This window comes from Aestuariibacter sp. GS-14, from assembly GCF_006494365.1.
Lineage (GTDB): Bacteria > Pseudomonadota > Gammaproteobacteria > Enterobacterales > Alteromonadaceae > Alteromonas > Alteromonas mangrovi.
On record NZ_VHIP01000017.1, the window covers coordinates 57,672 to 102,988 of the forward strand.

At 48.1% G+C, this 45,317-nt stretch carries 43 protein-coding genes (1 of these 43 only partly in view); 22 read left to right on the forward strand and 21 right to left on the reverse strand.

The genetic code is table 11. The features are described 5' to 3' along the window. Nucleotides 1-54, forward strand: the final stretch of a protein-coding gene (locus FJ444_RS19250; protein ID WP_140961188.1) for an SDR family oxidoreductase. Its footprint begins 822 nt before the window's first position; only the last 54 of its 876 coding nucleotides appear in the window; its start codon lies off the left edge, out of view; the stop codon is at nucleotides 52-54. A gap of 25 nt (nucleotides 55-79) precedes the next feature. On the opposite strand, the gene FJ444_RS19255 is transcribed toward FJ444_RS19250, so the two are convergent. Further along, nucleotides 80-628 carry a YaeQ family protein gene (locus FJ444_RS19255; RefSeq protein ID WP_140961190.1) on the reverse strand — a complete coding sequence of 183 codons (549 nt, stop codon included), beginning with the start codon at nucleotides 626-628 and terminating at the stop codon, nucleotides 80-82. Between the two features lie 255 nt (nucleotides 629-883). Between FJ444_RS19255 and FJ444_RS19260 the strand changes: the two genes are divergently transcribed. Continuing rightward, complete coding sequence (locus tag FJ444_RS19260) at nucleotides 884-1,168, forward strand: hypothetical protein (protein WP_140961192.1); 285 nt, start codon at nucleotides 884-886, stop codon at nucleotides 1,166-1,168. A 13-nt stretch (nucleotides 1,169-1,181) separates the two neighbouring features. Here FJ444_RS19260 and FJ444_RS19265 read toward each other — a convergent pair whose 3' ends face one another. The 5 genes from FJ444_RS19265 to FJ444_RS19285 form a co-directional block, all read right to left on the reverse strand. After that, nucleotides 1,182-2,114, reverse strand: coding sequence for a histone deacetylase family protein (locus FJ444_RS19265; RefSeq protein ID WP_140961194.1), 933 nt, complete (start codon nucleotides 2,112-2,114; stop codon nucleotides 1,182-1,184). Further along, complete coding sequence (locus tag FJ444_RS19270) at nucleotides 2,111-3,967, reverse strand: bifunctional acetyl-CoA hydrolase/transferase family protein/GNAT family N-acetyltransferase (RefSeq protein WP_140961196.1); 1,857 nt, start codon at nucleotides 3,965-3,967, stop codon at nucleotides 2,111-2,113. The genes FJ444_RS19265 and FJ444_RS19270 overlap by 4 nt, the downstream gene beginning before the upstream one ends. A 140-nt stretch (nucleotides 3,968-4,107) precedes the next feature. Next, the gene (locus FJ444_RS19275; protein WP_140961198.1) at nucleotides 4,108-4,548 is read right to left on the reverse strand and encodes a biotin/lipoyl-containing protein; all 441 of its coding nucleotides are present in this window, start codon (nucleotides 4,546-4,548) and stop codon (nucleotides 4,108-4,110) included. Nucleotides 4,549-4,819: 271 nt separating this feature from the next. Further along, entirely contained in the window at nucleotides 4,820-7,927 is a 3,108-nt protein-coding gene (locus FJ444_RS19280; RefSeq protein WP_140961200.1) for an efflux RND transporter permease subunit, read from the reverse strand. A 15-nt stretch (nucleotides 7,928-7,942) separates the two neighbouring features. Continuing rightward, nucleotides 7,943-9,076, reverse strand: a complete 1,134-nt coding sequence (locus tag FJ444_RS19285) for an efflux RND transporter periplasmic adaptor subunit (RefSeq protein ID WP_140961202.1) — start codon at nucleotides 9,074-9,076, stop codon at nucleotides 7,943-7,945. A gap of 126 nt (nucleotides 9,077-9,202) precedes the next feature. Here FJ444_RS19285 and FJ444_RS19290 point away from each other — a divergent pair, with 126 nt between their 5' ends. Then, nucleotides 9,203-9,811: a TetR family transcriptional regulator gene (locus FJ444_RS19290; RefSeq protein ID WP_140961204.1), complete on the forward strand. Its 609-nt coding sequence runs from the start codon at nucleotides 9,203-9,205 to the stop codon at nucleotides 9,809-9,811. A gap of 283 nt (nucleotides 9,812-10,094) precedes the next feature. Beyond that, nucleotides 10,095-10,418: a TfoX/Sxy family protein gene (locus tag FJ444_RS19295; RefSeq protein ID WP_140961206.1), complete on the forward strand. Its 324-nt coding sequence runs from the start codon at nucleotides 10,095-10,097 to the stop codon at nucleotides 10,416-10,418. A gap of 1 nt (nucleotide 10,419) precedes the next feature. Here FJ444_RS19295 and FJ444_RS19300 read toward each other — a convergent pair whose 3' ends face one another. The 3 genes from FJ444_RS19300 to FJ444_RS19310 form a co-directional block, all read right to left on the reverse strand. Next, a complete protein-coding gene (locus FJ444_RS19300) occupies nucleotides 10,420-10,869 on the reverse strand; it encodes a hypothetical protein (protein ID WP_140961208.1) in 450 nt (149 codons plus the stop codon). A 130-nt stretch (nucleotides 10,870-10,999) separates the two neighbouring features. Next, nucleotides 11,000-11,563 carry a CBS domain-containing protein gene (locus tag FJ444_RS19305; protein ID WP_140961210.1) on the reverse strand — a complete coding sequence of 188 codons (564 nt, stop codon included), beginning with the start codon at nucleotides 11,561-11,563 and terminating at the stop codon, nucleotides 11,000-11,002. Nucleotides 11,564-11,620: 57 nt separating this feature from the next. Then, nucleotides 11,621-11,929 (reverse strand): hypothetical protein, encoded by a 309-nt coding sequence (locus tag FJ444_RS19310; protein WP_140961212.1) that lies wholly within the window; start codon nucleotides 11,927-11,929, stop codon nucleotides 11,621-11,623. Nucleotides 11,930-12,232: 303 nt separating this feature from the next. On the opposite strand from FJ444_RS19310, the gene FJ444_RS19315 reads away from it, so the two are divergent. After that, nucleotides 12,233-12,769: a cytochrome b gene (locus FJ444_RS19315; RefSeq protein ID WP_140961214.1), complete on the forward strand. Its 537-nt coding sequence runs from the start codon at nucleotides 12,233-12,235 to the stop codon at nucleotides 12,767-12,769. A 32-nt stretch (nucleotides 12,770-12,801) separates the two neighbouring features. After that, a complete protein-coding gene (locus FJ444_RS19320; protein ID WP_140961216.1) occupies nucleotides 12,802-13,368 on the forward strand; it encodes a YceI family protein in 567 nt (188 codons plus the stop codon). A gap of 62 nt (nucleotides 13,369-13,430) precedes the next feature. Here the strand turns inward: FJ444_RS19320 and FJ444_RS19325 are convergent, their stop codons facing one another. Next, nucleotides 13,431-13,781 carry a lactoylglutathione lyase gene (locus FJ444_RS19325; RefSeq protein WP_140961218.1) on the reverse strand — a complete coding sequence of 117 codons (351 nt, stop codon included), beginning with the start codon at nucleotides 13,779-13,781 and terminating at the stop codon, nucleotides 13,431-13,433. Between the two features lie 399 nt (nucleotides 13,782-14,180). On the opposite strand from FJ444_RS19325, the gene FJ444_RS19330 reads away from it, so the two are divergent. Beyond that, nucleotides 14,181-15,539, forward strand: a complete 1,359-nt coding sequence (locus tag FJ444_RS19330) for an 8-oxoguanine deaminase (RefSeq protein ID WP_140961220.1) — start codon at nucleotides 14,181-14,183, stop codon at nucleotides 15,537-15,539. A gap of 34 nt (nucleotides 15,540-15,573) precedes the next feature. Here the strand turns inward: FJ444_RS19330 and FJ444_RS19335 are convergent, their stop codons facing one another. Further along, complete coding sequence (locus FJ444_RS19335) at nucleotides 15,574-16,866, reverse strand: NAD(P)/FAD-dependent oxidoreductase (RefSeq protein WP_140961222.1); 1,293 nt, start codon at nucleotides 16,864-16,866, stop codon at nucleotides 15,574-15,576. Nucleotides 16,867-17,277: 411 nt separating this feature from the next. On the opposite strand from FJ444_RS19335, the gene FJ444_RS19340 reads away from it, so the two are divergent. The 7 genes from FJ444_RS19340 (at nucleotide 17,278) to FJ444_RS19370 (ending at nucleotide 26,647) form a co-directional block, all read left to right on the forward strand. Continuing rightward, nucleotides 17,278-18,438, forward strand: coding sequence for a porin (locus tag FJ444_RS19340; protein ID WP_219993926.1), 1,161 nt, complete (start codon nucleotides 17,278-17,280; stop codon nucleotides 18,436-18,438). Nucleotides 18,439-18,563: 125 nt separating this feature from the next. After that, nucleotides 18,564-20,081 (forward strand): aldehyde dehydrogenase family protein, encoded by a 1,518-nt coding sequence (locus FJ444_RS19345; RefSeq protein WP_140961224.1) that lies wholly within the window; start codon nucleotides 18,564-18,566, stop codon nucleotides 20,079-20,081. A gap of 113 nt (nucleotides 20,082-20,194) precedes the next feature. Further along, nucleotides 20,195-21,187 carry an ABC transporter substrate-binding protein gene (locus FJ444_RS19350; protein WP_140961226.1) on the forward strand — a complete coding sequence of 331 codons (993 nt, stop codon included), beginning with the start codon at nucleotides 20,195-20,197 and terminating at the stop codon, nucleotides 21,185-21,187. After that, the gene (locus FJ444_RS19355) at nucleotides 21,180-21,935 is read left to right on the forward strand and encodes an ABC transporter permease (RefSeq protein WP_140961228.1); all 756 of its coding nucleotides are present in this window, start codon (nucleotides 21,180-21,182) and stop codon (nucleotides 21,933-21,935) included. The genes FJ444_RS19350 and FJ444_RS19355 overlap by 8 nt, the downstream gene beginning before the upstream one ends. Further along, nucleotides 21,926-22,705, forward strand: a complete 780-nt coding sequence (locus tag FJ444_RS19360) for an ABC transporter ATP-binding protein (protein WP_140961230.1) — start codon at nucleotides 21,926-21,928, stop codon at nucleotides 22,703-22,705. The genes FJ444_RS19355 and FJ444_RS19360 overlap by 10 nt, the downstream gene beginning before the upstream one ends. A gap of 67 nt (nucleotides 22,706-22,772) precedes the next feature. Beyond that, on the forward strand, nucleotides 22,773-23,966 hold the full coding sequence (gene nosP / locus FJ444_RS19365) for a nitric oxide-sensing protein NosP (RefSeq protein WP_140961232.1): 1,194 nt from the start codon (nucleotides 22,773-22,775) through the stop codon (nucleotides 23,964-23,966). Beyond that, the gene (locus FJ444_RS19370; protein ID WP_140961234.1) at nucleotides 23,963-26,647 is read left to right on the forward strand and encodes a NahK/ErcS family hybrid sensor histidine kinase/response regulator; all 2,685 of its coding nucleotides are present in this window, start codon (nucleotides 23,963-23,965) and stop codon (nucleotides 26,645-26,647) included. The genes nosP and FJ444_RS19370 overlap by 4 nt, the downstream gene beginning before the upstream one ends. On the opposite strand, the gene FJ444_RS19375 is transcribed toward FJ444_RS19370, so the two are convergent. The 7 genes from FJ444_RS19375 to FJ444_RS19405 form a co-directional block, all read right to left on the reverse strand. After that, nucleotides 26,633-27,046 carry a hypothetical protein gene (locus FJ444_RS19375; protein WP_140961236.1) on the reverse strand — a complete coding sequence of 138 codons (414 nt, stop codon included), beginning with the start codon at nucleotides 27,044-27,046 and terminating at the stop codon, nucleotides 26,633-26,635. The two genes, FJ444_RS19370 and FJ444_RS19375, sit on opposite strands and share 15 nt — an antisense overlap. A 55-nt stretch (nucleotides 27,047-27,101) precedes the next feature. Then, nucleotides 27,102-27,782, reverse strand: coding sequence for a YoaK family protein (locus FJ444_RS19380; protein ID WP_140961238.1), 681 nt, complete (start codon nucleotides 27,780-27,782; stop codon nucleotides 27,102-27,104). A gap of 169 nt (nucleotides 27,783-27,951) precedes the next feature. Next, nucleotides 27,952-28,620 carry a response regulator transcription factor gene (locus FJ444_RS19385; protein WP_140961240.1) on the reverse strand — a complete coding sequence of 223 codons (669 nt, stop codon included), beginning with the start codon at nucleotides 28,618-28,620 and terminating at the stop codon, nucleotides 27,952-27,954. 85 nt (nucleotides 28,621-28,705) lie between these two features. Beyond that, nucleotides 28,706-29,500 carry an ABC transporter permease gene (locus FJ444_RS19390; protein WP_140961241.1) on the reverse strand — a complete coding sequence of 265 codons (795 nt, stop codon included), beginning with the start codon at nucleotides 29,498-29,500 and terminating at the stop codon, nucleotides 28,706-28,708. Further along, on the reverse strand, nucleotides 29,500-30,237 hold the full coding sequence (locus FJ444_RS19395; RefSeq protein WP_140961243.1) for an ATP-binding cassette domain-containing protein: 738 nt from the start codon (nucleotides 30,235-30,237) through the stop codon (nucleotides 29,500-29,502). The genes FJ444_RS19390 and FJ444_RS19395 overlap by 1 nt, the downstream gene beginning before the upstream one ends. After that, nucleotides 30,234-31,214 carry a YVTN family beta-propeller repeat protein gene (locus tag FJ444_RS19400; RefSeq protein ID WP_140961245.1) on the reverse strand — a complete coding sequence of 327 codons (981 nt, stop codon included), beginning with the start codon at nucleotides 31,212-31,214 and terminating at the stop codon, nucleotides 30,234-30,236. Before FJ444_RS19400 ends, FJ444_RS19395 begins: the two co-directional genes overlap by 4 nt. A 1-nt stretch (nucleotide 31,215) precedes the next feature. After that, nucleotides 31,216-32,352, reverse strand: coding sequence for an ABC transporter substrate-binding protein (locus FJ444_RS19405; protein ID WP_181405239.1), 1,137 nt, complete (start codon nucleotides 32,350-32,352; stop codon nucleotides 31,216-31,218). A gap of 324 nt (nucleotides 32,353-32,676) precedes the next feature. Here FJ444_RS19405 and pedF point away from each other — a divergent pair, with 324 nt between their 5' ends. From pedF to FJ444_RS19430, 5 genes are all read left to right on the forward strand, one after another. Continuing rightward, nucleotides 32,677-33,123, forward strand: a complete 447-nt coding sequence (gene pedF, locus FJ444_RS19410) for a cytochrome c-550 PedF (RefSeq protein WP_140961249.1) — start codon at nucleotides 32,677-32,679, stop codon at nucleotides 33,121-33,123. A gap of 31 nt (nucleotides 33,124-33,154) precedes the next feature. Beyond that, complete coding sequence (locus FJ444_RS19415; protein WP_140961251.1) at nucleotides 33,155-34,021, forward strand: ABC transporter substrate-binding protein; 867 nt, start codon at nucleotides 33,155-33,157, stop codon at nucleotides 34,019-34,021. A gap of 513 nt (nucleotides 34,022-34,534) precedes the next feature. Beyond that, nucleotides 34,535-36,298: a PQQ-dependent methanol/ethanol family dehydrogenase gene (locus FJ444_RS19420; RefSeq protein WP_140961253.1), complete on the forward strand. Its 1,764-nt coding sequence runs from the start codon at nucleotides 34,535-34,537 to the stop codon at nucleotides 36,296-36,298. Nucleotides 36,299-36,414: 116 nt separating this feature from the next. Further along, entirely contained in the window at nucleotides 36,415-38,526 is a 2,112-nt protein-coding gene (locus FJ444_RS19425) for a NosR/NirI family protein (protein ID WP_140961255.1), read from the forward strand. A 231-nt stretch (nucleotides 38,527-38,757) separates the two neighbouring features. Next, the gene (locus FJ444_RS19430; protein WP_140961257.1) at nucleotides 38,758-39,513 is read left to right on the forward strand and encodes a hypothetical protein; all 756 of its coding nucleotides are present in this window, start codon (nucleotides 38,758-38,760) and stop codon (nucleotides 39,511-39,513) included. Between the two features lie 7 nt (nucleotides 39,514-39,520). Here the strand turns inward: FJ444_RS19430 and FJ444_RS19435 are convergent, their stop codons facing one another. Both FJ444_RS19435 and FJ444_RS19440 read right to left on the reverse strand, forming a co-directional pair. Continuing rightward, complete coding sequence (locus FJ444_RS19435) at nucleotides 39,521-40,942, reverse strand: HAMP domain-containing sensor histidine kinase (protein ID WP_140961259.1); 1,422 nt, start codon at nucleotides 40,940-40,942, stop codon at nucleotides 39,521-39,523. Beyond that, complete coding sequence (locus tag FJ444_RS19440) at nucleotides 40,939-41,616, reverse strand: response regulator transcription factor (protein WP_140961260.1); 678 nt, start codon at nucleotides 41,614-41,616, stop codon at nucleotides 40,939-40,941. Before FJ444_RS19440 ends, FJ444_RS19435 begins: the two co-directional genes overlap by 4 nt. Before the next feature lie 363 nt (nucleotides 41,617-41,979). Between FJ444_RS19440 and FJ444_RS19445 the strand changes: the two genes are divergently transcribed. The 3 genes from FJ444_RS19445 to FJ444_RS19455 all read left to right on the forward strand — a co-directional run bounded on the left by FJ444_RS19445 (nucleotide 41,980) and on the right by FJ444_RS19455 (nucleotide 44,407). Further along, nucleotides 41,980-43,587 (forward strand): phosphoethanolamine transferase, encoded by a 1,608-nt coding sequence (locus FJ444_RS19445; RefSeq protein ID WP_140961262.1) that lies wholly within the window; start codon nucleotides 41,980-41,982, stop codon nucleotides 43,585-43,587. Beyond that, nucleotides 43,578-43,991 carry a diacylglycerol kinase gene (locus FJ444_RS19450; RefSeq protein WP_140961264.1) on the forward strand — a complete coding sequence of 138 codons (414 nt, stop codon included), beginning with the start codon at nucleotides 43,578-43,580 and terminating at the stop codon, nucleotides 43,989-43,991. Before FJ444_RS19445 ends, FJ444_RS19450 begins: the two co-directional genes overlap by 10 nt. A gap of 164 nt (nucleotides 43,992-44,155) precedes the next feature. After that, the gene (locus FJ444_RS19455) at nucleotides 44,156-44,407 is read left to right on the forward strand and encodes a hypothetical protein (RefSeq protein ID WP_140961266.1); all 252 of its coding nucleotides are present in this window, start codon (nucleotides 44,156-44,158) and stop codon (nucleotides 44,405-44,407) included. 463 nt (nucleotides 44,408-44,870) lie between these two features. Here FJ444_RS19455 and FJ444_RS19460 read toward each other — a convergent pair whose 3' ends face one another. Further along, nucleotides 44,871-45,296: a DUF4844 domain-containing protein gene (locus FJ444_RS19460; RefSeq protein WP_140961268.1), complete on the reverse strand. Its 426-nt coding sequence runs from the start codon at nucleotides 45,294-45,296 to the stop codon at nucleotides 44,871-44,873. Between the last annotated feature and the right edge of the window lie 21 nt (nucleotides 45,297-45,317).

A 45,317-nucleotide genomic window follows, 5' to 3' on the forward strand; every position in this document is an offset into this window, starting at 1 on the left:
AAAGCACTAGGGTTACAGCAGTTGGAACCTAAACACGCCGCCTCACAAGGCTAAAGCCGCGCCTGAAGCGCTTGGTACTTTACAAGCGCTTCTCTATATTCACTTCCACGCTGGAGGTGACATCGGCTCCTTCTATGGTGAGCCACATTTGACCATCCTGAATGGTGGCCTGAATTTGCATAGAACGCTGCACCGCTTTCACCAACGCTTCGGCCAGTTCATCCGGAACGGTAAACACTGACAGATTTTTCCTGACCTGTAGTTTGGCATGTTCTTTCTTCCACCACATATCAAAACTGTTATCGGCATAGGCAAAAATCTGCATCTGCTGACTCTGATTACAGCCCTTTTTGATACGTTGCTCCGACGGCTGGCCCAATTCAATCCATAGCTCAATTTCATCGCTGTAACTCTTTTGCCATAAGTCGGGCACCTCATCATCGGATAGCCCTTTGGTGAACTGTAACCGCTCATGCGCATTGGCAATAAACGCTATGATGCGCAGCATCATTCGCTCATCGTTTTCCGACGGATGACGGGCTATCGTGAGGTTGTGGCTTTGATAGTAGTTGCGATCCATATCCGAAATGGATATGTCAGCTTTAAAGATGGTTGCTTTGAGTGCCATGCAGGGTGTTCCCAGGTTACAGATTACGCCAGCAATACAAGGTAAAAGTTAACCTGTCTCTGGTAAATTTCGTCGGTATGGTAGCAGCTTTTATAGCTTGCCGTCATGGATTGCCGTTATGGATTGCCGTTACGGATTGCAGTCAAAGCTAGCCGTGCATTTTCCGCTGAGTTATTGTAAGTAGCAGCGTACAGTACTTTTAGCCTGTCTGGCTGAATTCAGGTAATCGTTACCTCAGGAACAGTGAGTGTTAGGATGAAGCAGCACAATCGGGTTCAATTAAGCTTTCCCTCCATTATTAAGATATTTGCCATGTATGGCCTGGCTTTGGATGTTGTTTTCATCCTGTTATATCTGCCCACTACGCTAATCGGCTCTGATATCGCGGCATGGGTTGAGTTTACGGGCGCACTGATTTTATGCCCTTTACTATTCTTTCTGGTGGCAACGTTAGGCTACCCGTTTTTTGCACTCATTAACCGCGCCCGTGGCGGTTTGATGTTAACCGTTGTTCGCACACAGGATAAAAGCGGTAATTAACCCTTGTTGCCCGTTAATGGTTCTGCTCATCGCCGTGCAGGCCTTTTATATGCGCCACCACACTGCGTCCCAGTGCACTTAAGTTATAACCACCTTCCAGCATACTCACAATGCGGCCATGACACACTTTGTCGGCGACTTTGCGCAATTGCTGGCTGATCCAGTGGTAATCGTCCTCTCGCAGGCGAAGCTGGCCCATGTGATCTTCCGCATGGGCATCAAAGCCCGCGCTTATCAGGATGAGTTGAGGCTGATAGTTTATTAGCGCATCAAACCAATAACTTACGGCTTTGCGAAAGGCCTCACTGTTTGAACCGGCTTCCAATGGCGCACAGAGAATATTACTGGCAGACACCGGAGAACCGCTATGCGGGTAAAACGGATGCTGGAATGACGAACACATCATGATGCGCCGGTCCCCACCAATGATATGCTCGGTGCCATTGCCGTGATGAACGTCGAAATCCACAATAGCCACCCGCGATAAATCGTATTTTTTTATCGCATAGCGCGCGGCTACCGCAATATTGTTAAACAGGCAGAAGCCCATGGCGTTGTCGTATTCAGCATGGTGACCGGGTGGTCTTACCGCGCAAAATGCCTGTCTGTTGCTGCCTTCCATTACCCAATCCACCGCATCGCAACCTGCACCAGCCGCATACAATGCCGCGCTCAGTGTAATTGGTGTCATACCGGTGTCCTGTTCCAGCCAAATCACGCCGGTTTTGGGTGCGCGCTGAAAAATACTGTCGATATAGTAAGGGTCGTGCGCCAGCGCCAGGTTTTCGCGTTTTACTGGCTTGGCATCGGCGTGCTGACACACCATGTCCAATCCGGATGACAGTAACTGATCGTCGATGGCGTATAAGCGGTCCGGATGCTCGGGATGTTCACCAGAGACATCGTGATGCACGCAGTCTTTACCCCGGAAGATTTTAATAGTCATGCGCTTTCCTCCTGATTGGCGTCCTGTAATGGCAAAGCAAGTTCGACTTCACTCGGATCGCCGCTGAACAATCGCTTAAATCCGTGGTGTTCAAAAATGGCTATCATGGGTTTATTGTCGGCCCGGCAGAAAGCCAGCATTTTGTTAATCTTACGTTTCTGCGCAATATCGATGAGCGTTGTCAGCAGCTTGCTGGCCATGCCCTTCCCCTGCTGGGTTTCCCGGGTCACAAACGCCGCTTCACAGGTATTGTCGTGCTCGTTGTAATAGAACCGGCCAACCGCGTGAATGGTGATACGCGAGCCTTCCTGCCGCACAATACACAAGGCCGCATCAGAGCTTTGATCCACACTCACCAAATTACAGGATTTCTCCCGGGACATTTGTTTAGGGTCGTAGTTGTAACGCAAGCGCAGGGTTTCTTTGGTATGGGAGTAGAAGAATTCCTGCAAGCGTCGCTCATCGGCTGGGTTAAGCGGGCGCAAATAAAACGTTTCGCCATTTACCACCATTTTATGAAGCTGAATAGCACCCAGTTCAGGAATATCCGTGGGGTATTTTTGCTGATAGTGCGGTACCCAATAGTTCTGACGTACCTCGGCGAGTAGCTTGGCCCGGAATTTAGGGTGGGCCACCCGAATAAGCTCAAGGGCACGTTCGCGTATACTTTTACCACGCAACGAAGCAATGCCGTATTCGGTAACAATGTAGTGAACATTGCCGCGGGACGTCACTACACCAGAGCCTTCGGCAATGTGCGGTACAATACGCGACACGGTTTCATTTTTGGCCGTAGAAGGCAACGCAATAATAGGCTTACCGCCCTTGCTCATCGACGCACCGGAAACAAAATCGACCTGCCCACCAATACCACTGTAAAAATCGAAGCCCAGTGAATCGGCCACCACCTGACCGGTTAAATCCACTTCCAGCGCACTGTTAATGGCAATCATGTTGTCATTTTTAGCAATATTGGTGGGCTTGTTTACATAGCTGCTAGGGTAAAACTCGATATGCGGATTGTTGTTCACAAAGTCATAGAGTTTCTGACTTCCCATACAAAAGCTGGTGACGATCTTACCTGGGTGAAAGGTCTTCTTGCGGTTACTGATTGCACCTGCAGCAATCACTTCCATGATGCTATCGGAGAGCATTTCACTGTGGATACCTAAGTCTTTGTGCCGCTCCAGGTATTTCAGGGTCGCGCTGGGAATTTTTCCCACGCCAAATTGCAACGTGGCACCGTCTTCTACTAGCATGGCCACATACTGACCAATCCGTTCGGTAACACTGTCGATGGGCGGTGCTTCGATTGTTTGTAGTGGCTGGTCGGCTTCAATGACGGCTGAAAATTCGCTGATGTGTAGGTAAGAATGCCCAGCTGTTCGCGGCATTTGCGGATTAATCTGCGCAATCACTTTATTGGCATGACGCGCAGCTGACATACAAATATCTACCGACACACCCAACGAACAATAGCCAAATTCATCAGGCGGGCTCACCATTACCAACGCCGCATCCAATGGCAGCGTGCCGTCACTGAATAAGCTCGACATCTCAGACAGGAACACCGGTGTATAATCCGCCCGGCCCTCGTCCACGGCCCGACGCACTTCATCACCATGGATAAAAAAGGTATTTACCTTAAACAGCTGGCGATATTCCTCTTTAGCCCAGCGGTTGTCGCCAAGCGCCAGCATATGCACCAGTTCGATATCGGTGAATGCCTTGCTGTTCGCAATTAAATCGTCAATAAGTGCATAGGGCACGCCTGCGTTCCCGCCTACAAAAACCCGGCAACCGGATTTAATCAGCTGCGACCAGTCTGGTCGCGGGGGCAATACTACTGTCATCGCTGTGCTCCCTGTTCTCGGTATTTCCTAATACCGATTCACCTCAAATTCACTAACAGTAATGATGCCACAGAACGCATTTCAGAACAGATTGAAATGGCGGAATATTGATCTGGTTTAGGGTATTTACTACCAATGGATTAGGTGGCAGGGAAAGAGAGGATGTAACCGATTGCGATGCCGACAACAAGCCCTATCAAGCCACACGTAATATTGCGGCTACCCAACCAGGCGCTGCTTGCTTCGTGCTTTGGCGCAAGGCCCTCTGAATCAACAATAACCGCACTTTCTGCTGATTCAACGTAGTTGATGTCATCCGAAGCTGGTGGATGCTCTGTTGATTCCGTCTCGCGCAAGCTCATTACTAATTGCTCAGATGACACAGGGGCATTTTCTGAAATTTGAATGGTCTCAATAACACCGGCCGATGGCGCGACCACTTCAAGCACAACTTTATCTGTCTCGACGTCAAACAGGTTTTGATTAAACGCAACCACTTGCCCCTCAGTTACGTATAGTTGAGCTACAAAGGCATTTGAAGTATTTTCTGGGAGGTGCGGTACCTTGATATCAATGTTCATAAACCGTCCTTGGATTAAACTCGTTTTCTGCGAAGCGCTTAGTGTCATGCTCGTATCGGAGCTACCCTAATGCACGCGTATTCATGAATAACCATACATTACACCTTTTATCTGGTTGTTTTCCATTGATAATTTAAAACAGGTTTTAAAAGCCGACTCAGGAATACCTGTTGTGTTGGAAAAGGGTTTATGACGTAATACCAATTCACATAGAAGTTTACCCACTAACAAAAAACCCGCTTCAATGAGCGGGCTTTTCACTTTGAAGTGCTTAGTTCTGTTTGGACCTGGAAAATTTGGATATCAACACGTAGAACATAGGTACGAAGAAGATAGCCAGGAAAGTGGCTGCCATCATACCGCCAATTACCGTAATACCAATGGCGTTTTGACTTGCCGCACCCGGACCGTTGGCAATAGCCAGTGGTGTTACCCCCAGTATAAATGCCATGGATGTCATCAGAATTGGACGGAAACGCTGCTTCGCAGCCATCGTTACCGCTTCCATTACCGATTTGCCTTCTTCTTCCTGCAGTACCTTGGCAAACTCCACAATCAGAATGGCGTTTTTCGCCGCCAAACCAATGGTGGTAAGGAAAGCTACCTGCAAATACACATCGTTAGACAGATTAAACAGGTAAGCGGCAACTACCGCACCCAAAATACCCAGTGGCACCACCAGGATCACCGAGAATGGTACCGCCCAGCTTTCGTACAACGCAGCCAGACACAGGAACACGACCAGAATAGAAATGGCGTACAGGAAGCCCGCCTGCGAGCCTGCAGCACGTTCCTCATAAGACAGCCCGGACCACGCAATTTCAAAGCCTTCAGGTAACACCTGCTCTACCAGATTAACCATTTCCTGCATGGCTTCACCTGAACTGATCCCCGGCGCGGCTGACCCTTGCAGGTTTACCGAAGCAACACCATCGAATCGTTCCAGTTGCGGAGAGCCGTAGGTCCATTTGGATGAAGCAAATGCACTAAACGGCACCATGTCACCCGAGCTGTTGCGCAAATACCACTTGTTCAGATCGTCAGGCATCATACGATGCGGCGCATCGGCTTGCAGATACACTTTCTTGATGCGCCCATCGTCAATGAAGTCATTCACGTAGGATGAGCCCCAAGCGATTTGAAGTGTGCTGTTAATGTCACTCAGTGATACACCCAAGGCAGTGGCTTTTTCACTGTCGATGTCGATTTTGTATTCAGGCACATCTTCCAGGCCATTAGGACGAACGCCTACCAGTTTCGGATTTTGTGATGCCGCACCCAGTAACTGATTTCTGGCTTGCATTAATGCTTCGTGTCCGCGACCTGCTACATCCAATAGCTGTAAATCAAAGCCTGAAGCGTTGCCCAGTTCGCGAATGGGTGGCGGGAAGAATGCAAACGCGCTGGCATCGATAATTTGCGCCAGTGCCGGATAAGACCGTCCAGCTACCGCTTCTACGCTAGTGCCGGGCTCGGTGCGCTCAGACCAATCCTTCAGACGAATAAAACCTAACGCTGATGACTGTGCGGAGCCCGCAAAGCTAAAACCGGTCACGGTAAACATGTGTTCAACCAATTTACCTTCGTTATTCAGGAAATGGTCTTCAACCTTGGCAACCGACTCGAGCGTACGCTCCGCACTGGAACCCGCCGGCGTGTTAAGCATCATCATCAGGAAACCCTGATCTTCATTTGGCAGGAATGAACCCGGCAAACGCAGGAAGATCACTGCCATACCCGCTACTAACAGGGCGTAAAGTGCAACAAAGCGCGCCAGGCGATTTGCCATGAAACGGGTAGCCCCCTGATAGCGGTCGCGGCCTTTATTAAACGTGCGGTTGAACCAGCCAAAGAAACCGGTTTTTGCCTCGCCTTCCGCATCAGCAGCGCGCAGGAACGTGGCGCACAGCGACGGCGATAGAATAATCGCAACCAACACCGACAACACCATGGCTGAAACAATGGTAATAGAGAACTGACGATAGATAGCACCAGCAGAACCAGCGAAAAACGCCATAGGAATAAATACCGTAGACAGTACCGCAGCAATCCCAACCAGCGCACTGGTGATCTGACTCATGGACTTTTTAGTGGCTTCTTTGGGGCTTAACCCTTCTTCGTGAATGATACGTTCAACGTTTTCCACTACTACAATGGCATCATCTACCAACAGGCCGATTGCCAGTACCAAACCAAACATGGTGAGTACGTTAATGCTAAAGCCGAACGCATAAAGCACGGCGAAGGTGCCTAACAATACTACCGGCACGGCTATGGTAGGAATTAAGGTTGCACGCCAGTTTTGCAGGAACAGCAGCATTACAAGAAACACCAGTACAATCGCTTCAAGCAGGGTTTGTACTACCGATTTAATCGACAACTCAATGAACGGGCCGCTGTCGATGGGATACACCACTTTTACGCCAGCAGGTAGATTGCTTTTCAGTTCTTCCACCCGGGCTTTTACGCGATCAATTGTATCCAGGGCGTTGGCACCCGAAGCCAGTGACAGCGCCATACCCGCAGCAGGGTGGCGTTTATAACGGGAAATAACGCCGTAGCTTTCTGAGCCCAGTTCAACGCGGGCGACGTCACGCAACCGCACCTGTGAACCATCGGCATTCACACGTAGCAAAATACGCTCAAAATCTGCTTCGGTTTGCAGGCGGGATTGCGCTTGAATAGTCGCGTTTATTTCCTGTCCTGAAATAGCAGGCAAGCCGCCTAATTCACCGGCCGAGACATCGGTGTTTTGTACGGCGATGGCACTTTGCACGTCTTGCGGTGTTAAGTTATAGCTGTACAAACGCTGCGGATCTAACCAAATACGCATGGCTTTTTGCGCACCAAAAGCACGCACACTACCTACCCCGTCTACCCGTGAAATTGGGTCGCGAAACTTAGACAGCAGAATGTCGCCCAGCTCGTACTGATCAATACTGTCGTCTTCAGAATAGAAGCCCACAGCCATCATAAAGCTGTTGTTTGACTTGGTAACCGTTACACCCATTTGCTGCACAGCCGACGGCAACTGCGATACCGCGCCCTGCACTTTGTTTTGGGTTTGCACCTGAGCTATGTCTGGATCGGCTTCCGGTTCAAAGGTTAACGTAATGGTCATACGACCATTGGCACTGCTCGACTGGAAATAGCGCAGGTTATCTATAGCAGTAAGGCGCTGCTCAATAACCTGAGTAACCGCGTTCTCCACCGTTTGTGCAGACGCACCGGGGTATGACGCAGACACGGTTACTGATGGTGGTGCAACCGTAGGGTATTGCTGAATAGGCAAACTGGTAATTGCCATTACCCCAGCCAGCATAGTGATAATAGCAAGTACCCATGCGAAAACCGGGCGATCGATAAAAAATCTAGCCATGAATGGGTCCTGTTATTAAGCGTCTTTCGACAATGGAATAGCCATGACTTTGGCACCGGGACGAAGCTTGTGATAGCCCGCTACAATAATCTGCTCACCTGCGGCCAAGCCGTTGCTTACCTGCCAGTTGCCGTCGAACGCTTGTAGTACGCCTATGCTGCGAAGCTCAGGGTTATCACCGTTCACAACCCACACTGATAAACTGCCGTCAGGTTGACGAATCGTGGCGCGCTGCGGTACTACCAACGCACTGGTGTCAGCTAAATGAATAATGGCACGCACATATAAACCAGGTAACAGGATATTATCCGGATTGGGGAAGCGGGCGCGAATAGTAACCGAACCGGTAGACTCATTTACGATCACTTCTGAAAACTCAACGGTACCTTCAAGGCCCGCCAAAGACTGGTGTGATCCTGGAATGGATAACCCCACAGTTAAACTGCCTTTGTCACGCAGTGCCATTTGCAAACCGATGGCTTGCTCGCTGGATACCTGAACGTCAACATACACAGGATCAAGTTGGGTAATGGTGGCCAGTGGATCGGTTTGGTTTGCCGTTACCAGCGCGCCTTCAGTGTAGAAAGTACGACTGATGCGGCCACTAATTGGCGCATACACCTTGGTGTAGTCCATATTCACTTCAGCCAGCGATACCTGCGCTTCAGCTACACTCACCGCAGCCATAGCCTGATCCAGTTGCGCCACAACGTCATCGTACTCCTGGCCACTGATCGCATTAATTTTCATCAGGTCTTTATAGCGGGCGGCTTTTGCTTTCAGTGTTTTTACGTTTGCATTCGCCGAGGCTACATCCGCATTAGCACTGGCAAGCGCAGCTTTGTACTGTAAGTCGTCTATCTGGTATAGCTGCTGGCCTTTTTCAACCACTGTACCCTGTTCAAACAGGCGCTTAGTGATAACACCGGTTACCTGGGGACGCACATGAGACTGGCGAAAAGCACTTACCCGACCAGGCAATTCAAGGGTGGTGGAGACAGTTTGCTGTTCAACAGTGACTACATTCACGGGCACACCCGATGGCGCCCTCTGGCCACCGGCAGCTTGTTGACCGGCAGATTCCTGAGAACAGCCGGTAATAGCGATAACTGACACTGACAGTGCAGCGATAACAAATTTTTTGATCATAAAATTCTTTACTTAGTAAATTCCTGAGGACTGCTGAGACAGGAAAGCTGGACAATTAGGCAACTTAGATATAGTTTAAAATACATTCGTGTATGTATGTTGTCAATCAGACCAAAAAAGTCAAAAATGCGACGAACTAAAGAAGAAGCCGAACAAACCCGTGCTGCTATCCTTGATGCCGCGGTAGATGTCTTTTCAACTCAAGGCGTTACCCGTGCCACACTGGAGCAAATTGCAAAAGCAGCCAATGTGACTCGCGGTGCCGTCTACTGGCATTTCAAAAACAAAACCGACATCTTTATGGCCCTTTACGATGAACTGCATAAGCCGTTCATACAAGAACTGGTAGATGGGTTAGAGAAATCCTACGATGACCCGCTCCACCAGTTGGAAAAGGTGTGTTGCGACCTTACCATCCGGCTCGAAGAAGACCCACATTTACAGCGCGTATTATCGCTGTTTCTGCTCAAATGCGACTACAGTGGAAGCCTGCAGGTTTGCCAGGAAAGGACTCGCATTGCAAAAGAAGAAAAACAGCAGGTTCTTGAAAAATTCTTTGCGAAAGCCCAGGCACAAGGCACCTTGTCAGCCGACTTAGATCCGAAGATTTTAACGACTGCCCTGAACTGCTTTTTCCGCGGTATTGTAGTGGAGTATCTGGAGAATCCTGGTGAGTTTTCACTTATTGAGATGGCACCAAAACTGTTTGGTGTGTTCTTCGGGAAGTGGCGCTAGTCCATACATACGAAAACTCAGGGAAAGTCCCACTAGCCGTAGTCCAGGAAAGGCCAAACAGTGCTCCCGTCTTCCCGGAAAGTGCGAAGCACTTATCCGGGACCTCGGCCCCCATGTTGAAGCTAATCAACCTGTTTAAGTAGGTCCCGGCTCAAGGTCGGGAAGACGAAATTAGAAGGCCGGCAAGACGATATGATGGCCGGCCTCTCATAGAATAAATCGATTGTGATAAAACTGACGAGCGATAAACTATATTACTGCACAGGTAAAGGAATTCAGCCACATGCCAACAAATCAGTTTGCCAACAGCCTGCATGATGTATTCAGCGGCTTGGGGCCTATACATTTAAAAAGGATGTTTGGCGGATATGGTGTGTTTTATCAGGGGAAGATGTTTGCATTGGTAGTCAGCGAGCAGCTTTATATCAAGGCCGATACACACATGCAGCAAGCACTCGCTGAGCGTGGGTATTCACCGTTTACCTATGTTAGACAAGGCAAAACAATAGCATTGAGTTATATGGAAGCGCCGGAAGAGATATTTGAAGATCCCGATGAAGCCACTGAATGGGCCCGTCGGGCTAATGCAGCCGCACTTGCCAGTTGAGTTAAATGGATTCTGAGAAAAACGCCTCTACATCAGCTCTTTCACAACGATAACCATGTTCTGTTACCCAATCCATCGCCTCTTCCAGGGATTCAAAAAATGCAATGGTAGCAGGCAAGTCTTTGTATATCCGTGTCATTTGCATTTTTGCCGTCGTTTTTACCTCGGATTTGCACATCACCACAGCAACATGCCGAAGTCCGGTCTGAATGGCTCTGGCAATTCGAACCTGTAAGTCGCGTTCAGCTTCGGGCACCAGTAAACTTTCACCCTGTAGCATAATAATGTCAGCCCATTTGGTGGCTTTCGTGGAATACACACTCTCACCGTAGCGCAGCCCAAACTGCACAATACACTCCAGATTCCAGGGACCGACTGCGTTGGTAAGCACCAGATCCTGAATCATCTTAAGGCTAAATTCACCATGCTGTTTATTTAAATACTTCGCCACACCTAGTCCTCACTACACCGAGTTACCTAAGTGTAACAAAGAATGAGACGAGGAAAGTATTATTGAGGGAATTTGAGTATAAAGTATAAACAAACGGGGGCAATGCCCCCGAATATCCGTTTATTTAGTTTTAAGCTGCAATAATGTGAGATAAGGCTGCAAACGAAGGCTGGGATTGAATATCCAATGGAACACGCAAAATTCGGGCAATATCACTCACACTGATCACACCGCGAATTTCATGCTTCTTCTTGTCGATCACCAGGCAGTGCATTCTGCCGTTATCCTGCAGGGTATCTACCACATCCTTTACTGTCGCCACTTTCAGCTCATGATAATCAAAAGCCTGCAAAGCAGATTTGGGTTGCATCATATCAACAACCAGTAGTTCTGAGCGCGGCAACCCCAGTTGCACTACGCGTTGGAGAATTTTCTGTTCGGTAATATCCGCCAGCGTAACAATACCCACAAATTGCTCGTGTCTGTCTAAAACCAGTTTCATTTTTACGTGCGATTGACGCATCAGACGCTCAAGTTCAATGGCTCGTACGTTGCCATCGATCACCAGTGGCTGCTGTTCATGAAAGTCGGTAAAAATGCTCAGTGCAGAAGACGATAATTTAACGTGTTCGTAAGCTTCAGGGTGAGCAAGAGTGTCAATAGCTTCAGTTTGGCAAAGTGTTAAACGATGCATGAGTTAATCCTCGAAAAATTCAAAAAAGTTGGCGTTATACGCCGCATTGTCGATTGATTAACTTAAAACTGGAGGGGCTCTTATTGCATTACCGGCAGATAGTGAGGCTAGCTGTAAACCCATATCGTGGGCCAAAATTGCCAACACATACAGGTGTACCTGAGAAGGCAAGCGATAAACCACCGCATCAGGGCTATCGCCTTGCTGCTCAGATCCAATGGCTTCTTCTGCTTCAACGCTAACGGCTTCGAGCAGCACTTCATTAACGCTGCTCCATTGACCATAAATACCCGATGGCGCACCCACACTCATACCCGGCATACCCGCCAGGGCAGTCAGTGTTAGTATGAGTAAAAACGCTTTCATCGAAGAGTACTATTAATGGTAGTTGTATAGCTTAGAGCTAAGATGCGCCTAATCAGTTCCCAAATATACTGCCTTGACGACCAACTGCATAAAAAATTCGCCAGATTGCATTCGACTGAATATAGCCTGGTGACTTGGCCTATTTTTCAATACAAAAATGCAACCAAAGTACACGTTTCGTCCGTTTTTTTAGAATCTTTTACTCGAATTATTGTACTGTTTAAGCTGCAAAGAGTCCGATATTCTGCTTTCATAGCAATGATGTGATAACCCAATTTACGTTGTTTTGTTAAGGAATTTAAAGTGACTACTCCCAAAAACTGGCCATTCTGGCTGATCGCAGTTCACTGGTTAACTGCACTGGTTGTAGCCGGTATGTTTGGCGTAGGGATATGGATGGTAGATTTAACCTACTACAGCGAATGGTACCGCACCGCACCCCATTGGCATAAAAGCGTAGGTATATTACTCGCAGCCGTCACCCTTGCCCGACTGTTCATGCGCTCACGCACTCAGCGTCCCGCCAGGCACGGTAACAAACTGGAACAATGGCTTTCCAGTGTGGGGCATCTGGCTATTTACATACTGTTGCTGGTGATTTTTGTAAGCGGTTATCTGATCTCAACAGCAGATGGGAGAAGTATTGAAGTATTTAATTGGTTCAGCGTACCCGGTGCAGGCGAGTTATTCACCGACCAGTCTGATATTGCTGGCGAAGTGCACGAATACGCAGCGTTCGGGTTAATCGGTCTGGTTGTGATACACGCTCTTGCAGCGTTCAAACATCATTTTATTAGTCGCGATGCGACCCTGTCGCAAATGACAGGCCGTCATCGGTAAATCACACGTTATTTAATTTACAGGAGAGTGAAATGAAAAAATTAGTTATTGGTGCGTTATTAGGATTCTCGTCACTGGCTGCCAATGCCGCTGACTATGTGGTTGATACCAGCGGTGCCCATGCCTCTGTTAACTTTAAAATCCAGCACCTGGGTTATTCATGGTTAACCGGGCGCTTTAATGATTTCAGCGGTAAGTTCAGCTACGACGCAGCGAATCCAACGGCAGCAAAAATTGAAGTTACCATTAAAACAGACAGTATCGATTCAAACCACGCTGAGCGCGACAAGCACTTGCGCGGCAGCGATTTTCTGTCGGTAAGCAAATACCCGGAAGCTAAGTTTGTAAGCACTAAAATTGAAGATTTAGGCAATGGCAAACTGAAAGTTCACGGTGACTTTACCTTACATGGCAAAACTAACGCCATTGTAATTGATGCGCAAAAAATTGGTGAAGGTTCAGATCCATGGGGTGGCTACCGTGCTGGCTTCGCGGGCACGACTACCATTGCCATGAAAGACTATGGCATCGACTACAACCTTGGCCCGGCATCTACCCATGTAGAGCTGTCTTTACACGTTGAAGGCGTTAAGCAGTAATGCTAACGCGCGTTTTCAAGAACACGCTCAAGCCGGATGTTCGCATCCGGCTTTATTATTACTTAGCGGAGCCCGTTCAACTCGGTCATGTGCAGTAACTCATCGCCAGGCCCCCAGACATAAAATACCTTTCCCCACGACTCCTGTTGAATCTCAGATATTTTGGTTTTGTGCTCACTGTTATTACAGCGCTGAAATGCGTCTTCTATGTTATCTACGCAAATTTGTAGCATAAAGTTGTTGGCCAGTTCTGGCTGGTAAAAGCGTTGCAAAAAGAACGTACACTCGCCGTTTTCGCACAACGCCAGGTCGTCGGTAACATATTCCACCGAGAAACCGAGATCGCGGTAAAACGCTTTTGATATATCGTAGTCTTTGCTGGGGACAAAGGCTTTAATATCCAGAACAACCATACTTGCTCCTTACTATGGGCTCACCACCTGACTGTGGTGACCTTCAGTGGCATTAATGAAAGGCCGGTTTTAACCCTAGTACTTTGGTATCGGCTTGTCATTATTTGCCCAAATTGAGAATTAATAAAGTGAAATATACTTGCTAATTAATTGTTACAAAGCCGCTGCCAACACCCTGCTTTCGAGCGAAATAATCCAGTAAAAAGCCGCTGAAAGTCAGGGTAGTTCAACAGCCAAATTGTTAATAAACTTACAATAATTTAACGCAGATAAAATCCACTTTCAGGGTTCAATTTTCGCTCGATTCGCGTACACTGTAGCCAAGTAGTAATACTTCCCTGGATCAGCAGACAGGGCATAACTGAGCTGGCATACCTGAACTGTTAAAGGAGAACCGTTATGCCTGCTACTCAGCGCATTTTTATTAAGAACCCTCTTTGTATTTTCACACCAGATACCGCACAGGCCCCTACAGGTCTGGTGATTGCCAATGGCATCATTGAATCATTGCTGTTTAACAATGACACGCCAAACACCGCTTGCGACCAGGTATTTGACGCTACCGGACTGGTTATCCTTCCTGGTCTAATCAATACCCATCATCATTTTTATCAAACACTTACGCGGGCCTGGGCACCGGTGGTGAATCAGCCATTATTCCCCTGGCTCAAAACCCTTTATCCGGTATGGGCCCGACTCACACCCGACGCACTGCATTTAGCCAGCCAGGTAGCCATGGCGGAACTGTTACTATCGGGATGTACCACCGCAGCCGACCATCACTACCTGTTCCCTGAGGGCCTCAATGATGCCATTGATATTCAGGTAGATGTGGTAAAACAATTGGGTATGCGGGCCATGCTGACTCGCGGTTCAATGAGCCTCGGTGAGGCCGATGGCGGCCTGCCGCCACAGCATACGGTTCAATCCGGCGAAGCCATTTTGAAAGACAGCGAGCGCCTGATTAAGCAATACCACGAACGCGGCCCGAATGCGCAAATTCAGATAGCATTAGCCCCGTGTTCACCCTTCTCCGTCACACGGGAAATCATGCAGCAAAGCGCAGACATGGCCAAAGCCGAAGACGTGCGTCTGCACACGCATCTTGCTGAAACCCTCGACGAAGAAGCATTTTGTCTGAAGATGTTTGGCATGCGCACGGTAGATTATCTGGAAAGCGTAGGCTGGTTGAGTAACCGCACCTGGCTGGCTCACGGCATTCATTTTAACCCGGATGAAATTCGCCGCTTAGGTGAAGCAGGTACCGGAATTTGTCATTGCCCGGTGTCAAATATGCGTTTAGCTTCAGGCATTTGCCCCACGCTGGATCTCATTGACGCCGGTGCACCCATTGGCCTGGGGGTAGATGGGTCAGCGTCTAACGATGCCTCAAACCTCATGTACGAAGCGCGTCAGGCGTTATATTTACAGCGTTTAAAATATGGTGCTCAAGCCATTACCCCTGAAAAAGTGCTGGGTTGGGCAACGGCAGGCTCAGCCACCTTACTGGGCCGAAGCGATATAGGCCGCATTGCAGAAGGTATGGCAGCCGATTTAGCCTGTTTCCGACTGGACGAATTGCGCTTTAGCGGGGCACATGATCCTATTGCTGCATTGTTGCTATGCGGTGCAGAGCGCGCTGAACACGTTATGGTAAACGGCGTTTGGCGGGTAACGGATGGTTGTATAAACGGATTGGATTTACCCGATCTGATAGCACGGCACAAAGCCGCGGCCAGCGCACTGATAGCAGGCTAGCAAGACAGCCCGGCGCGAGCCGGGCTTGTAGAGTTTAGTGAAGCTTTAAACGCGGGCTCACCAGATTACTTACCTTGCGGGTTAGCAGAATCAGTGCGCCTTTCAGCCATCCATGCACGGCAAATAAATGCATGTTATACAACGAAATATAAACCATTTTAGCGAGCCGTCCTTCAATAAACATACTGCTGTTCGACAGCTTGCCCATCAGGCTTCCCACGGTGGAATATTTGCTCAAATGCACCAACGAGCCGTAATCGGTGTACGTGTATTTTTGCAGCGGCTTATGCATAAACAGATTCACCAGATTTTTGGCTACCAGGCTTGCCATTTGATGAGCCGACTGGGCGCGTGGCGGTACCCATTTGCCGTTTTCCTGCAGGAATCCACAGCAATCGCCAATCGCAAAAATCTTGTTATCAACCGTACTTTGCAGTGCCGATGTCACCAGAATCTGATTGGCTTTATTCAGTTCAAACAGTTTCAAATCGGCAATAAAATCAGGCACTTTCACACCTGCCGACCAAACCATTAAATCCGCCTCAATGAGCTTGTCTTCAGCAGTGATAAACCCTGCTTTTTCCACCCGGGCAACCCGCGTGCCTTCCAGCACATCAATCCCGAGTTTGGTGAGCGCTTTGCGCGCCGATGCTGCGATCCGCTCTGGTAAGGCAGGCAAAATGCGGGGGCCAGCTTCCAAAATAGATACTTTCAATCGTTCCGCAGACATCTCCGGCATACCATAGGCACGAGCCAGATTTGCCACATGGTGCAGTTGTGCAGCCAACTCTGTACCAGTAGCGCCAGCACCGACTATGGCAACGTGAATACGGTCTTTATTAGTGCCTTCCTGATTGATCTTAAGCAATTGATTTAACAGGGCGCGATGGAAGCGCTCAGCTTGATTCAATGAATCCAGGCAATAGCAATGCTCGTCTACACCCAGGGTGCCAAAATCATTGGTTACACTGCCAAACGCCAGCACCAGATAGTCGTATTCAACGGTTCGCTCAGGCAGTATTTCCTCGCCATCGTCGTCGTATAATGGATCCAGATAGATACTTTGGTTTTTCTGATCAATAAAGCTCATGTTACCCAGCTGAAACTGGTAATGGTGCTGGGCTGCGTGCATGCGGTAGTCCACGCCGTCGGACGCTTTATTGATGATACCGGCCGCCACTTCGTGCAGCAGAGGCTTCCACACGTGGGTGCGACTGCGATCCACCAGGATAACTTCTGCCAGCTTTTTCTTGCCGAGGGTTTTACTTAAACGGGTAACGAGCTCAAGACCGCCCGCACCACCGCCAACCACAACGATTTTTTTCATAACAGACCTATTAATAAATGTGAATTGGTCTGCACAGACGTTCTGCACAGCTCAATCGACACTCATAAATCAGCAAGATTCGGTGGCGATGAAACCATAATATGTTAACAAACTCGGTAAATACCAGAGGCCATCACATGACATTTTGGGTGCTCAGAATAGCACTTTTCAGTCAGGTAAAAACCCACCTCTTTATCCAGCACTTTAGTAGTACACCTTTAGACCAGCATTCATTGACGACTAAAGTGTGACGCAAAAGGCTCCTTTGTGGAGTACTCAATTTACCCCGCCTAAACAATACTCATTCCAAAGAGTGGCGGCAATGAATCGCTACCGTTTGATGAGAGTGGCAGTGGGATCGAAATAAGTGTTACTCCGCGCAAAATCTAAAAAATATAACGAGGGTTACACATGAAAAATATGAAATTTGCGTATAAACCACTATCCATTGCCTGTCTTACTCTTGCAGCGGCTTCAGCGAATGGTGCAGTGACCATTTATGACGATGCAGAGGTAGCAACCGTGTCAGTAGACGCGTCTTTTAACACATTTTACGTTAATTCTTCGATTGATGGCGGCCCGAATGGCGACCGCGAACAATCACGCGTAAAAATGGGCTTTTTGCCAAACTGGCTGGGTATGAGCTTCAGCAAACAGGTTGGCGACGTAAAAGTAGGCGGTCGTTCTTCGTTTTGGGTAACCATTAACGACAGCAACAGCGGTGTAACCAGCACAGGTATCGACGTGCGTCAGTTCTACGCAACTATCGATGCTGACTGGGGTCAGGTGTTACTTGGCAAAGACTTTACACTGTTCAATCGCAGCAACATCTTTCTTGACGAAATTCTGCTTGGTTACGGCAACGTGAATGACACCCTGGGACTGGTTGATGGTCAGGGCGTGTCGTTCGGTAACATCGGATCGGGTTACACCTATCCCTTCCCGGCATCCCAGATTCGTTATACCTCTCCAACTTTCGCCGGCGGTCTGAAAGTCGCAGTAGCGATGATCGATCCATCACCAGTAAACGGTGCCGCCGACCGCGAAGAGTCTGTTCCACGCATTGAAGGCGAAGTGACCTACAGCAGAGAGTTTGACGGTGGTTCTGTTACCGCATGGGCAGGTTTCCTGAATCAGTCTTCAGAATCGTCTATGGGCGATGTTGACTCCACTGGTACCTCTTACGGCGTAAAAGTGGGCTTCGGCGGCTTCTCATTGCATGCATCAGGCTACAGCGGCGAAGGCATTGGCATTTTACTTGGCCCAACAGAAGCAGCGTTAGGCCTGGCTCAGGTCACCATGTACGACACCGATTACAACGAGCTGGACAGCCAGGGTTACCTGTTACAAGCCTCCTACAAGCTGGACGCTAACCGCTTTGTACTGTCGTACGGCGAAAACGAAATTGAAAACGCTGACTACATTGGTCACGAAGGCATGCAAGCCGCGTGGTTCCACTCGTACAACAGCAACGTAACGTTTGCGGTTGAGTACTCAACCAGTGAATTCAGCGGCATTTTGGGTGAAGAAAAAGCAGACACCCTGGCAGTAGGTGCCATTGTTAACTTTTAAAGCTGTTTGATTGCCAGAAAACAGCTTTGCATTACGGCCGTCGATGCCGTTGCAGGAGGTAAAACGCCTCCTGCGCAATCGACAAACTGGCAACGCTTTTATAATTGATTACCGGAGTAAGCAACATGATCTATGCAGCACCTGGAACAGAGAACTCTGTCGTTACATTTAAACCACGTTATGGCAATTACATTGGCGGTGACTGGGTAGCACCTGTTAAAGGCCAATATTTCAGCAACGTATCACCTGTTAACAACGAAGTATTTTGTGAAATTCCTCGTTCTACAGCAGAAGACATTGAGCTGGCGATGGACGCCGCTCACAAAGCCAAAGCAGCCTGGGGCAAGACTTCCGTAGCAGCACGCTCGAACATCCTGCTGAAAATCGCCGATCGCATCGAAGCAAACCTCGAAAAGCTGGCAGTAGCCGAAACCTGGGATAACGGCAAAGCAGTGCGTGAAACCCTGAATGCTGACATTCCGCTGGCGGCCGATCACTTCCGCTACTTCGCGGGCTGTGTACGTGCACAAGAAGGTTCAATCGGCGAAATTGATGAAAACACTATCGCGTATCACTTCCATGAGCCGCTGGGTGTAGTGGGTCAAATCATTCCCTGGAACTTCCCACTGCTGATGGCAGCGTGGAAACTGGCCCCCGCTCTGGCAGCCGGTAACTGTGTTGTATTAAAGCCAGCTGAACAAACACCTGCGTCAATTCTGGTGTTAATGGAAATCATTGGCGACCTGCTGCCACCGGGCGTACTGAACGTAGTAAACGGTTACGGTAAAGAAGCGGGTCAGGCACTGGCTACCAGCAAGCGCATTGCGAAAATTGCGTTCACAGGATCAACACCAGTAGGTTCACACATTCTGAAATGTGCTGCAGAGAATATCATTCCTTCAACTGTAGAACTGGGTGGTAAGTCTCCTAACATTTACTTCAGCGACGTAATGAAGCACGAAGACGAGTTCCTGAGCAAGTGTGTTGAAGGTACCGTATTAGCCTTCTTCAACCAGGGTGAAGTATGTACGTGTCCGTCACGCGCGCTGATCCAGGAAGATATGTACGACGACTTTATTTCTCTGGTTATTGCCCGTACTCAGCAAATCAAACGCGGCAACCCACTGGATACCGACACTCAGGTTGGTGCGCAGGCATCTGCTGAGCAGTACGACAAGATCCTGGGCTACCTGGAAATTGGTAAGAAAGAAGGTGCAGAAGTATTAATCGGCGGTGGCCCTGCTCACGTAGAAGGCTTCAGCAACGGCTTCTATGTACAACCAACACTGCTGAAAGGCACGAACGACATGCGTGTATTCCAGGAAGAAATCTTCGGCCCGGTTGTAGGTGTAACCACCTTTAAAACCGAAGCAGAAGCGCTGGCCATCGCCAACAACACCGAATTCGGTTTAGGTGCGGGTGTATGGACACGTGATACTAACCTTGCCTACCGTATGGGTCGCGGCATTGAAGCGGGTCGTGTGTGGATGAACTGCTACCACGCTTACCCGGCTCACGCGGCATTCGGTGGATATAAGAAATCAGGGGTGGGCCGTGAGACCCACAAGATGATGCTAGACCACTATCAGCAAACCAAAAACCTGCTGACAAGCTACGACATCAACCCTCTGGGCTTTTTCTAAAAGCGTTGCCATTACTGGCGTAAGTAACGATCTCCGCGTTCGCGCGGAGGTCTTTTCCTGCGTTAGCGAATCACCTGCAGATTCATGCTTACTTTGAGGTTAGAAGTGAACGTATGAGAATCACTGTTCTTATCTCTTATTTGCTACTTTCTATACTGCTCCCTGCAGCACGGGCTGCTGATACACTGCCAGTATTGCGCGTTGGCGTACTCACTTACGGCACCCTTAACTGGGAACTCGACATTGTCAGACAAGACACCCCCGAAGAGGTTGGTTACCAGCTTGAGCTGGTGACATTAGGTTCCCCGCAAGCGTTAACCATTGCCCTGCAAGGCGATGCGGTAGACATGATTGTGGGAGACTGGCTCTGGGCCGCCCAGCAACACGTTAATCAACGAGAATTTTATTTTTATCCTTACTCAACTGCTGCGGGTACGCTGGTAACAGCTTCCACACTGAGCAACCAGTCCGTTAGGGCTCTGGCAGGCAAAACCCTTGGTGTAGCTGGCGGCAAAGCCAATAAAAACTGGATCTTGTACCGCGCTTTTGCGTTGAAGCAATATCAGTTTGATATAGCCACCCAATCCCAAGTGAAGTTTGCAGCGCCCCCCATGCTCAATCAGCTTGTACAGCGCGGCGACATCGACGCAGTGCTTACGTTTTGGCACTACGCTGCCATGCTCGATAGCACCGCATTTACATCGCTGGTTACCATGCAAGAAGTACTTAGTAGCTTTGGTATACACAACGACATCCCGGTACTGGGTTGGCTGTTTAAGCGAGAGTGGGGAGATCAGCACAGTAGCCTGGTGAACGCCTTTTTAAGCCGTTCGTACGCGATACGACAAACGCTGAATGATCAGGATGATGCATGGAAGAACATCAGTTCTTTTACCGAAAAATACCCTGCAGCGGCGCATAATGCGTTAATAAAGGCCTATCGGGAAGGCATACCTACCCAATGGGGGCCAGCAACCTGGCAGGATATGCAAACACTCTTTTCAGTCATTAAACAATATGACGATGAACAGGCACTCACCGGGCAATTGCACAGCATCCCCACATCGATATTTTGGCAAAACAACGTGTTAGCAACACATGAATAAGGCAACCCAATCCTATGCTGCCTTTATTCGCGCCTGTTCACTCGTAGGGCTGGTGTTAATTTGGCAACTGGTGGTTGTAGCAATTGAACCCGACCTGCTGCCATCCCCCCTTACGGTACTCCAAAGCTTATGGACACACATCGAATCGGGTGATCTGCCGCACCATTTAGCTGTTACCCTAAAGCGCATCGCCATCAGTTTTGCTATTGCCATGTTATTAGGCAGTGCGCTGGGCATGCTGATGGGGCGATATAAACACCTCGATTTATGGTTAGACAGCATAGTAACGCTCGCACTGAATATTCCGGCACTGGTAACCATCATTCTTTGTTTTATTTGGTTTGGGTTAAACGAGTTCGCCGCCCTTACCGCCGTGGTACTCAATAAAACACCGAACATTGCCATCACCTTGCGGGAAGGTACACGCGCTATCGACGCCCGATTATTGGCCGTTGGAAGAGCATACCGTGTATCCAGGTTACACACGCTCACCCGCATTTATTTACCACAACTGTACCCGTATTTTTTAGCGGCAGCGCGCAGTGGTCTGGCACTGGTGTGGAAGATTGTGCTGGTTGTTGAGTTGCTCGGATGCAGCAGCGGAGTCGGGTTTCAGCTATCGCTGTTTTTCCAGTTTTTCGACATTACCAGTGTACTGGCCTATACGTTGGCATTTGCCTGTATTATTTTCGCAATAGAAGCAGCCATCCTGCGTCCCTGGGAGCGGAGGGTATTGCAATGGCGTTAGTTTACAGAGCATGCATCGACAAAAAACACTACTTGAATTCTGAGTATTCTAATGAATATCAATCTCCGGTGATCAGCGAGTTTTCACTCACGATTGAGCCTGGTGAATTTGTAGCGCTGACCGGCCCGTCCGGAGCAGGAAAAAGTACGTTACTTAATATTATGGCAGGACTCGATACAGACTATACGGGTTCAATCTGCTATGGCAACAATGCTCACACTGCGCGAGTAGCGCTGATGTTTCAAGAGCACCGCCTGATGCCTTGGTTAACACTGCAAGATAACATTGCGTTGGTAGTGGAAGGCAAGCAAGCGGACCGTATTGAACGCGCCAGATACTGGTTAAACGAGGTGGGGCTGTCGGCCTATCAGCGCTATTATCCGAATGCCCTTTCCGGCGGCATGCTCAAGCGGGCCGCATTAGCGCGGGCATTTGCCTTTGAGCCCGACGTACTCTTACTCGACGAGCCATTCTCGTCTCTGGATATCCATACGGCAGCAGAAATAAAAGAACGTTTATTATTGTTATGGGAAAAGCAGTCCATTTCGGTGTTATTGGTTACTCATGATATCAACGAAGCAGTATCGCTAGCGGACAGAGTTGTGACTGTGAGTCATTCTCCCATGCGGGTTTTGCACAGCATCAGCATTTCTCAAAACCGGCCTCGCCAGCTGAATCACCCTGATATGTCGGCCATCGCAACGCAAGTGAGCACGTGGATATACGATCAGTCAAAACAAATGCCACCAAACCGGCAATCGGTGGGGTAAAAGCAACGTGCTGAACTTGTTAATCAATTGTGAAGCAGATAAAATCAAGCCTTGTCAGGGAGTTTTTATGCTGTCTCAATCTATTCAACACGCTGTTTCCGAAAAGTACGCCCCCGCAGTGGCCAGGGCAGGCTCTGAAAGCCTCGATCCGGTGATTGCGGCAAAAGAAATCTATGCAGCGTTGTCGGGATGTGAAGCAACCTGTGTTGTATTTTATTGCTGTACACGATATCCCCTTGAGCAGCTATCCAAAGAACTCAGTCGTTATTTTGGCAACATCACCGTGATTGGCTGCACATCCGCCGGTGAAATTACGCCTCTGGGCTGCCGTAAACACTCCATCAGCGCCTTTGCACTCAGCAAGCAACATTTTGCGGTAGAAACCGCACTCATTGAAAACCTGGCCGCGTTTTCCAATGCGGATGCCGATAAACTGGTGAGCGGTATGCTTGAGCAACTCAAAGGTAAGGCCGTGTCTGAAGGTCCCATTGAGCAGCATTGTTTTGGGCTTACCTTGCTGGATGGCTTATCGATCCGCGAAGAACTGGTAATTAACGCCCTTAATCTGAGTATGCAGGATATCCCACTGGTAGGCGGCTCGGCAGGTGACGACCAACACTTTGTGGATACCCAGATATTTTATAACGGCCGTTTTTACAGCCATGCTGCCGTCTTCATGCTGGTTAACACTAATTGTCAGTTTGAGGTGTTCAGTTATCACCACCTCGCACCGGAAGAAGATAAGCTGGTAGTAACACAAACAGCGCCGGGTCAGCGCATTGTTGAGGAATTCAACGCCGAACCGGCGGCATTGGAATATTGCAGAATCAATGGACTCAAACTGGAAGAACTCACTTCCGAAGTGTTTGCCATGAATCCGCTGGCGGTACAACTTGGCGATCAGCTGTACATCCGCAGTATCCAGCAAGTTAACGATGATCTGAGCCTGACCTTTTTCTGTGCCATCGATGCCGGGATTGTACTTACCAGAATGCAATCGAGTGGCCTGCACGCACATACCGCCATGGTGCTGAAGGAGCTGCAACAGCGCCTTGGTAACATCGATTTATTGATTGGTTTTGACTGTATTCACAGACGTGCTGAAATCGACAAGTTGGATTTGTGTGAGTCGATGTCGTCACTTTATCGCGATCACCACATGATTGGATTTAATACCTACGGCGAGCAAATTAACGGCTTACACCTGAATCACACCTTTACCGGTGTAGCCATTGGAGCACCGCTGCGGAGCGCGTCTTGAGCAAACTTGTCAATGCCGATGTAACTTCTACACCGCCGCCTATAGAAGCCGAAAATCCCTCTGATGAGCTGGAACGCCTTCGATACGAGAACGAAAAGCTCAAAAAAATCAATAAAGTACTTATGCGTCGTGTCGAAATGGGTTGGGGTAATCACTCCGACGCATACCAGTCTTTTGAAGACGCAGCCATGCTGGCAGACAAGGTAAAAGAACGTACCTACCGCTTACAGCAAACCCTGCATCGGCTGGAAGAATCCAATAAAGAATTGGAACAAGCCAGATACGAAACAGAAAAAAGCCAAATCCAGGCAGAACAAGACCGGCAACGCCTGCGCGATGCCATTGAAAGCATTTCTGACGCCTTCGCCCTGTTCGACGCAGATCGCAAAATGGTAATGGTAAACAGTCGGTGTGCCGACTTCTGGCGCCAGCACAACATTCATTTTGAACTGGGGATCACCACTTTTCAGGAAATTACCGCCGCGTCGCTGGTAGTGGTAGACAAAGACGCAAAGGCACAAAAGAAAGTCAGTGTGCATCACGAGCCCATTACGCAAACCATTTTTAAACTGCGCGATGGCACCTGGATTCAAATGCAGGAGCGCCTTACACACGACGGTGGTTTGGTCGTGGTGTATACCGACATCACGTCAATCAAACTGGCGGAAGAACTGCGTTACGAAACCGCCATGACCGAACAGGCAGAACTGCTGAAAGCGACCCTGGAAAACATGTCACAGGGCGTGGTTCTGATTAACGCTAACGGCGAACTGGAAACCTGGAACCAGCAGTTTTTAACGTTTATTGGCCTGCCCGACTCAAAGGTTACGCGGGGTGAAGACTTTGCCGCACTGATGTCGCAAACACCCGCGGCGCAAACTCTGTATCGGGCCCTCACGTTAGATCAGGCACACGACACCCCCTTTGTGGAAGTAGAAACTGTACTGGCAGATGACCTGGTATTACTCAACCGACGAAGCCTTATTTCGTCTGGCGGCATGTTGTTTACCTTTGCCGATATCACTGAGCGAAGCCGCAGCCAGCAAGCATTGAAAGAAAGTGAACAGCGCATTCGCCTAATAACCGATGCCATGCCAGCGCTCATCTCCTACGTTAACAAAGATCACTGCTATGAGTTCGTAAACCGCGAATTTGAAAAGTGGTTTAACCGGTCGCGCAAAGACATTATTAATCATCACCTGAGTGACGTACTCGGTGAAAAAGAATACAACACACTGTCGATACACATTGCCCGCGCTATGCTTGGTCAGGCTGTTAACTTTGAAATTGAACACAGCCGGGACCCCGACAACGTGCGGATCTCGAATAAAACCTATATTCCCCACTTCGATGAACAGCGCAATGTAATTGGTTTTTTCGCTCTTGAGCAGGATGTAACCGAACAGCGACGCACCGCACGCGCGCTGAAACACGCCTACGACTACATGGAGCAGCGGGTTAACCAACGTACCAAGAAGATTTCCGAAATAAACCTGCAGTTGCGCAACGAAATTGAAGACCGTCAGTTGGCCGAAGTAAAATTACTGGAAGCTAAACGCGAAGCAGACAAAGCGAACGAATCCAAATCGCGCTTCCTTGCAGCCACCAGCCACGACTTACTCCAGCCAATGAATTCAGCCAGGTTGTTTGCCGATGCGTTAAACGATTTATCGCTGAGCGACGAAGCCCAGAAGCTCATGACATCACTGAGCTATTCGCTGGAAAATCTGGAGTCGCTGATAAGCGCCCTGGTAGATATTTCCAAGCTGGAAGCGGGCTTGATTGAGCCCGTGCTGGACGATTTTGAAATCGACGACCTCATTAGCAACATGGCAGCGGAATTTGCGCCACAGGCAAAATCCAAAGGGTTGAAGTTTAAAGTAAAAACCACTCAAAAACTGGTGCATTCCGACAACTACCTATTGGCCCGTATCCTGCGTAATCTGTTGAGCAATGCGCTGCGTTACACCAATGAAGGCGGTATATTGCTGGGTGTTCGTCGGCGCAAACAGGGCGTGCAAATTCAGGTTATCGATACCGGTATTGGCATTCCTCACGACAAACTTTCTGAGATTTTCCGCGAATTTAACCGCCTGGATGCCAAAAAACGCCGTCACGACAAAGGGCTTGGGCTCGGTCTGGCAATCGTTGAGCGGCTAGCCAGTGTGATGGGCCTGGCGATTTCGGTGCGTTCTGTGGAAGGCAGAGGCTCAAGTTTTAGTCTTACCCTTCCCTATGCCGATACTACCAATCAGCCAGCCAAACCGACACCCGCGCCATTGATTGACCGCTTTAACGACAAGCTTGAAGGGGCGCGTATCCTGTTAATCGATAATGATGAAGAGATCTGCAAAGGCATGGAAACCGTGCTGGGCAGCTGGCATTGTAATGTAACCTCAGTGCAGACACTGGAAGAACTCAACGATCCGGAGTTTTTGGCGGAGCTGGACCCGCAACTGATTATTGCCGACTACCATCTGGACGACGGCGATACCGGTTTTGACGCACTGGCGATTACCCGCGAACATTTACAACCGCATCCACCAGTGATCATGATCACCGCCAATTACACCAATGAACTACGCCAACAGGTACGCGAGCAGGGTTATTCGCTGCTGAATAAACCCGTTAAGCCTCACAAAATGAAACTGGCGCTGTCTAACCTGTTATCCAATCAGTAAAGCAGCCACGATAATCAATGCTTCCAGTGCCACATAAGGGTACATCACGGTAGGTCGCAATGATTGCTTCACATATTCAGCGATCAGCGCGCCACCTGAATTAGCCTGAGCTAAATATGCCGAATTAAACTGGCAATCAGTGGTAGCACCCAACGCGCGGATCTCAGCTTCAATAGCCAGCAAACGCTGCTCAAAACGCCCCTGAAAGGTTTTCCAAATACCATCCTGAAGCCATAACACGCCAATTAACGCCATCGCAATCAAAGTGGGCAACTGCGTAAGCAGGGCAATTGCAGTAAGCAACACGGCCGACAGTTTTATCATCAGACTGTATTTTTCGTAACTGTCGAACTGATTCTGCAGTGTTTGCCACTCCAGTGACAACTTCTCTTGTGTCATAGGGTTATGTCCTTATTACAATGTGCAAAGTGAACGATTATTAGCGCCTAACCAACTACGCCGTATTTTTTATACCACTGGCTTGCTTGTTCACGTAATGGCGATATACCAGAGCAAGTACAATACACATGCCGGCTGGCACAAACAACGCGTAAAACAGCCACATCCGGAAATACCATGCCCCACACGTACCGCCCACTATAAACCCAACAATAATACATAAGAACAGTCGGGCCTTGCGTTTATCGAATGCCTCACCGCGAATAGCAGAGCCCAGCATGATACCCAAATCGGTAAATATGCCGGTGAGGTGGGTAGTGCGGATCACCGCACCACTGTATTTGGTAGCCAGGGCATTTTGTAATCCGCAGGCGGCTGACGCAAACAAATGGCCGTAAAAAGAATGCGATAAAAGGAGCCAGGCACCTATGATCAGCAGCCCAGCTTCGCAATATAACGCGGTGTCGTAGTGCCGGCCGAGTTTTAAGGTGGAATCGTGCAGCAAGTAGCCCGACACTGCAGCCCCCCCAAGAAATGCAACCAGCACACTGATCAGATTCAGCGTTTGTTGCATACTAGCGTTGAGTAGCCCCACACCCACCTGCGTTGCAGTACCGGAGACATGTGACACAGGCTGATGCTCAAAGCCCAACAATCCCACCGCATTCACATAACCTGCAATCAATGCAAGCACAAACGCGCCTGATTCAACCCACTTGGGCAATCGCGAAATCACTACACTTCTCCCGGCAATTACCATCAGCACAATAGCTAGGATTAGTTATACACCGAAAGCTTAAGACTACAAAAGGGGGATGGGGATCGCGTTAAACTTAGGCTGGAGCAGACAGAGCGGATAGTGGCACTACCCGCTCGGCTTACGTGTTGCCCCAAAGCAAATGCGTTTAGTTGCGCATTAAATACTGATTAAAGTCGATACTGGCAGCACATAGGGCGGCCTGAATGCGGTTGTGTACGTTCAGCTTGGTCAAAATGGCAGACACATGGGCCTTCACTGTGGTTTCGGCAATATTAAGCTCGTAGGCAATCTGCTTGTTGGACTTGCCCTTTGCAATGCACTCAAACACCAGCAACTGGCGTCTTGTTAACGCCCCAATCAGTTTTGGATCGATTTGCTGAGAAGCGTGATCATCGCGCGTTTTACTGGTACCACCTTTACGGATAATATCGGGTGGCAGGTATACCTGGCCAGACAACACTTGTTGCAGTGCGGCCACGATTTGCTCGCAACTGGACGACTTGGTAATAAAGCCTACCGCACCGTAGGTAAACGCTTGTAGTACCACGTTTTTGTCTTCTTCGGCAGACACAATCACAATGGGAATTTCCGGATACTGATTGCGAAAACGCACAATGCCGTTGAGGCCGTCCATACCCGGCATATTCAGGTCGAGTAAAACCAAATCAATATCAGGATTTTCTTCGGCAGTATTAAGCGCCTCTTCCAGATCGGTACAACTGATCGTTTTGGTATCAGGAATATTACGCTCCACGAAATCCGTGATGGCGTACTGGAACAAGGGATGGTCATCTGCAACTAATATTTCTACCATGTTTTTCGCCCTGCTTAATTATTATTTAGTTATATTAATGGATGTGGACCTGTTTCGCGAATCTGCCACACCCGTGTGCGCGGCCTCAGCCACCTGCTTTGCGGCGTACCATGCCACGCTTGGGGTCGTAGCCCCAAATTGCCAGTCCTGTGAACGCCAGAGTACAACCCAAGGTTACTGCTAACGCCTGAACGTTAAACTGGCTGTACATGGCAAAGCGTATTAACTCCACTGCATGAGTAAACGGATTGAACAGACATAGCTGATAAAGCCATTCACTCGACTCCTGCATTTTCCACAATGGGTACAGTGCCGAAGAGAGGAAAAACATGGGAAACACCACAAAATTCATCACTCCGGCAAAATTCTCAAGTTGCTTAATAAACGATGACAGTAACAATCCCAGCGCGCCCAGCATCAAAGCCGTAAGCAGTAACGCTGGTAACACCAGCACATAACCCGCTGGCTCAGCCTGCACATCCAGCAGCCAGGCAATCACAAAAAAGGCATACACCTGAAGCGTAGAAATTAACGCACCTGCCATCAGTTTGCATACCAGTAAATATGATCTGGGCATGGGGCTGGTAAGCAGCACTTTCATACTGCCCATTTCGCGGTCGTACACCATCGATAGCGAGCTTTGCATACCATTGAATAACATGATCACACCGGCAAGTCCCGGCATGATATACACTTCATAGGTTATGTAGGTTTCGTAGGGCGGTATAATCGCTACCCCTAATGCCGCGCGAAACCCCGCCGCAAATACCACCAGCCACAACAGTGGCCGAACTAATGCACTCAACAACCGCGAACGCTGCTGCCAGAAACGCAGTAATTCGCGGGTTAAAATCCCCAGAAAACAGGTGAAGTACACCATTATTGCTCTCCACCGATGTGCATTTGACGATAGAGTTGCTGCACCGAATCAACGCCCAGTGATGCCATGGCTTCTTGACACCGCTGCTGAAGCTTAACCTGTCCATTCAACAACACAATTAACTCATCGTTTGGCTTCACTTCGTCGATCAAATGCGTCGACGACAAAATGGTAATCCCCTCATGGCTACACAACTCGCGCAAATGCGCATTCATGGCATCGCGGGTATTCTGGTCGAGCCCTACAGTGGCTTCATCGAGCAGCAGCAACCTGGGTTTGTGCAGCAATGCCCGGGCAATTTCAACGCGGCGACGATGGCCGCCATTTAACGCGCGTACTTTGTCTTTCTGCCGGTTGGCCAGGTCAAAGCGAGTCAGTTCTTCCTGAATTCGCTGGCGGGTGAGCTTTCCCGGCATACCTTGTAAACTGGCGTGATAGCGTAGATTTTGCTCAACCGTTAAGTCAAGATCCAGGGTGGGCTGCTGGAATACAATACCCAATTGCTTTAACGCATAACGGGTATGTTGCTGGGTGTCTTTTCCCATCAGATGTAACGACCCACTTACCGGGCGCAGCAACTGGCAAATCAGCGAAAACAGCGTACTTTTGCCCGCACCGTTCGGCCCAAGCAACGCATAATACTTTCCCGGTTGCAGTGATACCGACACATCACTCAACACCGGTTTGTTACCGTATTGAAAGCCAAGCTGATGAATTTCCAGCACCGCTTCACTCATGGTTTTACTACCACACCCCAGGGATAACGCCCGGCTTTTATGGTTTTCACTACTTTGAGTTTGTTTACGTCTATCACCGACACATCGCCGCTTACTCCATTGGTAGTGAGCAGCTTAGACTGATTGTCGGCAAAGGCCAACTGCCATACGCGACGACCAACCAGTAAGTAATCCAGTACCTCATAAGTGTTGGCGTTGACTACCGCCACATGGTTGGCAGGGCCAAGGGCGATAAAGGCATATTTACCGTCGTCGGTAAGCTTTATGCCTACCGGTTGAATTTTGTCGCGGTGTACGCCGGGAATAGCAAAGCGAATGGTGTGATTAATCGACCGGGTTGCCGTGTCAATAACAGCAACCGTGCCTCCAATTTCCGCAGACGCCCATACCAGGCTACCCTCTTTGCTAAATTCCACATGACGCGGCCGCTGGTCTACCAACGTATTATCTGCCAGCTCGTGGGTACTGGTATCAATCCAGTGCAGCATATTGGTGGTTTCAGAGGTATTAATCACCCACTTACCATCCGGGCTCACCGCCATACCCTCTGGCTCAATGCCCACATCAATCTGCGCAATAACGGTTCGAGACTCGGTATCCACTACCGTTACTACCGCGCTATCTTCATTGGCGATGTATAGATGGCGGTTGTTGGGGTGCAGGGCGAATTGCTCTGGATCCTCGCCTGACGGCAGGTTGTGTAATATGCGGTTAGTGGCTACATCCATTACCTGCACAGCGTCTGATTCGCTGGCACAGATATACAGATACTTATAATCCTGGCTGAAAATAATGCCTCTGGGGCGCATGCCCACATCTACGGTATTGATTACTTCCAGCGTGTTAGTATCAATTACGGTTAACGTATCGCTTTTCTCATTCGATACATACGCTGTATCGGCCAGTACCGATAATGGCAGCATCAACAGGCTGACCAGCGACAGTTTGGTTAAATGGGTTACATTGCACAGATTCATACTACTTCGCCATGTTGCAACGCACTTCGGGTTTGTCGAACCCCAGTGTGTCTAAATCGGTAACCGGATGCATATAGCCATCCAGCGGTAACAGTGCCGTGAGTCCATTCGGATGCACCAGAGGAATGGGCTGCCTTAGCTGACCACTCCACGCCCTAAAACTCAGTTTTCGCCCTTTAAAGGCGGCTAATTCAAAACCATCACTGATCAGGTAGTCGTATAGTGCACCGGGTGCAACCGACTTAGTTCTGGTGACCGCCTCGCTGATCGCGCGAACTGCCAGCCAGGCAGCATAGTCAGACTCGGTCATTTCACGGGCAAACTGGCTGTAAAACCGATTCTGCAATTGTGTTGCGCCCCACTGTTCCAACGTCCAGTGCCAGCCTGTCGGCACTAACCCTTCTGTACCAACAACAGGCCGGGGTAACCAGGTATTACCCGGAAAGTACTTGTCGAACGCGTGCTGTTCATCGGCTACCACCACCACATCATAGTCGTCGTGCTGGGTAAACAACGGAATCTCCTGTTGCGCCACGCGGCGTAAATCGGTGTCGAATGACCAGTTCTTCTGTTCAACAATTTTGGCTCCAAAGCGTTTTGCTGCGCGCTGTAAAGCGCTCAAATACGCCTGATCATCTTTGGTATTGCCTGCCACCACAAACCACTCACGCCAACGGCGCGACATGAGATACTGCGTCATCGCATCGGCCAACATGGCGCGACTTGGCACAGTATGCAGCAGCCTGGCCCTGCACTGAGACTGTCTAAGTGCATCGTCGCGATTACTCACATTCATTACCAGCGCACCATGGCTTAACACAGCGTTGCTGATGGCACTAAATTCACTTTCCGGCACATCAACCAATACTGCGACCGGGGCATCCTGCGCCGCAAACAAGGCATTCAGTTGGCTTATCAACTCACCAGTATTGCTACCTTCTACTACCGTTAACTGATAGTGCTGTTTTAAAAACCGGCCAGTGGTGTTGCTATCGTCAATAGCCAGTGTTGCACCTGCCAGCGTTTTGTTGCTAGCCGCTTGCTTAAGCAACAGGGGTTCGGCTGACACATCCTGGCGCTGCTGCACATACAAAATGTTGATATTTTGAACAGCCGCCTGGGCACTTTGTTGCCACAAAAATAGCCAGCACAGCCCTTTTGTAGTGATGCCGATATGCCGCCAAAACCACGTTAAAGCTGTGTAAATATTGTAATAAGCCGGATTTTTTATGTTCAAAAACAAAACCATTTATTAACGTTATGGTGCAATAGTAGAGCATGATCATGCCCGGATGAAATGAGCAAAAAGGATGAAAGGTTTACTACCTAAGTACAATTGGAAGCTTAGTGCATATCTCCTAACTTTCACGGTGTGCTTTGTTGTAGTAGCGGAAGAATAAAAAGCGAGGGCGTTTTTACAGCGAAAAAAAGCATTCTCACAGGCAGCTTTTGGAGAAACATAATGAAGAAGTATTTAACCTTTATGCGCAGCGCGATGATTGCCTCAATGGCATTAACATCTGCCCATGCGCTGGCTCACGGTGACGTGACGCCACAGGCAGTAGACACCAGTGCACTACCCCAGTTGGGCGATGAGTGGCTGGCTACTAACCCATACACCGGAAATGCAACAGCAATTAAAATCGGTGACTCGGCTTACAACCAGAACTGCGCGCGTTGCCACGGTTTGGAAGTGATTTCTGGTGGTATTACACCAGATCTGCGTAAACTGAACGATGAAAACGAATTTTTCAGCCAGGAAGAAGCGGACGATTGGTTTATGACACGCATCCGTAATGGCGCGGTAGTAGATGGCCGGGTTTACATGCCTCCGTTCGAAGGCATCCTGAGTCAGGAAGCAATGTGGGCAATTAAGTCTTACATTGAAACTCGTGGTACACCCGAGTAAGTTGTATTAACACACCGACGTTGAGGCAGTAATGGTAATACGAATTCTGTTCCTGATTTGCGTTGCGCTCAGCAGCTACGCAAACGCCCGAAGCTACGAAGATATAATAGAGTCAGGCCAGATCACCATTGCTGTCTACAACGACTTCCAACCCTATTCCTTTTTAAAAGATGGCGAACCTGCGGGCGTAGACATTGATGTTGGCAAACACATTGCCAAAGCGCTGGACGTAAACGTTGAATGGCTGTGGCTTAATGCCGACGAAAACCTGGAAGACGATTTACGCAATGCCATTTGGAAGGGCCATATCATTACGCGCCAAAAAGCCGATGTTATGCTTCGCGTGCCTTACGACCGACGATTTGCCTATGCAATAGACGGCTACGGATTACCCAAAAACGAAATGGTGGTGATGTTCTCGCCTTATCAGCAGGAAAACTGGGCGCTGTTACGGGATCATGAAAAAACCAATGACATTCGAACACTGGCGATTTTCCAATACGAAAAGATCGCTGTAGAACTGGATTCACTGCCAAGTTTCTTTTTAGGCGCAACCATTGGTGGCCGCCTGCGCGACAAACTGGTACACGTGGACTCTGTGTTTGCGGGCATTGATAAGTTAAAGGCCGGTGACGTAGCTGCGGTGGCGGGTATGAAAGCTCAGCTCCAATGGGGCATGGGTCCGCTCACAGAACGATACGACATCAGCGCCGATGGGCTGGCCGCCATGAGCATTAAATCCTGGGATATCGGCATGGCCGTAAAACAGGACTACCGTGAACTGGCTTATACTATTGAAAGTATTATTGAGCCAATGGTTAAAAACGGCGAAATGGAAAAGCTGTATTTGCAATACGGTTTAAGCTACGACATACCAGACTATTTCCGGACTGAGTAATCGCAACCTACGCCTTGTTTTGCCTCCTGCTCAGTCTCTCGCATAGGCTCTCGCATAGCCTCTCGCTTAGCCTCATGCATAGCATATTGCAGAACTGCTTATTTAGTCTTTTGTTCGATTTTCAGCATATCCCCAATTCTTAGCAAACATTTGTTAACAACTGCCCCCACTTGCTTAGTTCAACTTGAGATAAACCCAGCATAACCACATTGTTTTTTGCTTTAAACAATACATTTACGCATGCCCAAAGCCCAGATAAATAGTGCTTCTCAGCTAAGTAGTACTACCATCGGACTAAAAATGATAATCCAAGGTTTAATGGTTGTTAACAAATTGATGACAGATACTGATTCTGACACCTTTTGTGGTTGAGTTGGCTGTTAGTCCTACACCACAAGACAAGGTTAACAACAATACTCAACCTGTCGCATGCTGAACAAATTCAATTCGCGCTCGTTGTGAACAAGGGGTAATACAAGCCCTGAGTACCCGTTGAAACACTGGAGAAATCTGATGAAAAGTAGAAGAGTTTCAGGTCACTTATTAAGCTCTGCGTTCTGTCTGACACTGTCTTTAGGGGCATTGTCTGGCGTCGCACAAGCGGGCGTGACTGACAAAGACATCCTGAACGATCAGGCCACCACCAATGACGTTGTGACCTATGGTTTAGGACCGCGCGGTCAGCGTTTTAGTCCACTGGACAATTTGAACACCCAAAACGTGAAGAAAATGCACCCGGTATGGGCGTTTTCATTCGGTGGCGAAAAGCAACGTGGTCAGGAATCACAACCCCTGGTTAAAGATGGCGTAATGTATGTTACCGCGTCTTATTCGCGTATTTATGCTATCGATGTAGCAAGCGGTGAGGAACTGTGGCAATACGAAGCGCGTTTACCCGACGGCATTATGCCTTGCTGTGACGTAATTAACCGTGGCGCAGCAATATACGACGACCTGGTTATCTTCGGTACGCTGGATGCCATTCTGGTAGCACTTGATCAAAAAACCGGTAAAGTGGTTTGGCGTAAGAAAATGGGTGACTACAAAGCAGGTTACTCTTTCACCGCCGCACCTATGATCGTGAAAGGCATGGTGGTTACCGGTATCTCTGGTGGTGAATTCGGTATTGTGGGTAAAGTTGAAGCCCGCGATGCGAAAACAGGTGAACTGGTGTGGAGCCGCCCAACGGTGGAAGGCCACATGGGTACACTTAATGGCAAAGACAACGGTATTACCGGTGGCGAAGCTAACAAAACCTGGACTGGTGACCTGTGGAAAACAGGTGGAGCAGCAACCTGGTTAGGCGGTACTTACGACCCGGATCAGGATCTGATCTTCATGGGCACAGGTAACCCCGCTCCGTGGAACTCTCACTTGCGTCCTGGAGACAACCTGTACTCATCTTCACGCCTGGCTATCGACCCTGACACCGGCAAGATCGTTTGGCACTTCCAGACTACGCCACACGATGGTTGGGATTTCGACGGCGTTAACGAACTTATCGCGTTTGATTACAAAGACGGCAGCAAAACAGTTAAAGCAGCGGCTACCGCTGACCGCAACGGCTTCTTCTACGTACTGAACCGTGAAAACGGCGAATTTATTCGCGGCTTCCCATTCGTAAGTGGCATTACCTGGGCGAAAGGCCTGGATAAAAACGGCCGTCCAATTTACGACGACGCAATGCGTCCGGGTAACCCATCAGATAGCGAAGATGGCAAAAAAGGTAAAACCGTATGGGCTGTACCTTCGTTCTTAGGCGGCAAAAACTGGATGCCTATGGCGTTTAGCCAGGACACAGGTTTGTTCTATGTTCCTTCAAACGAATGGGGCATGGACATCTGGAACGAGCCGGTTAACTACAAAAAAGGTGCGGCATACTTAGGTTCTGGTTTCACTATCAAACCTATTTACGACCACATTGGTTCACTGAAAGCGGTTGATCCGAAAACAGGTGAAGTGGTTTGGGAATTCAAAAACAATGCGCCACTTTGGGGTGGTGTGTTAGCCACTGCGGGTAACCTGGTATTTACCGGTACACCTGAAGGCTACCTGTACGGCTTCAACGCGAAAACCGGTGAGATCGTGTACAAGTTCAACACTGGCTCTGGCATCGTAGGTTCTCCGATCACTTGGGAACAAGACGGTGAGCAATACCTGAGCATCGTGTCTGGATGGGGTGGTGCCGTTCCGTTGTGGGGTGGTGAAGTTGCCAAGAAAGTCAAAGACATTAACCAAGGCGGTACTGTCTGGACGTTCAAATTGCCTCGTAGCTAAGAGGCCACGCGACGAACTGTTTAAAGTCCCACCATTTCGTCGCGTTTTTTCTCTCCTCGGGGGTGGATGTGTGTAGTTGTACATTCACCCCTTTTTCAGTGTGTTGAGGGAGTCAGATGAAACGGTTTGTTCTGATTGTCTGTGTTATTTTTCTCAATAGTGTCTTTATTGTGTTGGACTGCCGGGCCAGTGACACCATAAGCCCTGAGCAGATTCAGCGCTTGTTTCCCAAGGCCACCGTGATTGGCAACAAAGCCGAAGACTTCCCCGTTTACCCGGTTTATCAGCTACAGGAATTATTGGGTTACGCCTTCGAAAGCAATGATTTAGTAGAATTCCCCGGCTTCTCCGGCGACCGCATTAACCTGCTTATTGGCATGGACGTGCAAGGCAATATTGTTGGTATTGACGTACTCCATCATCACGAACCCATTTTTTTACACGGTTTAGGCCCCGAGCCAATGAACCGCTTTATAGATCAGTATATCGGACAGAATGTGTCTAAGCGGGTTATTGTTGATAGCGCCGCCAATGACACAAATCCCAACGACAACACCGTGCACGTTGATGGCGTAACCAAAGCCACTGTGTCGGTAATTGTGATAAGCGATACCGTATTGCTTTCAGCATTACAGGTAGCCCGTAACAAACTCACCGGCTTTGCCAGTGCCCCGGCCGCTAAAGCGAAAGCGGATACATTTGAGCCACTTGATACTCACGACCTGATTGCGCGCGGCTTACTGCAGCACTGGGAAATCAGTCAAAACACCTTTGAAAGCGAATTAGGGGCAAGCCTGGACGACTACCCTGATGGTACGTTTTACTCGCAGGACGGCGATACCTTTAACGTGTACTTTGCCTATTTAAACAGCCCATTAATTGGTAAAAACCTGCTGGGCGAGGCCGACTTTACCCGGCTACAAGCAATGTTAAAACCTAACGAACAAGCCTTCATGGTGATGTCGTCGGGCTTTTTCAGCTACCTTGAACCAGAGTTTAAGCCCGGCACCGTACCCACTCGCGTTAGCCTGCTGCAAAATGACTTGCCTTTTGGCATGCGTGACCTGAATTTTTACAGCTTTGAACCACAGCAACTTGCCGGTGGTCTAGAGGCCACCAGCAACCTGCAGATATTCGCGGTGAATACCCAGTCGGGGTTCAACCCCAGCTTACCCATGCAGCTAAGCCTGAACATCGACATTGCCAAAAACCATTTAATCAGTCAGCAATTACAGCTTACGCATACTTATGCTGTGCCCACTGACTTATTTGATATCGCAGCACCGGTTGATGAATATACACCTGAACCGGCCTGGATAAGGGTATGGAAAATGCGCTGGCCAGTGATCACTGTACTGGTACTCAGCCTGATTGCAGTAACCGCTATTTTTGCGCTGCAACACAAGCTATCCGCCAATGAAAATTGCTTTCGATGGGTGCGCTGGAGCTTTATGTTTTACACCCTGATCTTCATTGGCTGGTATGCCCAGGGCCAACTGTCGGTAGTAAATATTTACCCTATTCTGCAAAGTGTAAAATCCGGCTTCGATTTGCAGGTTTACCTGATGGATCCGGTGCTGTTCATTTTATGGAGCTATGTGTTCGTTAGCCTGTTCATTGTGGGCAGGGGGATATTTTGTGGCTGGCTTTGCCCATTCGGTGCCTTACAGGAAATGGTGGGCTGGGTGGCGAAAAAATTCCGTATCCGGCAGCGCAAAATACCGTTTTCTGTGCACCGCAAATTATGGTGGATCAAATACGCCATTCTGGGCGGACTGGTGATTGTGTCTTATCTATCGCTGTCAGACGCCGAGGTATTGTCTGAGGTAGAGCCCTTTAAAACCGCTATTACGTTACATTTTGTGCGCTACTGGCCGTTTGTGTTGTACACCGTTGCGTTGCTCGCCGCCGGGCTGTTTATCAATAAGTTTTATTGCCGGTACGTATGCCCGCTGGGTGCAGGGTTAGCGATACTCGGTTACTTTCATAAGTTCGAATGGCTCACCCGCCGCAAAGAATGCGGTAAACCCTGCACCATGTGTTACCACAAGTGCGACATCAAGGCGATCACGCCACAAGGAAAGGTGGATTACAACGAGTGCGTGCAGTGCCTGGAATGCATTGTGTATTACAACAATGACCACCTTTGCCCGCCGCTTAAAAAGGCCGGCAAATCGCCTCGCACCGCGCCAAACATTGCAGATTCACTTGCGGTGGAGATCAGATAACACAATCGCATAGAGGTCTATCCAGCGAGAGACCAATGTGTATGGTAATTTGATTGACACAAACTCAAATACTACCCGTAAACTGTGTTGGTAAGGCTCGCATCTTATATGTTTATGAAAGGGATCCGTCATCTTTTATTAGCGTTAGCTTGTTCAAACTTATTCCTGCCTGCTGCTGGTTTCGCAGAGGTGACCTTGTATACCGACAATCAAGTCACCCGGAACGTATTAGTGAATTCTGATTTGCCATCAGGTTCACTCATTAGCGATAGTTACCGCTATGTGCTGTCACACCTGGACAGGTTTCCCGATATATATTTCGAAAATCAAATCCGCGCCGAAAAATTACTTACGCCCGACACTGCAGCGTGTCAGATAATGAAAGTTCGCACTGAAGAAAGAGAAAAGCACTATTTGTTTAGCGAAGCTACTGATGTGTATCTGTCTCACAAGCTCTACGTGCAACAGGAATACACTGCAACGATTAGAGACAATTATCTGAACAAAGAGGGCGAAGTAGCGTCAGTATCTGCCATTTTTCAAGATGCCAAAGACAGGGTTTTACTTCTGATTACGGGGCACTCTTACGGGCAGTACCTGGATGCCGAAATTACCCATATCGACAATTCCCAGCGGTATTATTTAGGCGCATCCGACCCCTATGACTTATATTTCAAAATGTTTAATCAGGAACGTGGGCAGTTTGCCTTACTAATCCCAAGCGCGCTGAAAAATTCAGACACACCACTGCAACACTACACCAGCTTTGCATTGGCAAACAATCCGCCCTACATAACCGGCCACATCATGTGCAGTAAACACCCGGAATCCGTGCAGTTTATAAAAGACGTTAACGCGGTTTTGTATGAGTACTACCGGTCAGGGACATTCGAAAAATACGCTATGCGCTATTTTCCTGACGAAGAACTCGGCACGCTCCGGCATTTTATTCATGCTCAGGTTCAGCGTTTACAGCCTGGTAATTAAATCGGGCTCACTCGCCAATAGGCAACTGCACACTAAAGTAAATAACGTTACCATCCAGTCTCACGGAAATGTTGCCGCCAATAGCCTTAATCAATACAGACACAATGGTTAAACCTAATCCGAAATTCTCAGTGGACGTTCTGGCTGCGTCTTTCTGCCATAAGGGTTCGAAGAACTGATTGAGATCCTTTTCAGAATAGTCATCTGAAGGAATATTACTAAAATGTACCAGCAATGCGTTGTGAGAGTGCTTTTCGATTCGACACTTTACCGTTGTTTCAGGCTTACTGTGTTGCAAGGCATTGGCAAGCAAATTGGTAAACGCAGACTCCAGTGCAAACAGATTACTAGTGATTTCAAACGCAACACCTTCCTCTGCAATCAACACTATTCTATTGGTGTTTTGTTGGCGAATAATTCGTGTTAACAATGCTTGCACATTGACCACTGTGGAACAATCGAGTTGTTTACCGGAATAACCATGAATAGTCAGGATACCGGTAATAATTGATTTCATTCGATGGGCAATCGACAACACTTCGGGCTTAAACGATGCTTCCAGTGATTCATCGCCCGGGAATCGCATGGCAATTTCAGATAATGTTGTTAACTCTGTCACCGGTGTTTTGAGCTCATGTGCAATGTCGGAGGTAAGCCGTTTTTGCTGTTCGTAGAGCCTCAAATTTTCGATTATGAAACGATTTATACTGTTCACAATTGGCTGCAGTTCTTCTACTGATCTATCCAGTGACAAACTCAGATTTTCACTGCCGAAATTTAGCCTACTAATTTTCGTATTAAGCTCATTAAGTGGATTAAGTGCGTAGGTGACCGTGTTTTTTACTGTGAAACGAATAATCAATGGCACCAGAATTAATGCCAGAATAAAAGAACCATCTATTAACCAAAGTGCGTAGTACAACTCTTCCGTTGACGCTGCGTAAGCGAGAGTCATTGTATTGCGTGGAGTGTCACCCTGCTGTTGGTAAAAATCAGCACGTTTGTCTGAGTCGATTTGCGGAATAAAGCGAATATAGGCAATCCGCCCCGTTCTGCCGTCGGGCAAGGTGTAATCTTCCAGATGAAATGTATCGAGTGGCAGATCCACAAATAACAGTGAATTCTCGCTCACCAAGCTCAACGTATCGGATTTTTCGAAAATCTCACTGTTGCGCCATAACTGAAAATATTCCGGATCACCCGTACCTTCAAACTCCGGCATAAACTCACCGGCAAAATCAAATTCAACACCCTCTGCATCTTCCTTGACCAGGGTTTCCAACATGCCGACTTTTTCTAACATCGATTTATTAAATTGATTTTCAATCCAGCCATCCACTGCAACATCGGCAATAATTAATACCGAGATCACCAATACTGAAATGGCCAGTGACAGACGTCGGGTCAGCGTTTTATAAATTGATCTCATGTATTCTCAGTAACGATATAGCCGAATCCGCGTTTACTTTTCACAGGTAATTCGCCTCCCAACTCCCTGACTTTGCGACGCACACAAGAAAGGTGAACTTCGATAGCATTTTTTGAAATACTGTCGTAGCTTCCTGCTATTGATTCGCTGAGGCGTTCGGGTGTTATCACCCGTGTTTTGTTCAGGAAAATACATTCGATTATCTTAAATTCGTTGGGTGTAAGCTCCAGTTGCTCACCTTTGTAGCGCATTACCTTGCTATTCAAATCAAGGGCAAAATCATTCACAACAACTTCGTCATTACTGTAAAGCAGCTTGCCTCTGCGCATCAGATTGATCAAACGCACGGTTAACTCATCGAAGGAAAACGGCTTGGATAAATAATCATCCGCACCTGCCAGAATACCGCTGACTTTGTCGTCTGGGTCAGATTTAGCAGATAGGATCAAAATGCGAATTTCTACGTTCTGCTTTCTAACGACCTTCAGTATTTCCATGCCATTCAGGTGAGGCAGCATCAGATCTAAAATTAAAATGTCATAGTCGCCAATCAGGGCCATATTCAGCCCCTCTGTGCCCGTTGCGGCTGTGTCTACGGCATAGCCTAGTTTTTGTAATCCAACGGTCAGGCTCTTCCTTAGCGCATCAGAATCCTCAATCAGTAAAATTCGCATATTCTGTTTATTTAAATTGCTCCGATAAAGAGTGTAGCTCTGTATTCTTAAGTTTGTCTGAAGACCGCGGCTAACGAAGTATCACAGGGTATTTATCAGCGATTCTTCAGTCAAACCTAAGAATAACCGGCTTATCTGGCGATTTGCTTGCGGTCTCACAAAGGTAAATAGCGTTCAACTCTGATTTAGTGGTATCAACAAGATACTCCCTAACAATTTTCCATCGCTCTCAACGAGCGTTTCAACCTAATAGATTGTTGTTATTACAGTTATAAATTAATAACCGCATTCAAAGTTAAGCTTAAGTGTTTCCACAGCGTTATTACCTAGCATTAATGCAACATGTTTTAGTGCGAGGTAGTTGTGTTCGCAACGTTATCTAAAAAGCGGCGTTTTACCAATTCACAGTTGTTAGTGATCACCAGTGTCTTCTTTACTGTCGTTGTAAACTTCCCATTTTTAAAAGCGGTGTATCTTGCATCATCGCCATCAACAATCGGCGACTGGCTATTTCTTCTTTCCGTGCCAGTGTTACTTTGCTCGTTACTGCTCATATTCTTCACGTTGTCCGGCGCACTGTTTTTTACCAAAAGCGTATTAGCTATTCACATCATAGTGTCATCACTGCTTTTGTACGGCACTTTGGTGTACGGGACGCTATTTGACACAAGCATGATTCAGAATGTGGTTGAAACCGACTCAGGTGAAGCCCTTTCTTATCTCAACATGAGCCTGGTTATCTTTTTTATTGGACTGGGGTTGCTTCCTGTATTTGCCATTTTTACTCAGCAAATCAAGGGAGCATTCACTACAAATATAAAAATGCTGCTGAAGGTTAACCTGCTTGCAATGCTTGCTATCGCGGTTATTGCTGCCACGCTTTACAAAGAATATGCCGCGATAGGCCGTAACAATAAGGGACTGATTAAATTTGTAACACCATTGGCATTTTACGACTCTGGCTACAAATTTTTACGTGATACTTATCTGTACCCACCGCTGCCCTATCGAATTTTAGACAGTCACCCAGCCATAGCAGAAAAAACAAATAATACACCGACAACACTGATAGTGGTGGTAGGTGAAACAGCCAGAGCAGATAAATTCAGTTTAAATGGCTATGCCCGAAACACCAATCCCAGGCTGGAAGCGCTGGATGTTATTAGTTTTCAAAACGTGGATTCGTGCGGCACGGCCACGGCCATTTCAGTACCCTGCATGTTTTCCAGACTTGGCAGAGAAAAATACAACAGCCGTTTGGCATTCAGCCAGGACAACGCGCTGGATATTATTCACAGGGCGGGTTACCACGTTGAATGGATAGATAACAATAGCAGTTGCAAAGGGGTTTGCACGCGAATCCCCAATACACCGTATGATCCCAACCGAAACAGTCAGTTCTGCGATGGCCGGTACTGTAAGGATGAGATACTGCTGACACAACTATCCCAGGCACTCGCCGCTCAATCCAACAAAAAGCCCCGGGTCATTGTGCTTCATACTATTGGTTCACATGGCCCAACGTACTATCAACGCTATTCTGATCCATATCGACAATTCATCCCAGATTGTCCACGCAGCGATATTCAAAACTGTGATCTGCAGCAGCTCACTAATACCTACGACAACACCATTTTGTACGCAGACTTTATTCTTTCCAGTGTGATAGAGCAGCTTAAAAACATACCCAATTCCGCTCTGCTTTATATTTCCGACCATGGCGAATCATTAGGCGAAAAAGGACTCTATTTACACGGTTTCCCCTATAGCATTGCTCCCTCTGAGCAAACGCATGTGCCGCTGATTTACTGGAGTCAGGGACTGGCAGACGCGAGTTATCGGGAATGTGTATCCGAACAAGCTGACAAGCCGTTGTCGCATGACAATGTATACGACACCTTACTGGGACTTACCGCAGTAAACAGCACCACTTATCAACCAGAAATGGATATTTTTTCAACATGCCGATAAACAAAGAAACGCATTTCGACACATCGAATAAACCCACTGGTTTAAAGCGTATAGCGTTAGCCATGGGTAACTCCATTCGGGCAATTAACTGGCTTACCAAACATGAATCAGCATTCCGTCAGGAGATGTTGCTTTTACTGTTGTCACTGGCCATTCTGTTTTATTGGGACATTTCGTTGCCTGAAAAGGCCGTACTACTGGTTTCTATTTTATTTATTTTGTTTGCAGAAATAGTGAATACCGCTATTGAAGCCACCATAGACCGAGTGGGACTTGAGCTTAATCCGTTGTCGGGGCTTGCCAAGGATTTAGGCTCAGCGGCTGTACTCATTGCAATTCTCATTGGACTAATTAGCTGGGGAACAGTAATTATTACCCACACAGGATTACTGCAGGATAGCTGACTTATTGAATAAGGTTAATCCCCAACTGCCATATACTTCGCAGGCATCACGGGTGGTTGTAAACTGTTAGATTGTGCTGGCGCACTAAGTATGCGATGGTCTGTATTTCACTTAGCGATAGTTAACGCAAGTCGCATTGTTAGCAGAGGACTGCCACACAAAATATGGATGTTGTTTTTAAAATCACGCTATTAGGCGTACTGCTTTTCTTTGCCGGATTCCAACTGTTTCAAACTTACATCAAACAAGTTAAGAAAATCGACATTGAAAATGTGGGCTGGTGGAAATTTGGCATGATACTCAGAGGCTCCGCATTTGTGCTCTTTTTCAGCATGATGCTCTCTGTTACAGGGTTAACCATCGCAGTTGCGTTTGGCTCATCACTTTTCGAACACTATTGGAATCAGTGGTTTTAGTGTGTTTAACCACGGGCTAAGTACATTCCCCCGCCCGAGGCATAATCAGAGTAAAGTGATATCGCCAACGAACCCAGCAACCCAAGACGCTGTTAAACATAACTTTAGTGTCTCATATTGGTTACATTAAGCCCGCAAAACCCTAATTGAGTAACCAAACTGAGCCTTTATCGGGATTTTACAAGAATCTTTCAAGAGAGGCTGGCCGGAGGAAGAATCTGCTTCCTCTTCTGTGATATCGTCATCGGTTGTAGGCACCGTGCATGCACGATGTTTTGAAGGCCGCTTACGCTCATTTGAGTTTCAAACAGCCACTGCCAAGTCTGAAAATGGTCAAAAGCGGTCGTTTCGATAGAATCCACAAAGCTCACTCTGGAACTAATAATTTTGCTATAACGGACATGAACGCTTTAAACAGCGAAAAACGCGAGCACAGCGAGTGGTTTTCCGATGATTTAACTTGTTAGTGTGAACTTGGGTCAAAACCATAACGCCACTCATTTAGCCTACCATCCGATGATTCAATGCCATATATGTCCATTAACTTTTCAATGTAATATAACCCTTGATCCATTTCTTCTGAGTCCATGGTTTGAAGTTGCATTGCAGCTGACTTCAAAATGGTCCAAAACTCTTTTTCACTCAAATTGTTATCTTTTGAAGCTAGTAGTTCATCTACGACATCATTTATGATGCTTTCAGCCTGAAGTCTAGTTTGTTCATCTGGCGCACCAGGGTAAAGTTCACTTAGGTCTTCAACAAATTTCTTTTGAGACTTAAAATTTACAAGTGCTTCTTTAATGTCAATTCCATTAGGAAGAAATTTGCCTTCATCTTTATTGCACCCTTGAATAATCAAGCAGACTAGTAAAATTATTATGAGCTTCATTCGTTCACACTAACGCCTAAA

Bases quoted from the DNA above. Each gene is read 5' to 3' on its own strand.
- FJ444_RS19255 (WP_140961190.1), bottom strand. From the start codon at position 628: ATGGCACTCAAAGCAACCATCTTTAAAGCTGACATATCCATTTCGGAT.
- FJ444_RS19260 (WP_140961192.1), top strand. From the start codon at position 884: ATGAAGCAGCACAATCGGGTTCAATTAAGCTTTCCCTCCATTATTAAG.
- FJ444_RS19265 (WP_140961194.1), bottom strand. From the start codon at position 2,114: ATGACTATTAAAATCTTCCGGGGTAAAGACTGCGTGCATCACGATGTC.
- FJ444_RS19270 (WP_140961196.1), bottom strand. From the start codon at position 3,967: ATGACAGTAGTATTGCCCCCGCGACCAGACTGGTCGCAGCTGATTAAA.
- FJ444_RS19275 (WP_140961198.1), bottom strand. From the start codon at position 4,548: ATGAACATTGATATCAAGGTACCGCACCTCCCAGAAAATACTTCAAAT.
- FJ444_RS19280 (WP_140961200.1), bottom strand. From the start codon at position 7,927: ATGGCTAGATTTTTTATCGATCGCCCGGTTTTCGCATGGGTACTTGCT.
- FJ444_RS19285 (WP_140961202.1), bottom strand. From the start codon at position 9,076: ATGATCAAAAAATTTGTTATCGCTGCACTGTCAGTGTCAGTTATCGCT.
- FJ444_RS19290 (WP_140961204.1), top strand. From the start codon at position 9,203: ATGCGACGAACTAAAGAAGAAGCCGAACAAACCCGTGCTGCTATCCTT.
- FJ444_RS19295 (WP_140961206.1), top strand. From the start codon at position 10,095: ATGCCAACAAATCAGTTTGCCAACAGCCTGCATGATGTATTCAGCGGC.
- FJ444_RS19305 (WP_140961210.1), bottom strand. From the start codon at position 11,563: ATGCATCGTTTAACACTTTGCCAAACTGAAGCTATTGACACTCTTGCT.
- FJ444_RS19310 (WP_140961212.1), bottom strand. From the start codon at position 11,929: ATGAAAGCGTTTTTACTCATACTAACACTGACTGCCCTGGCGGGTATG.
- FJ444_RS19320 (WP_140961216.1), top strand. From the start codon at position 12,802: ATGAAAAAATTAGTTATTGGTGCGTTATTAGGATTCTCGTCACTGGCT.
- FJ444_RS19325 (WP_140961218.1), bottom strand. From the start codon at position 13,781: ATGGTTGTTCTGGATATTAAAGCCTTTGTCCCCAGCAAAGACTACGAT.
- FJ444_RS19330 (WP_140961220.1), top strand. From the start codon at position 14,181: ATGCCTGCTACTCAGCGCATTTTTATTAAGAACCCTCTTTGTATTTTC.
- FJ444_RS19335 (WP_140961222.1), bottom strand. From the start codon at position 16,866: ATGAAAAAAATCGTTGTGGTTGGCGGTGGTGCGGGCGGTCTTGAGCTC.
- FJ444_RS19340 (WP_219993926.1), top strand. From the start codon at position 17,278: ATGAAAAATATGAAATTTGCGTATAAACCACTATCCATTGCCTGTCTT.
- FJ444_RS19345 (WP_140961224.1), top strand. From the start codon at position 18,564: ATGATCTATGCAGCACCTGGAACAGAGAACTCTGTCGTTACATTTAAA.
- FJ444_RS19350 (WP_140961226.1), top strand. From the start codon at position 20,195: ATGAGAATCACTGTTCTTATCTCTTATTTGCTACTTTCTATACTGCTC.
- FJ444_RS19355 (WP_140961228.1), top strand. From the start codon at position 21,180: ATGAATAAGGCAACCCAATCCTATGCTGCCTTTATTCGCGCCTGTTCA.
- FJ444_RS19360 (WP_140961230.1), top strand. From the start codon at position 21,926: ATGGCGTTAGTTTACAGAGCATGCATCGACAAAAAACACTACTTGAAT.
- nosP (WP_140961232.1), top strand. From the start codon at position 22,773: ATGCTGTCTCAATCTATTCAACACGCTGTTTCCGAAAAGTACGCCCCC.
- FJ444_RS19375 (WP_140961236.1), bottom strand. From the start codon at position 27,046: ATGACACAAGAGAAGTTGTCACTGGAGTGGCAAACACTGCAGAATCAG.
- FJ444_RS19385 (WP_140961240.1), bottom strand. From the start codon at position 28,620: ATGGTAGAAATATTAGTTGCAGATGACCATCCCTTGTTCCAGTACGCC.
- FJ444_RS19390 (WP_140961241.1), bottom strand. From the start codon at position 29,500: ATGGTGTACTTCACCTGTTTTCTGGGGATTTTAACCCGCGAATTACTG.
- FJ444_RS19395 (WP_140961243.1), bottom strand. From the start codon at position 30,237: ATGAGTGAAGCGGTGCTGGAAATTCATCAGCTTGGCTTTCAATACGGT.
- FJ444_RS19400 (WP_140961245.1), bottom strand. From the start codon at position 31,214: ATGAATCTGTGCAATGTAACCCATTTAACCAAACTGTCGCTGGTCAGC.
- pedF (WP_140961249.1), top strand. From the start codon at position 32,677: ATGAAGAAGTATTTAACCTTTATGCGCAGCGCGATGATTGCCTCAATG.
- FJ444_RS19415 (WP_140961251.1), top strand. From the start codon at position 33,155: ATGGTAATACGAATTCTGTTCCTGATTTGCGTTGCGCTCAGCAGCTAC.
- FJ444_RS19420 (WP_140961253.1), top strand. From the start codon at position 34,535: ATGAAAAGTAGAAGAGTTTCAGGTCACTTATTAAGCTCTGCGTTCTGT.
- FJ444_RS19425 (WP_140961255.1), top strand. From the start codon at position 36,415: ATGAAACGGTTTGTTCTGATTGTCTGTGTTATTTTTCTCAATAGTGTC.
- FJ444_RS19435 (WP_140961259.1), bottom strand. From the start codon at position 40,942: ATGAGATCAATTTATAAAACGCTGACCCGACGTCTGTCACTGGCCATT.
- FJ444_RS19440 (WP_140961260.1), bottom strand. From the start codon at position 41,616: ATGCGAATTTTACTGATTGAGGATTCTGATGCGCTAAGGAAGAGCCTG.
- FJ444_RS19450 (WP_140961264.1), top strand. From the start codon at position 43,578: ATGCCGATAAACAAAGAAACGCATTTCGACACATCGAATAAACCCACT.
- FJ444_RS19455 (WP_140961266.1), top strand. From the start codon at position 44,156: ATGGATGTTGTTTTTAAAATCACGCTATTAGGCGTACTGCTTTTCTTT.
- FJ444_RS19460 (WP_140961268.1), bottom strand. From the start codon at position 45,296: ATGAAGCTCATAATAATTTTACTAGTCTGCTTGATTATTCAAGGGTGC.